The organism is Lichenibacterium dinghuense, assembly GCF_021730615.1.
In the GTDB taxonomy this organism is placed as follows: domain Bacteria; phylum Pseudomonadota; class Alphaproteobacteria; order Rhizobiales; family Beijerinckiaceae; genus Lichenihabitans; species Lichenihabitans dinghuensis.
In genome coordinates this window covers 224,952-280,517 of record NZ_JAJLMN010000001.1, presented here as the reverse complement: position 1 = coordinate 280,517, position 55,566 = coordinate 224,952, and the positions used below count along the sequence as shown (strand labels likewise).

The window sequence follows — 55,566 nt, the reverse complement described above, 5'->3', positions numbered from 1 at the left end:
GCTGAATCGCGAGGTCGACGTCGGACAGCGCCCGGATGGCGCCGAACTCCTTGCCGATGCCCTTCAGCTCCAGGACCGCGCTTCCGCGCGGTGACCCCATCGCGCTCATCCCGGCGCTCTCCCCGATCTCTTCGTTGTCGGGGAGCTTATGGGCGGTCGAAACGCGCCGCAATGGACGTTTGACAGTCGTCCGACAATTTCTGGCGGCGGCGGAGGCGCAGTCCCGAGCGGAACCGCCGGGAAAGCCGGCGCGCGGCACTGCCGCGGGGCGGTGCGCGGCGTGGTGGGGGCCCCTGAAACGGCGAAGGGCGCCGGCGGTGTCCCGCCGGCGCCCTTCGCGATCGCATCCCCGATCGGATCAGTGGAACTGCGTCTTCAGCCGCTCGATCTCGCGGCCCGCGAGGTCGCTCACGCCCGTCCCCTTGGGGTCGCGGCGCAGCACGATCTCGGCGGCCCGGACTGCCGCGTCGGCCGCGGCGGCGCGCACGTCGGCGGCGGCCTGCGTTTCCGCCATGGCGATCTTCTGCTCGGCCTGCTTGGTGCGGCGGGCGACGTAGTCCTCGAGGCGCGCGTGCGCCTCCTGGCTCATCAGCTCGGCCTCCTTGCGGGCCTGCGCCACGATGGCGGCGGCCTCGGCCTCGGCGGCGGCAGCCTTCCGCTTGAAGCTGTCGAGAACGGCGGCGGCCTCGTCATGCAGGCGCTTGGCCGAGGCGAGCTCGTCGGCCACGCGGCGGGCGCGCCCGTCGAGCGCGTCGGCGATCCTGCCGTGCATCCCGAGGTAGGCGAGGAGACCGACGAAGATCAGAAATCCGAGGGCGACCCAGGCTTCGGCGTCCATAGCTGTCCTCCCTCAGGCGACGGTGGCGGCGGGGGCACCCGCCTGGTTGACGGCGTCGTCGATCGCCTGACGGTCGGCGGGCTTGCCGGTGAGGTGCTCGACGATGGCGGCCGCGGCGTCGCGGGCGATGCCCTGGACGTTGCCCATGGCGCGGGCCTTGGTGTCGCCGATCTGGCGCTCGGCGGCGGCCATCTTGCCGTTGAGCTCGTCCTCCAGCGCGTGGCGCTTGGCGTCCTGCTCGGCGAGGAGGTCCTCGTGGGTCTTCTGCGCGAGCGCTTGGGCGTTGGCCTTGGCGGCGGCGAGCTTGGTGTCGTAGGCGGCGCCGGCCGCGGTGGCCTGCTCCTGCATCCGGGCCGCGTCGGCGAGGTCGCCCTCGATGCGGTTCCGGCGGTTGTCCAGGATCGCGCCGACGCGCGGCAGGGCGATGGTCGACATCAGCCAGTAGAGCAGGCCGAAGATCACGACCAGCCAGAAGATCTGGGACAGGAAGGAGGCGCTCTCGAAGGGCGGGAAGGCGGCGGGTTCGGGCGTCAGGTCGGAGGCCTGGGCGAGGGTCTGTTCGGCGACGGCCATGTCGGTTCCGGGGTCGGGGCTCGGGCGGGACCGGCGTGCCGGCCGATGAGGGGCCGCCGCGGGACGGGCGTCCCGCGGCGGCGATGCATCACTTCACGAAGAGCAGCAGGATCGCCACGAGGAAGGCGAAGATGCCCAGACCTTCGGCGAGCGCCGCGCCGATGAAGGCCCGGCCGAACTGGCCGTCGGCCGCCGACGGGTTGCGCAGCGCGCCGGACAGGAAGTTGCCGAAGATGGTGCCGACGCCGATGGCGGCCGCGCCCATGCCGATGGCGGCGAGGCCGGCGCCGATGAACTTGGCGGCGTTCATGTAGGCGTCAGCCATGTGCTGGGCCGAGGTGGGATCCATGGTGTGCTCTCTCTTTCGGTGTTGGACGGGCGACCGGCTGTTGTTGGATGTTTATCAGTGGCCCGGGTGGATCGCGTCGTTGAGGTAGACGCAAGTCAGGATGGCGAACACGTAGGCCTGGAGGACGGCCACGAGCAGCTCAAAAGCGGTGAGGATGATGATGCCGAGGAAGGGCAGGGGCGCGATCAGCGCCGCGGCGGTGCCCGACCCGAGCAGCAGGACCACGAAGCCGCCGAACACCTTCAGGGTGATGTGACCGGCCAGCATGTTGGCGAACAGGCGGACCGAGAGCGAGATCGGCCGCGACAGGAACGAGATGATCTCGATCAGCACGATGAAGGGCAGGATGGCCGGCGCCACGCCCGACGGCTTGAACAGGCCGAGGAAGTGGGTGCCGTGGCGCACCAGCCCGTAGACGATGACGATCATCATCACCAGCGCGGCCAGCGCGAAGGTGACCACGATCTGACTCGTGACCGTGTAGGAGAAGGGCAGCAGGCCGAGCAGGTTCGCGAAGAGCACGAACATGAACAGGCTGAACACGAAGGGGAAGAACCGCATCCCCTCGTTGCCGGCGGTGGACCGCACCGTGTCGGCCACGAACTCGTAGGACATCTCGGCGGCGGCCTGCAGGCGGCCCGGCACCAGCGAGCGGCGCGACGTGCCGTAGATCATCAGCAGCGACACGAGGCCGAGGATGATCACCATCAGCAGCGACGCGTTGGTGAAGGCGATGTCGGTGTGGCCGAGCTTGCCCGACCGGAACAGCGGCGCGACGTTGAACTGCTCGATCGGGTTGATTGCCTGCTCAGCCACGCTCAAACCTCATCCCTGGCGGCGCCCCGTCGGGGGTTCCGCGTCCGATCCCGCGGCCCGGAGGGCCGCCCCGTCGTCACCGCCGCGGCCCGGTCGGCTGCGCGGCGATGCGGTACACGTTCCAGAAGCCCGCGACCGTGCCCAGCGCCCCGAACACGATCAGCATGGCGGGCGAGATGCCCAGCCACCGATCGAGGACCCAGCCGATGAACCCGCCGACCACCACGGCCGCGACGAACTCCGACATGACCCGGAAGCCGAGGCTCATGGCCTGGCCCATCCCGTTCGGGGACGGCACGCCCGGCCCTGCCTTCGGCGCCTCGGCCGCCCTGCGGTGGCTGTCGAGCGCGCCGGACAGCTCCTTCAGGCGGGCCCGCATGGCCGCGTCGTCGTCGTCGGAAGGGCTCGCCACCATCGGTCTCGCTCCCCCGCCGCGGCCCGGTCGTCTCGCCCCGGCGCGCGGGGCTGGTTTCATCGCGAAAAAGGCACCGGAGTGCCCCAATCCGCTGGGCGGGTTCATAGAAACCAGCACAAGATTGGTGTCAAGAACGGCGGCTGCCTGTTTTCGAGGCTTCCCCGTGGCGCGGGTGCGACCACGCCGGAGGCGGCGCGGGCGCGGGGCGTGGTAGGCTCGCGTCGCCCCGTGGCACGCGGGGCCGGAGCACGACACCCATGACCCTCGCCGCCCTGCGCCGCGCCTTCGCGCTCCTCGCCCTCCTGCCCCTGGCGATGCCCGCCGCGGCGGCTCCGGCCGCCCCCGCCAAGGCGGCCGTGGTGGCGCTGGCGCTGTGGAGCGATCCCGTGTTCCGATCCGAAGCCGAAGGCGCCGCGAAGGTGCTGTCGACCCGCTACGGGCACGGCGGCCCCGTGGTGGTGCAGTCCAACACCGCGCGCGCCCTGGTCAACGGCCCGTCCGGCATCGCGGCGGCGCTGAAGCGCGCGGCGCGCGGCGTCGACCCCGCGCGCGACGTGCTGATCCTGCTGCTCACCACGCATGGCTCGCCGGACGGCATGGCCGACAAGGGCGGGGGTCGCATCGGCCTGATCCCGCCGGACCAGCTGCGCTCGATCCTCGACGCGAGCCCGTTCCGGCACCGCGTCGTGATCGTGTCGGCCTGCTTCGCCGGTACCTATACGGCGCTGGCCTCGCCCGACACGCTGGTGATGACCGCGGCGGACAGCACGCACCCGTCGTTCGGCTGCCAGCCGGAGGCGCACTGGACCTACTTCGGCGACGCCCTGTTCAACCAGGCGCTCCGCCGCGACGCGACGCTCCCCGAGGCCTTCCGGGACGCCCGCACGATCGTGGCGGCCCGGGAAGCCAAGGACGGCTTCGACCCGTCGAACCCGCAGATGGCGGGGGGCGAATCCGTGCTGCCGCTGCTCGACGGCGCGGCGCCCCGCTGAGGGCCGGAGCCTCTTTGCCTTTCATCAAGGCACAGGCGCCATTATATAAAGTGTGTCCCGGGCGCCGCTCCGCGCCGCCCCAAAAGCGATCCCGGCCGCCCTATCGGCCCGGCCTTCCGGATCGGAGAAAGCTGCACTCGATGTCCCAGTCGCCCGTCCCGTCAGCCGCACCCGAACCCAACGCCTACGGGGCCGATTCGATCAAGGTGCTGCGCGGCCTCGACGCGGTGCGCAAGCGCCCCGGCATGTACATCGGCGACACCGACGACGGCTCCGGCCTCCACCACATGATCTACGAGGTGGTGGACAACGCCATCGACGAGGCCCTCGCCGGCCACGCCGACCTCGTCACTGTGACGCTCAACGCCGACGGCTCCGTGTCCGTCTCCGACAACGGGCGCGGCATCCCGACGGACATCCACAAGGAGGAGGGCGTGTCGGCCGCCGAGGTCATCATGACCCAGCTCCACGCCGGCGGTAAGTTCGACCAGAACTCCTATAAGGTGTCGGGCGGCCTGCACGGCGTCGGCGTGTCGGTCGTCAACGCGCTGTCGACCAGGCTCGCGCTGCGCATCTGGCGCTCCGGCCACGAGCACGAGATCGAGTTCGCCCACGGCGACGCCGTGGCGCCGCTGCGCGTGGTCGGCCCGGCCGGCCAGGACGAGCGCGGCCGCGAGCGGCGCGGCACCGCCGTGACGTTCTGGCCCTCGCCGGAGACGTTCTCGAAGACCGAGTTCGACTACGCCACCGTGGAGCACCGCCTGCGCGAGCTGGCCTTCCTCAACTCCGGCGTCCGCATCGTGCTGACCGACGCGCGCCGCGCCGAGGTGAAGCGCGAGGAGCTGTTCTACGAGGGCGGCCTCGAGGCCTTCGTGCGCTACCTCGACCGCACCAAGGCGGCGCTGGTCGACAAGCCCATCCTGATGCGCGGCGAGAAGGACGGCATGACCGTCGAGGTCGCGATGTGGTGGAACGACAGCTACCACGAGACCGTGCTGCCCTTCACCAACAACATCCCGCAGCGCGACGGCGGCACCCATATGGCGGGCTTCCGCGGCGCGCTCACGCGCCAGGTGACGGGCTACGCCGAGCGCTCCGGCATCTCGAAGAAGGAGAAGGTCGACGTCACCGGCGACGACTGCCGCGAGGGCCTGACCTGCGTGCTGTCCGTGAAGGTGCCCGACCCGAAGTTCTCCTCGCAGACCAAGGACAAGCTCGTGTCCTCGGAGGTGCGCCCGGTGGTCGAGAGCATCGTCAACGAGACGCTCGGGCAATGGTTCGAGGAGCACCCGGCCGACGCCAAGATCATCGCCGGCAAGGTGGCCGAGGCCGCCGCGGCGCGCGAGGCGGCCCGCAAGGCGCGCGAGCTGACGCGCCGCAAGGGCGTGCTCGACGTCGCCAACCTGCCCGGCAAGCTCGCCGACTGCCAGGAGCGCGACCCGGCCCTGGCCGAGATCTTCCTCGTCGAGGGCGACTCGGCCGGCGGCTCGGCCAAGCAGGGGCGCAACCGCGAGTTCCAGGCCGTGCTGCCGCTGCGCGGCAAGATCCTCAACGTCGAGCGCGCCCGCTTCGACAAGATGCTGTCGAGCCAGGAGATCGGCACGCTCATCACCGCGCTCGGCACCGGCATCGGCCGCGAGGACTTCAACGCCGACAAGCTGCGCTACCACAAGATCATCATCATGACGGACGCCGACGTCGACGGCTCCCACATCCGCACGCTGCTGCTGACCTTCTTCTTCCGGCAGATGCCGTCGCTGATCGAGCGCGGGCACATCTTCATCGCCCAGCCGCCGCTCTACAAGGTCAAGCGCGGCAAGTCCGAGCAGTACCTCAAGGACGAGCGCGCCAAGGAGGACTACCTCACCGACAACGGCATCGAGAACGCGGTGCTGCGGCTCGGCTCGGGCGAGGAGCGGGCGCGCGGCGATCTTCGCACCGCCATCGAGCAGGCGCGGCTCGTGCGCGCCGTGCTGGCCCAGCTCCATTCCCGCTACGACCGCGGCGTGGTGGAGCAGGCGGCCGTGGCGGGCGCGCTGAAGCCGCTGTCGACGCTCGGCGACGAGGAAGCCCAGCGGTTGGCCGGGGACGTGGCGCGCCGCCTCAACGCGCTGGCCGAGGAGACCGAGCGCGGCTGGGAGGGCGGCATCGGCCACGACGGCTTCGTGTTCACCCGCACGGTGCGCGGCGTGAAGGAGGCGGCCGTGCTCGACGGCGGCCTGCTCGCCTCCGCCGAGGCGCGCCGCCTCGACGAGCTCGGCCCCTCGCTGATCGAGATCTACGACCGGCCCGCGGTCTTCGCCCGCGGCTCGGACGCGACCCCGGTGGCGGGGCCGACCGCTCTGGTCGAGGCCGTGATGGCGGCGGGCTCGCGCGGCATCACCCAGATCCAGCGCTACAAGGGCCTCGGCGAGATGAACCCGGACCAGCTCTGGGAAACCACGCTCGACCGCAACGCGCGCTCGCTGCTCCAGGTCAAGATCAAGGAGGTCGACGAGGCCGACGACATGTTCGTCAAGCTGATGGGCGACGTGGTGGAGCCCCGCCGCGAGTTCATCCAGGAGAACGCGCTGTCGGTGGCCAACCTCGACGTGTGAGGACTCTCTCGTGAGCCATGCTGGCGGCCTGGCTTCCGGGCGGCATCGACGGTCTGATCCGGAAGTCCACCGACATATGATGTCCGGGGCCGGGCCGTCGGCCTGAGATGGCGGTGGCGACGGCGCCCGGCCCGAAGGCGACGTCGCCGGTGCCGACCTCGGCGTCACGGCTCAACATGGTCGAGGGCTGGTTCCCACCGCTGATCCGCCGCCGGTTCCAGCGCGATGCCTTCGCCGATACCGACGCGCTTGAGGCCGCCACCGGCGCCTCCGTGGCTCGCACCAACGTGGACCCGAAGCCGCTCGTGTGGGCTGGAAGCGCCGATGCCATCCTGCGGGCGTCGCCCACTTCTGGCTCAGACCGCCAGTTGCTTTCACCACTGGCCGAGCACGGCCGCGATCCGATGCTCGGCCGACACTGCCCCGAGCAGGAGGAGGGCCGCCAGGACGACGGCCGACACGGCCAGGAACGCCAGCAACGTCACGTCCGTGAAGGACAGCCGGTCGTCGGAGACGGCGTCGAGCGGGTCCGCGGGGGAATGCTGCACCATCGAAACGCTCCAGTTCGACGACGGACGGGGGGCCGGATCGCAGGTTTGGTGGGCCGATGTCGATACAATGCTCTACAGTCTGAGGAGTTCGTAACTCGATCCTATTGCTCGTTTAATCTTAACGGCGATATTCGCGCTTCGGATGCCTCGCGATACCATGCCGAGTTGCCACGATTGGCCGGCCGTTAGCGATCGAGCCGATACAGTGCAGACGTCATCGCGACAGATTCGAGGAGAGACGTCTTGCCCACCCAGCCCATGGTCTGCGGAACCACCGCTGTCGACCTCAGGCCGTCGCCGATCAACCCTGCCTGGATCCGGGGGGGCAATCCCGTGGCCCGCAACGCGCTGCTGTCGTCGAGCCGCGACCGCGCGGCCTGCACGCTGGTGTGGGACTGCACGCCGGGCGAGTTCGAGTGGCGCTACGACTCGGACGAGACGATCCACATCCTCGAAGGCTCGGTCGTGCTCGACGACGGCTGCGCGCCGGCCCGCCGCCTCGGCCCCGGCGACGTCGTGCTATTCCCGGCGGGCGCGGTGGTGCACTGGACCGTGGAAACCCACGTCCGCAAGCTCGCCTTCTTCCACCGCCCGCTGCCGGCGCCCGTGGCGCTGGTGACGCGCGCGGTCGGCAAGGCCAAGCGGATGATGCGCCAGACGATCAGGCCGGGATCGGCGCCCCGCCCCGTCTCGGCAGCGCCCGGCATGGGCGTCGCCACCGGCGCCTGAGCCTCCGCCGGAGACCGCCGTCAGGCCGCGGCGCGCTCCGCTTCCGGCTTGAGGCCGAGCAGGCGGCAGATCGCGTAGACGAGTTCCGCCCTGTTCATGGTGTAGAAGTGGAAGTCGCGCACGCCCGCGTCGACGAGGTCCAGCACCTGTTCGGCCGCGACGCCGGCCGCCACGAGCTGGTGGGTGGCGGGGTCGTTCTCCAGGCCGGCGAAGCGGTCGGCGAGCCAGTCCGGCACGGAAGCGCCGGTCTTGCGGGCGAAGTTGGCCGTCTGCTTGAAGTTCTGGATCACCGCGATGCCGGGAATGATCGGGATCGCGATGCCGCGCGCCCGAACGCGCTCGACGTAGCGCTCGTAGAGGCTGTTGTCGAAGAAGAACTGGGTGATGGCGCGCGTCGCGCCGGCGTCGACCTTGGCCTGGAGGCCGTCGAGGTCGGCGTCGAAGGTGGCGCTCTCGGGGTGCTTCTCGGGATAGGCCGACACCGTCACCTCGAAGTCGCCGAGCGCCTTGATGCCGCGCACGAGGTCGGCCGAGCTGTCGTAGCCGCCGGCATGGGCCTCGTAGGCCGTGCCAGGCCCGCCGGCGGGATCTCCGCGCAGCGCCACGACGTGGCGCACCCCGGCGTCCCAATAGCCGCGCACCACATCGTCGATTTCGCCCCGCGTCGCACCCACGCAGGTGAGGTGGGCGGCGGGCTTCAGACGCGTCTCGCGCACGAGGCGCGCCACCGTGTTGTGGGTGCGCTCGCGCGTCGAGCCGCCGGCCCCATAGGTCACGGACACGAAGTCCGGGTCGAGCGGCGCCAAGCGCTCGATCGAGCGCCACAGGCTGGCCTCGGCCTCGGCCGACTTCGGCGGGAAGAACTCGAAGGAGACGCGGATCGGGGCGCCCGGCAGGCGGCTCGGGCGCAGGGTATCGGGAGCGGTCATCGGGGCGTCCTGAGCGGAAGAAGGGGTGAGGATCAGGCCACGGCCTGCCGGAGCGGCGGCGCCTCGGCCGCGAGGCTGCGGCGGTCGCGCGCCATCCACAGCGACACGGTGAGCTTGTCGGCCTCGCCGGGCAGGGGGGCGAGGTCGCGGCCGGGCAGCGGATCGAGCCCGGCGTCCCGCATGAAGCCGTCGACCTCCGCGCGGGCGAAGCCCAAACGCCGGTGCGCGTGGGCGGCGCGGAGCGTCTCGTCGGCGTGGGGTGCGAAATCGACCACGAGCAGCCGCCCGCCGGGGCGCAGCACGCGCGCGGCCTCGCGCAGGGCGCGGGCGGGCTCGTCGAGATAGTGCAGCACCTGGTGGATCACGACGAGGTCGTAGCCGTCGCGCTCGACCGGCAGCGCGTAAAGGTCGCCCTGGCGGAGCTGCACGTTGCGCAGAGCCCCCCGCTCGACGCGCAGCCGCGCGAGGTTCAGCATGGCGTGGCTGCCGTCGATGCCGACCGCGCGTGCGGCGCGCGGCGCCAGGATCTCCAGCATGCGGCCGGTGCCGGTGCCGAGGTCGAGCAGCGCCCGCACGGGCGCGTCGCCCACCGCGTCCAGCACGGCGGCCTCGACCCGCTCCTCGGGCACGTGCAGCGCCCGCACCCGGTCCCAGTTCGGCGCCTGGGCGGCGAAGTAGCTTTCCGCCGAAGCCGTGCGGTCGCGGCGCGCCTCGGCCAGCCGGCCGTTGTCCGCGCGCAGGATGGCGTCCTCGGGGTCGATGCGGCCCAGGATGTCGCGCACCAGGCCGGCCCCGGCCCCGTGGGAGGCCGCGGTGAAGAAGGCCCAGGCCCCCTCGCGGTGCCGCTCGACCAGGCCCGCCTCGACGAGCAGCTTGAGGTGGCGCGACACGCGCGGCTGCGACTGTCCGAGGATCGTGACGAGCTCGCTCACCGTCAGCTCGGCCTCGGCCAGCAGGGCCAGGAGCCGCAGCCGCGTGCTCTCGCCGGCCGCTTCGAGCGCCGCCAGGGCTTCGGTGAAGGGGAATACGGCCTGGGTCATCGCCTGCTGCCTAAACATATAAAGATATGTTTATGCCATTCTTCGACGATGCGCAACGTCGAAAGCGGCATCGCGCCGGCGGGACGATAACGCGGCCGCTCGATCGTGCCCGAAGACGACCCGCTGCGGCGTGGCTCAGCAGCCGATGCAGATCTTGAGGTCATGGTCGAGCTTGCGCTTTTCGGCCAGCTCGGCGGCGGTCGGCTTCGGCGGGGGGGTCAGCTTGGTGTCGGGCAGGGTTGAGCCGGACTTCACGGCCCGCTCGCGGGTGCTCGGGGCCGTGCGCGAGATCGGGCGCGGCGTGCCGACGAGGCCGGGCGGCGCCGGAGCCGTGGGGCTGCCGTTGGCGGTCTGCGCGCCTGCCTCGGCGGGGAGCAGCAGGGCCCCGCCCAGCCAGAGGCCACGGATGATGCTGCCCGGCGCCATGGGACCCCTCCGAAACACCTGCCGCTCTCTATGCCACGGCCGGGCCGGGCGGGCAGGCCGAAACAGCGCCGCCCGTCCGAACCTCCGGCGCGTCAATCCGCGCGCTCCACCTCGTGCAGGATGCGCGGCACTTCGGCGGCGAGCTCGCGCGCGAGATAGCCCATCGGGCCGTAGGATCCGGCCAGCCGCGATCCTGCCTCCCCGTGGACGAACACGCCCCACAGCGCCGCCTGCGCGGCATCGGCGCCGCGGGCCAGAAGCCCCACGACGATCCCGGCCAGGACGTCGCCCGAGCCCGAGGTCGCGAGCCCGACGCCCCCGCCCCCGTAGGTCCAGGCGCGGCCGTCCGGCGCGACGATCCGGCTCTGCGCACCCTTCATCACCACGACGGCGCCGAGGAGGTCGGCGGCGGCGCGGGCCGCCCCGAGCGGGTCGGCCTCGATCTCCTCGCGGCTGCGGCCGAGCAGCTGCGCCATCTCGCCGGCATGCGGGGTGACGACCACGCGCCCGCCGCAGGCCCGCACGGCCGCCGCGTGGTCCGCGAGGCCGCACAGGCTCGCCGCGTCGAGCACGAAGGCGGTCGAGGGGTCCTTCGCCAGCAGGGCCGCCGTGAGCGCGATCGCGTCGCTGCCCTCGGCCAGGCCGGGCCCGATCAGCACGGCGTCGGCGCGCTCGACCTTTGGGCCGAGCCGCTCCGCCGCGGCGCCGGGCTCGATGCCGCCGTCCTCCGTCTCGGCGAGGCCGATCACCATGGCTTCGAGCGCGGCGAGCCCCACATGCATGGCCGCGGCGCGCACGGTGGCGACCTGCAGCTTGCCGGCCCCCGCGCGCAGCGTGCCCTCGGCGGACAGCAGCGCCGCGCCCGGCACCTCGACGGAGCCGGCCACCACCAGGGCGCAACCGCGTCCGTCCTTGCTGCCCTCCTCGGGCTTCGGCAGCGCCATGGTGCGCAGCAGGGTCGCGGTCAGCGGGACGGTGGAGGTCACCGCGCGGCTCCGGGGTTGGCGTCGGGCGCCGTGGTCACGGGCGCGCCCGCGTCCTCCAGCGGGGCCACGAAGTTGTAGCGCTCCAGCCGCGGCCGGCCGTCGATGCCCTCGGCCGCGTCGAAGCGGTATTCGGTGACGGAGCAGTTCGCCACGTCGCCCTCGGCGTCAATGGCGAGGATCTCGGCCTCCGTGAGCGTCTCGATGAGGTAGCGCAGGCACAGCACCACGACCTGATGGCCGACGATGAGGACCCGCCCGCCGCCGTGGTGGAGCGACATCGTATGGAGCGCGCTCCTGAGCCGGAGGATCACGTCGCACCAGCTCTCTCCGGCGGGCGGGCGGTAGTAGAACTTGCCGAGCGCGCCGCGCCGCTCCGCCTCGTCCGGGTAGAGCTCCCGGATGCCGGTCGAGGTCAGGCGGTCGAGCACGCCGAACTCCTTCTCGCGCAGCCGCTCGTCGACGATGGACTCCGGCGCGCCGCGGACGAGGCCGCCCGCGCCCCGGATGCGCGCCGCCGTCTGCTGCGCGCGGGTGTAGGGCGACACCAGCAGCGTGTCGGGCCGCTCGGCCTCGGGCAGGGCGGCGAACCAGCGGCCGACCGCGTCGGCTTGGCGCTCGCCGAGCGCGCTCAGGGGCACGTCGACGTCGCGGGTCTCGATGTCGATGCGGGCGGCGCCGGCCCGCATGGCGGCATCGCGCGCGACGTTGCCGGCGCTTTCCCCGTGCCTGACGATCCAAAGCCGCGAAGGCCATTGCTGCTGCATCCCCGGTTTCCCCCTGTCCGATGTCCGTCGTTCCGGGAGGGCAACGTCGCGGGGGCGCCCCGGGTTTGCCGCGATCGGGCCGCGGGGCCGGGGGGCGGCGATTCGCTTCACCGGGCGGCATGCGTCGGGCGTCGCGTCAAAAAATCGACATGGCGCGGCGTTCTGTGGTCCCATGCGGGCGTGCCGAGCGTGATCGCCGGGTCGAGAGGTCAGCGAGAGGTCAGATGGCGGAAGGGCGTCACCACCCCTACAAGGATCAGCCCGACCGCGCGTTCTGGCGCCGCAGCGTCGAGGGCGTCCACCCGCTGGAGATCGGGGGCTGGTACCGCAGGAAGTTCGCGCTGGAGGGCCGCCGCCTCGCCACCGGCGGGTCCTGCTTCGCCCAGCACATCGGCCGCGAGATGCGCCGGCGCGGCGCCGACTACCTCGACGTCGAGCCCGCGCCGGGCTTCCTGGCGCCCGAGATGCACCTCGACCACGGCTACGGCATCTATTCGGCCCGCTACGGCAACCTGTACACGGCGCGCCAGCTCCTCCAGCTCTTGCAGCGCGCCGCGGGCGAGATCGACCCCGTCGACCGCGCCTGGGCGCGGGGCGACGGCTTCGTCGACCCGTTCCGCCCCAACATCGAGCCCGGTGCCGTCGGCACGGCCGAGGAGGTGGAGGTGCTGCGGCGCCACCACCTCGCCCGCGTGGTCGAGCTGTTCGAGCGGACGGACGCCTTCGTGTTCACGCTCGGCATGACCGAGACCTGGATGTCGCGGGTCGACGGCGCGGTCTTCCCCGTGGCGCCCGGCACGGGCGGCGGCGAATGGGACCCGTCGCGCTACAGCTTCCTCAACCTGTCCTTCGCCGAGGTGCTGGCCGACATGGAGGCGGTGATCGCGCGCCTACGCGCCATCAACGGCGACATGCACTTCCTGTTCACCGTCAGCCCCGTGTCCATCATGGCGACCGCGACGCCCGACCACGTCGTCGTGGCCAACACCTATTCGAAGTCGCTCCTGCGCGGGGTCGCCGGCGCCCTCGCCGACAAGTACCCCTTCGTGGACTACTTCCCCGGCTACGAGATCACCACCGCGCCGCCCATGCGGGCCATGTTCTACAACGCCGACATGCGGACTGTGTCGGCCGCCGGCGTGCGCCACGTGATGGAGCACTTCTTCGCCGAACACGCGCCCGCGGCCCCGGCCCGGGCGCGCGTCAAGGTCGGCGGCGGTGCCGCGGCGCCCGCGCCCGCGACGGCGCCGGAGGACGCCGAGCGCGTGCTCTGCGACGAAGAGCTGGCTTCGGCCTTCGGGCGCTACTGACCGTGGACGTCCTGATCTTCGGCGACAGCCACACCGCCGCCCTGCACCGCGGACAGCAGACCATCGCGGCGGACGGCCGGTGGCCGGACGAGGTCCGCCTCACGGTGCGCCCGCTCGGCGGCGGCCACCTCGCCACGGAGCCCTTCTTCGCCGACCGCGGCGACCACGCCGAGGTGACGCTGCCGGAGTATCGCCGGCAGTTCGACCGGCTGCCCCGCGCGGAGGACCCGCCCGGCACTGTCTACGGGGTGTCGGCGCTGCTGCACCCCGTCCGGCTGTGGCGCGGCGCGGCCTGGCAGGACCACGCCCCGGCCGACATGGCACTGGCGGGCGCGGTCCCCGTGTCGAGCGGCACCGTCCGCCGCCTCGCCCTCGACGACCAGCGCCCGATGCTGGACCTCGTGGCACTGCTGCGGCGGCTCGGCCGGCGCGTCTTCGCCGTCGAGGCGCCGCGCCCGTTCCGCCACCATCCCGCGCTGAAGAAGACGCCGGCCGCGGTGGTGATGCGCGTCGACGCGCTCTACCGCGCCACGATCCGCGCCGAGCTCGACCGGATGGGCGTGCAGGTCGTGGACGTGCCGGAGCGCTGCCGCGACCCGGAAGGCTTCACCCGGCCCGAGTTCGGCCAGGCCGGCGACCCGCATCACGGCAACGCCGACTACGGGACGATCATGATGGGCGAGGTGCTGTCGCACCTCCGCCCCGGCGCGCCGAGCCCGGCGGTCGCCGCTCAGGGAGGACACACGGAACCATGAGCCTGGTCGAGACCGATCCCGCGCCCAAGCCCGGCATGCGCGCCAAGGTGATCGAGGAATATGCCACGCTGTTCCGCACCCACGGCCTCGCCGGCCCGGTGCTGGAGATCGCCGGAGGCTCGCGCGACGGCGCGGTGGCCAACGCGCCCTTCCTGCAGGGGCTCGAGCGCCACGTCGTGCTGGCCGGCGACGGCGGCGAGGCGAACGGCGTCCACTTCCACAAGGGCGACCCCAACGACCTCGCGCCGCTGTTCGACGACGGCTGCTTCTCGGCCGTGATCTGGGACCGGGCGCTGGAGCGCGACCCCCGCTTCTGGCTCACCGCGGCCGAGATCCGCCGCGTGCTGGCGCCGGGCGGCTCGCTCGTGGTCTGCACCCGCGGCTTCGGCCGGAGCAACAAGTTCGGCGTCAAGGTCGTGGGCGCCAGCGGCAACCCCATCACCTTCATGACCGCCACGGCCGCCGTGGCGGCCGCGGGCGGCGACCACATGCGCCTGAGCCCGCAGGGCCTGCGCCGCCTCGTGCTCGACGGGTTCGACGTGAAGGAGCTGCGCTCGTCCTTCATGACGCCGCACCTCTTCGCCGTGGCGCAGAAGCCGCGGTGACGCGGCTCCGGATCGTCGCGGCCGCCCTGGCCTGCGCGGCGGCGGTCCTGCCGGCGCGGTCCGCGACCTATCCGGACCTGCGCTACGGCCCGGACGGGCTGCAGAGCCTCGACCTTCACGTGCCGGACGGCGGCGGGCCGGCGCCGGTCGTCGTGTATTTCCACGGCGGCGCCTTCGTGGGCGGCGACAAGCACCCCTGCGCTCCGCAGCTCACGGCCCTGCTCGGGCAGCGCGGCATCGCCTTCGCCTGCGCGGATTACCGGCTCGCGCCGGCGGTGCACTTTCCGACGCCCATGCGGGACGGCGCGCGCGCGGTGCAATGGCTGCGCGCCCACGCGGCCGACTACGGCCTCGACCCCTCGCGCGTCGCTCTGATGGGCCTGTCGGCCGGCGCTGGCGTGGCCCTCTGGGTGGCGTTCCACCCCGACGCGGCCGACCCCGCCTCGCCCGACCCCGTCCTGCGCCAGTCGACCGCCGTCGCCGCGGTCGTGACTGGCAACGCGCAGGCGACCTACGACCCAGCCGACATCGCGGCCCGCCTCCACACCGACCGGCTGCCGCGGTGGCTGGCGCAGTTCTACGGTGCCGCCTCGACGGCCGATCTCGCCGACGCCCGCTTCCGCGACGCCGAGGCCGACGCGTCCCCGATCCACACCCTCCACGCCGGCGGCCCGCCGGTGCTGGCCTGGTACGGCAAGGCCGCCGAGCCCCTGCCGCCCGACAGCGCGCCCGCCGACTACGTCCACAGCCCGGCCCAGGGCGAGATCCTGGCCGAGACGGCGCGCGAGCGCGGCGCGCCGCTGACGCTCCGCACCGCCGCCGACACGGGCGGCTGGCGCGGCTTCCTGGGCGAGGCGGTGGATTTCCTGGCGAACCGCCTCGGGCGGTGACGCCGGCCGTCGGATCGCTCCGCCGAAAGGTGAATGCTCGGAGGCGAAAATACGACTCCGACGGCAGCGGCTGCAGCGTCCTGCACTGTCCCGCGCATCGACGCTGGGCATGGGTTGTGCTAGCGGTCGACCATGCGTGCGGCCGGGGGCGGAGGCAGGGTGCGCGGTCCTCGACACGGCACGGCATGACGGTTTCGGAACTCCCCGCTCCGGTTGACGCGCGCGACGCGGTCGCGGCCTTCCGGCGCCGCGACTTCGCCGCCGCGGCCGCGCGCTTCGAGGCCGCGGCCGCGCTCGCGCCCGGCGACGCCGCACCGCGGCTCTGCCTCGCCCGCGCGCTCGCCGCCGCGGGCCGCCTCGTCGAGGCCCGCCGCGCCTGCGAGGATGCGGCGCGCCTCGACCCCGCCGACCTCCGCGCCGCGCTGTTCGGCGCCCGCCTCGCCGCGCGGGCCGACGACGGCCGGGGCCGCATCGCCCATCTCAAGGCCGCGGCGGCGCTCCGGCCCGCCGCTGTGGCGCTGCGGCTCCAGCTCGCCGCGGCGCTCGGCCGCCGCCTCCAGCACCGGCCCGCCCTGGCGGCCGTCGAGGAGGCCCTGGCGCTCCGGCCGGACGACCCCGCGGTGTGCCTCGCCGCGGCGCGCTGCCATCTCGCCCTCGGCGGCCTCGGCGCGGCCGAAGCGCAGATCGCGCGCTCCGGCGCGGGCGGGCCGCTCGAACCCGAGCGCGAGCGGCTGCGCGCCGACCTCGCCCTGCGGCGGGCGCGCGAGGGCGAGCCGACCGCGGCCGGCGCGGGCGCGCCGCTTCCCGCCGGGGTGCCGTCGCCGCCGGTCAGGCCCCGGCCGGCGGCGGTCGGCGCCGTCGCGCAGCCCGCGGCCCCCGCCCCCGTGCCGCCGCGTCCGGCCGACGTGGAAGCCATCGTCACGGCCGCGACGCTCAGGGCCATCGCGCGAGCGCGCCGCCGGCCGCGGCTCACCGACCACCTGATGGTGCTGCGCGCGCTGGTGCTGCGCGACCTCCGCGCCCACCACCGCAGCAGCGCGCTCGGCGTCCTGGTCGAACTCGTCCGGCCGGCCGTGGTGGTGTTCGTCCACTACTGGATGTTCTACCTCCTCAGGAAGCCCATGCCGGGCCAGATCCCGATCGAGGCCTACGTGCTGGCCGGCTTCTCGGTCTGGTTCGCCTTTCAGTCGACCTGGTCGGGCGCTTCGGTCGGCGGCAAGTGGCCTGGCGGCGCCACGGCCTGGCCCGGCGTCACCGACATGCACCTGCGCCTCGCCAAGGCGGGCTGGGGCCTGCTCCTGAACCTCGCCTTCTGCATGCTGGCGCTGCTGCCGCTGAAGGTCCTCGGCGCCGACGACGTCGTGCCGAACGTGAGGCAGACCTTCGTCGTCTTCGCCATGGCGGGCGGCTCGGGCTTCGGGCTCGGCCTCGTGCTGGAGGGGCTCGGCCGGCGGCTGGCCTTCGTGAAGACGGTGGAGAAGCTCCTCACCTGGGGGCTATTCATCACCTCGGGCCTGTACTTCTCCATCGCCACGACGCCGCCGCTGGTGGCCCGCTACTACTGGTACAACCCTCTGCTCCACCTCCTCGAGCACGAGCGCCACGCCTTCGACGCCGGCTACCCGGTGGGGCTGGTCGACCTGCGCTACCCCGCGATGTTCACGGTGGGGCTGCTGGTCACGGGCCTCCTCGTCTACCGGAGCGCACCTTGCCCGGATCACGACTGATCCACCTGATCGACGCGGCGAAGAGCTTTCCGCGCGTCGGCGCATCGCCGCACGTCGTCCTGCTGCCGGGCACGATCAGCCTGCCCACCGACGCGCGGCTCGGCGTGCTGGCGCCCCGCAAGGCCGGCAAGACCACGCTGCTGCAGCTCCTCGCCGGCGCCCTCCGGCCCGACCGCGGGGCGGTGACCGGCGAGGACACCCTGTCCCCCGCCGTCAACGCGGCGCCCCTGATGCATCCCGGCCTCAGCGCGGTGGAGAACCTGCGCTTCCTCGCCCGCGCCTACGGGTTCCACGCCGACGGCCTCCTGACGGCGGCCGTGTCGTTGGCCGGGGCCGACATGCTGCTCGACCGTCCCTTGAAGGGGCAGGACGGCGGCACGCGGCGCAATTTCGAGGCCGCCACCACATTTGTGATCCCATTCGGCTGCTATCTCGTCGATGAGGTGAGCCAGATCGACCCGGAGGTGATGGCGCGCTGCTTCGCGCTGGCGGCCCACCGCGGCGCCGGGGTGATCTTCTCGACATCGCAGCCGCGTTTCGTGATGCAGCACGCCGAGGTGGCCGTCACGCTGCGCGACGGGGTGCTGCGATCCTTCGCCGATCCGCGCGAAGCGGTGGACGAACACGAGGCTGGCAAGCAGGGATGACCGACGTGGAGGAAGGCGGGACCGCGTTGGTCAAATCGGGCCCGGACGGGAAAGCCGTGGCGCCGAACCGCACCGGCCGCGTGATCGGGATGCGCCGCGGCCCGGCGCCGCCCCCTGCGGAAGCGCGCGAGCCCGGCGGAGCGGTCGGCTGGCCCGCCACCGCGCAATATGCCGTGGCCCTGGTGGAGCGCCGCCGCGCGCGCTCGCGCCGTCTGGTCGCCTGGTTCGCCGTCGTGGTGCTGCTGCCGACGCTGCTGACCGCGCTCTACACGCTGTTCGTGGCGACGCCCCGCTACACCTCCGACTTCGAGCTGACCTACCAGACCTACCGCGGCCCTTCGAGCCTCGCCTCCGGCCTCGTGCAGAGCGTCACCGGCACGGCGCAGAACAACACGGTCGACCTCGGCACCATCGTCTACGAGTACCTCCGCTCCTCCACCCTGGCCGACAAGCTCGACCGCGAGCTCGACCTGCGCAAGCAGTTCAGCGCGCCCTCGATGGATTGGCTGTCGCGGCTCGATCCCGATGCGTCGCGCGAAACCTTCCTCGACTATTTCCGCTCCCGCGTGCAGGTGAGCCAGGGCCTCGGCGGCTACATCAAGGTGGAGGTCGACGCCTTCGACCCCGCCTTCGCCCAGGCCCTCGCCAAAGCCATCGTGAAGGCGGCCGACGACATGGTCGACGAGCTGACGTCCCGCGCCCGCGCCGACGAGGTCAAGTTCGCGGAAGCCGAGCTCGGCCGCGAGGAGGACCGCGTGCGCAAGGCCCGCACCGCCCTGACGGAGTTCCAGAACCGGCAGGGCGACCAGGACCCCACCCGCGCCGCGAGCCAGCTCGGCACCATCGTCGGAACGATCGAGGCCCAGCTCGCCGACGCGCGCGCCCAGCTCACCACGACCTCGGGCCAGCTCGCGCCGAACTCGCCCATCGTGACGCAGCTCAAGGCCAAGGTGTCCGCGCTCGAAGGCCAGCTCAAGGCCGAGCAGGGGCGCCTCGCCTCCGACAAGCCGGCCGGCGCCGCCGCTGCGCCCGGCGGCGCGCCGGGGGCGGAGCCCTATTCCAAGGTGCTCAACGACTATCAGGCGCTCCAGCTGGAGCAGGAGTTCGCCAGGAACGCCTATATGGCGGCCCAGCAGGGGCTCGTCGTGGCGCGGGCCGACGCCGCCACCAAGCAGAACTACCTCGTCGACTTCATCCCGCCCGACCTGCCCCAGCACGAGAGCTACACCTATCCGGTCGAGGCCACCCTGACGGTGCTCCTGTCGGCGCTGCTCCTGTTCGCCTTCGGCAGCCTGGTGCTCGGCGCCGCGCGCGACCAGATCGCGGGCTGACGGGCGTGTCCTTTCGGCCGCTCCCGCCGCCTTTGCGCGCCCGTGGCGGTGGATGGCCGGCCCGCGCGTCTGTTCAACCGTCGTCCCGACCCTTAACAATCATCTAAGGGTCGCGGACGTCTGCCGCGCGGGGGCGCCGGCGTCATCGGAGTGTTCGTGTCCATGGGTGTCAGGTCGGCAGCGGCGTTCGGCTGCGCCTTGTCGCTGCTCGCGGGCGCCCTCGGGGGCTGCGCCGTCCTGCCGAGCGGAGCCCCCACCGCGGTCGAGTTCATGGCGCAGGGCGCCGCCTCGAGCCTGCCGGGCTACGTCCTCCTCGACCTCGATCCGGCCATCGCCAGGGCCGTGTCGGCCTACCGCCGCCCGGGGCTTTCGTCGCTCGGGGCGGACGTCTACCGGCCGGCCCTGGTCCTGAAGCCCGGCGACGTCATCACGACGTCGGTGTTCGAGGTGGCGCCGATCCCGCTGTTCGGCTCGGCGCCGGCGCTGAGCGGCGCGGGCGGCGACAAGCCGCCGACGGCGAGCGGCCACACCGCGACCCTGCCGTCCCAGGTCGTGGAGCTCGACGGCACGGTGCCGGTGCCCTTCGGCGGCACGGTCCACGTCGCGGGCCTCACGCCGGGGCAGGCGGGCCGCGCCATCGCCAAGTCGCTGGCCGGCAAGGCCACCGACCCGCAGGTGGTCGTGAGCCTCGTCAGCTCCACGGTGAACACCGCCTCGGTCAACGGCGACGTCGGCAAGCCCGGCCTCGTGCCCATCACGGTGCGGGGCGAGCGCGTGCTCGACGTGATCGCCGAGGCCGGCGGCCCCAAGGACCCGCCCTACGACGTCGACGTCCAGCTCGTGCGCCGGGGCCGCGTGGCGCGGGCCAGGATGCAGCGGCTGATCGACGACCCGCGCGACAACATCCGCGTCGAGCCCGGCGACAACGTCGTGCTGATCCGCAACCCGCGCTCCTTCTCCGTACTGGGCGCGGCGCTCCGGGTGTCGCAGTACGACTTCAACGTCGAGCGCGTGACGCTGGCCGAGGCCGTCGCCCGCGCTGGGGGCGGCAACGACGCCGTCGCCAACGTGGGGCAGATCTTCCTGATGCGCTACGAGTCCAAGGCGCTGCTGCGCAGGCTGCTGCCCGCCGACGACGCGCGCCTGAAGGCCCTCGACGGCGCGCCCGATCCGATGCCCGTGATCTACCACTTGGATCTGCGCGTGGCCGCGGGCTACTTCCTCGCCCAGACGGTGCAGATGCGGGACAAGGACACGGTGCTGATCACCAACGCGGACGCGGTCGAGCTCAGCAAGGCGGTGCAGATCATGCGCGGCATCGCCGGCATCTACTACGACTTCCGCGGACCCGTGACGACCACCACCGCGACGCGCCGCGGCGTGGTCACGACCACCACCACGGACGGCGGGGGCGGGGATTGAGCGCGATCGTCGAGGTGACGCCGTGATCCCGCCCCGGCGCGTCAACACCAACCGCGGCCCCATGGCGGGCCAGCGGCGCCGCGTGCGCGTGTTCCAGTCTCTGCGGCTCGGCGGCTTCTGGTCCAAGCTGCAGGCGCCGCTGCGCGTGGCCTCCGTGCTGTTGTGGCCCTGGCTGAAGGCGCGGCTGAGCCTGCGGGCGCTGGAACTCCAGGCCGGGCCGGCCGCCGCGCCGCCGGGCCGCGGCTGCGTGGTGGTGGCGTCCCACCACGGCGACCACGCCTTCGCGGACGCCTTCCTGGCCCATCACCGCGCGCTCGGCGCCAAGCACTTCGTGTTCCTGGACCTGTCGCGCGACGGCGGGCTCGCGGCGCATCTCGGCCCTCAGCCCGGCTGCGCCGTTTGGCGCCCGCGCCCCGGCGCGGAGGGCGGCCCCTCGCTCACCTGGCTCAACGGGCTGCGCGGCCGCTACGCGACCGGGCGCTGGTGCCTGTCCATGGCGACCACCGACCTCTTCGTCTTCTACCGCTGCGAGAGCCGCACCCTCGCGGACTTCACCGAGTTCCTCGATTCCGAGAGCCGCGACCACGTCTACGCCCTGGTGGTGGAGATGTACGGCGAGCGCCCTGCCGCCGACCTCGCGGCCGAGGGCGCGCCGCCGTCCGCGCTCGACCGCTTCGACGCCTTCGGCTTCGTGACGCTGGATCCGGGGCGGTTCCGCAACGTCATCGTGCGGGGCGGCCTGCAGCGCCGCACGCTGCACCGCGCGAAGCCGCGCCAGAGCCCGGCGCTGAACCGCGTGCCCCTGGTGAAGTGGCAGTGGTTCTACGGCTACGCGGCGGGCACGCGCCTCGTCGTGCCGGCCTACCTCAACATCCCGCACACGCCCTGGCATTCGAGCCCCACGGGCTGCGTGCTGCGCTACGCGCTGCTGGCCGGCCCGGAGACCCTGAAGGTCGCGGCGCGCCACGAGGCGGCGGTGGCCGTGAAGGACGGCGGTCTGGCGTCCTATCCGGGGCTCCTCAAGCTGCGCGACGCCGCCCCGCTGCAGGACGCGAGCCGCCGCTACCGCACCACGCGCGACCTCGTCGACGCCGGGCTGCTGAACCCGGGCCAGTGGTTCTGAGGCCGGTCCGGTTTCCGAGAACCCCGCGACCTACCTGAGCAGCCCCGCCGCGATCTCGCAGGCCTTCGCGGTGGGGCGCCCGGTGCCGTCGACGAGGCCGGGCTTGGCCATCCAGGCCACGACGCCCTCGACGCCGCCCTCGACCGCCTGGTCCATGCCCGGCAGCCCGTCGACCTGCCCGCGGCTCCACAGCGCGGGGTTCTCGCTCGACCACACGGGCCGCCCGTTCGCGGCCGCGACCAGCGCTTCCCAGGCCGGGGCGGTGGCGCTCTCGTCGCGGTCGGCGTTGTGGGAGCCCACGATGTCGAACAGCGCCGCCACCGCGGGGTCGCGCGCGAGGCTCTCCGCCGAGCGGGCGACGTGCTGCCGGTCCGGCCCCATCAGCAGAACCGGCACCGTGAGCTTGGCGCGCACGAGGCCGGTGATCCGCGCGATGCGCCGGTTGTCGAGCCCCGCCTCGTTGAAGGGCGACAGCACGTCCGGCCGGAACGCCGCCGCGTAGCCCGCGATCCAGGACGCGTAGCGATCGTCCGACCAGCCGACGAAAGGCTTCATGCCGACCGACATCGGACTCGCGTAGATCGTGAGGCCGAGCCCGCGCGCGTAGGCGTAGGTGTCGCGGTAGAGCGGAGGATAGTCGGCCTCCGCCCCGTAGGCCGGCACGATCGGCAGCCGCACGCCGTTGACGCCGGCCCCGTTCAGGAGCCCGTCCAGCACGGCGCGGTAGTTGGCGCGGGTGATCGCGGTCGCGGGCGAATACAGCTCGTGCTCGGCGAACGAGGTCTTGAGGTCGGCGATGTAGTGGCCGACGCGGCCCGCGTAGCGCCGGACCGTCAGGGCCGGCACGGCGGGGCAGGGCGCCTCCGCGCGCGCCGCCTCGGACGACAGCAGGCCGACACCCAGCGCCAGCGACGCCAGCGCCCGGCGGATGGACCCGTCCAACATGGCGTCTCCCTCCTCGATCGGGCTGCCCCTCACAGGAGCGCCAGGGCGTTGGCCACTTCGGACCCGCTCTGGCCCCCGTGCCCCAGCACGTCGAACACCACGGGGTCGATGCCGCCGCGCACGAGCAGGTCGACCACGCGGCGGCGGCGCGCGCGATAGTCCTCCACCGCGGCGACGCGCTCCGCATCCAACGCTTCGGACGTGATGTCGATGCGGAGCCCGAGGCAGTTCTCCAGCCGGTTCAGCCAGTCGGGGCCGATGCGGCGCGGGTCGAAGCGCTGCGCCCAGCCCTTCGGCCGCGCCTCAACGGCGGCCTTGAAGCGCCGCTCGGACGCGCCGTTCTGGCCGTGGAAGGCCTTGAGGAAGACGCGGAAGCGGTTGGCCGCCGCCTCGGGCGGAACGTCGTCGAGCGCGGCCGGGTCGAAGGGGGCGCCCAGCGCCGGATGCGGCCCGCCCAGCACCTCGGAGAAGGCCACGAGCGGGTCGCCGCCGATCAGCGCGATCCGCACGTCGGGCCGCCCCGCCAGGTCCTCGACGACGGGGCCGCCCTGCTCGGCCCGCAGGAGGAAGCCCGTCCAGCGGTCGGGTTCGGCCCGCACAACGTCTGTGAGGAAGTCGACGCCCGACATGTTGCGCATCTCGACGTCGGCCTCCCCGTAGGACGCGAAGGCGGCCGCCCGATCCGCGAACTCGATCGCGCTCGGGTGGAACAGCTGTCCGTGCAGCCGGACGTTCGCGGCGCGGGACAGGACCCGGTGGGCGAAGCCGAGCTCGGCCGTGCTGGTGCCCAGCACCGCGAAGCAGGGCTTGGCGACGCGGCGGTTCGCCGCCCAGCCGCGCTCGCCCCCGCCCGCGAGCGGCCGGTTCGGCGGGCCCTCGCGGTGCGCGAGGCGCCAGTCGTCGTATTCGGTGGAGCGCAGGCCCACGTCCTCGTCGACGAAGGGCCTCGCCGCCGTCTCGCCGCGCCAGTAGGGGTCGAGCAGGTCGCGCAGGCCCATGTCGTGCGACGACAGCTTGCGGGCCATGAAGAACCGCTGCCGCGTCAGGTAGTCGAGGTGGTCGGCGTGGTAGACCACCGGGTAGCCGTAGTCCGTGAACTGGTAGAGCGTCAGCGGGCAGTTGATGATGCGGTGGTCCGGCACGACGCGGCGCACCAGCGTCTGGAAGAACAGCTCGTCGGGCACGAGCGTCGTGCGGAAGAAGCGGAGCACCTCGGGTCGGCGCGCGATCTCCATCACGGCCTGCAGCGTCGGCCAGGTGAGCACCCACCACTGCGAGCCGAGGTGGGGCACCATGTCGTTCACGAAGCGCCGCCGCATCCCGAGCCGCTTCTGGAGCTTCAGCGCCCGGTCGGTGAGCCGGGGGTGCTCGCGCCAGTTGAAATACCAGCGATACTGGTAGCGCTCGCGCTGGGGGCCGCTCTTCACCCACCGCACGGTGTCGGAGGGCACGCTCTCGATGAACTCGTCGCCGCGGTTGCGCTCCAGGAAGCCGTCGAGCTCCGCCGCCGAGCGCGTCGGGTAGTCCATGGCGCTCATCAGATACACGTAGTCGGGCGACCAGCCCGCCTCCGCGATGGCCTCGACGGCGTTGAGGGTCGCCTGCACGACCGACCACTCGCCCCAGCCCACCCGCACCCTCGCCGCGAAGCGCACGCGGTCGCCGAGGCCGGACAGCGAGGACCGGAGCGCCGTGAACTCGGCCTCCGGCACCTTGGCGTCGTAGTGGATCACCATGCGGTGGCCGGTGGCCGTCATGGTCCGGGCCACGCGGGCGACGAGCGGCGCCGCGTTGTGGGCCAGGAGCACGAATACGATCTTCACCCGCCGGTCCCCACGCCGCCTCGCCGCGGAGCGGGTTACCACGCTTCGCGCGCGGCATTCCACAGCTGGAACGAAGCTTTAAGAATTTGCGCGTTTTGCGGGAACGTCGGGCGCGTCCGGAGGTTGTCCCGCCGGGCGGAGGTCGCGGTGAAAGATTCTTGTGTGGTGGTGGTCGAGGATGACCCGCTCCAACGGAGCGACGCCGTCGCCATGCTCGACGCGGCCGGTCTCGCCGTGGCGGATTTCGAGACGGCCGACGAGGCGTTGGCCTTCATCGAGAGCCGGAGCGGCGGCGTGTCGGCCGTGCTCACGGACGTGCAGGTGCCCGGCCAGCTCGACGGCTTCGACCTCGCGGTGCGGATCTCGATCTCCTGGCCGAAGACGCTGGTCCTCGTCACCTCGGGGCTCGACCGGCCGGACAGCCTGCTGATCCCCTCCGTGGCCTTCCTGCCGAAGCCCTGGCTGGCCCTCGACGTCCTGACGGCCCTGCAGAACGCCGCCGACGCGCGTTGACGCGTCCTGCTCACGCCCCGCCGAGGTGGCGCTCTATGAGGATGCGCGACAGGTCGGCGCCGTCGAGCGACAGCTCGACCTCGGGCGGCGGCAGGTCCAGCGCGGCATCGACCGCGGCGGCGAGCGTCGCGGCGTCGAGCGCCTTTTCCTCCACCACCACGGCGAGGCCGCGCTCGGCCAGGAGCGCCGCGCGGCGCGCCTGCTCGGTCTCGCCCCCGGCCGCGTAGGGCACCAGCACGGCCCGGCAGCGCGCCGCGACGAGGTCGGCCACGGTGTTGTAGCCGGCCTGGGACACCGACACCCGCGCCCGCGCGAGCCGCGCCGCGAGGTCGGGCACGAAGTACCGCACCGACACGCCGTGGGCCGCCGGGGCTTCCGGCACGGCGTCGGCGTTTGGTCCGGTGAGCACGAGCCAGCGGGCGTCGGCGAGCTGGCTGAGGGGGCGGGCCGCCAGCGCGGCCGCGACGAGCCGAGCCCCGACGGCGCCTCCGCCGACCGACACCACGACGTCGAAACGCTCGTCCTCCGCGTGGTCGACGCCGTGCAGCAGGCCGTCGTGGCGCGGCCCCACCATGCCGGTGTAGCCGATCAGATCGGCGAACTGCTGCGCTTCGGGGAACGAGTCCGACAGGTGCACGAGGCGCGGGTCGCCGTGGACCAGCACGAGGTCGAAATGGCGGCGGATCAGCGCCACGGTCTCGGCCCGGCGCTCCGGCCGCGCGTCCTGCAGGATGTCGCGCACCGAGCAGGCGACGAGCGGGCGCTGCGCCGCCGCGGCGGCGCGCTCCAGCAGCGGCAGCAGCTCGAAGCGCATGGCGCGCCGGCCGAACGGGAAGGCCTCGATCAGCACGACCTCGGGGAAGAACTCGTCGAAGCAGCCGAGCAGCAGGTCGCGCCGATCCGCCTTGTCCTCCGCCGTGAAGGGGCGCCCGTCGGGGTGGACCAGCGCCGAGAAGCCGCTCGGGCCGGCCTTGACCGGCGGCAGGGCGAACAGGCTGACGTTGTCGGGCAGCAGGCCGGCCGGCAGCTCGCCGCCGACCACCAGCAGAACCTCGAAGGCCTCGGACAGCGCCGCCGCGACCCGGCCGGCGCGCACGAGGTGGCCGATGCCGAGCAGGTGCTGGACGTAGAACAGGACCCGGGTCTGCATGTCGCTATTCGGCCGCCGCGTCGGCCGTCGCCCGGCCTGTCCCAACATCATGGAAGAGAAGCGCGAGGGCGTCGAGGCTCGCCGCGGAGTCGAAGTGCCTCGCCACCCGGGCCTGCCCGGCCCGGCCGAGGGCCCGGCGGCGGTCGGGGTCCGTGACGAGGGCGTCGAGCGCCGCCGCCAGCGCGGGAGCGTCATCCGGCGGCACGAGGAGGCCGTTGATCCCGTCCTCGACCAGCTCCGGCACGCCGCCGACCGCCGTCGAGGCGACGGCGAGGCCCTGGCTCTGCGCCTCGACCACCACGTTGGGCAGGCCGTCGCGGTCGCCGTCACCCGCCACGCGGCAGGGCAGGGCGAAGAGGTCGGCCGCGCGGTACTGGTCCAGCACGGCCGCCTGATCGAGCGGCCCGAGCCAGTCGACGCGGGCCGCGAGGCCGGCCGCTGCGGCGCGCAGCTTCAGCGCCTTCAGCTCGGGGCCGCCGCCGACGTGGACGAGGCGCCAGTGGCGACCCTGCGGCAGCAGCGCCAGGGCGTCGAGCAGGGTGTCGAGCCCCTTCTTCGGCACGGCGCGGCCGACGCACAGGATCCGCACTGGGTCGGCCGGGTCGGCGCCGTCGCGGCGCGGGCGCAGGGCGGGCAGCGGCCGGAAGCGGTCGAGCGCGAGGCCGTGATAGTTGAGGCGCACCGGGCTTTCGAGGGGCGCCAACGCGTCGAGGCGGTCGCGGCCGGCGCGGGTGCAGGTCACGGTCCAGCGCGCGGCGGCGAGCTTGTCGCGCAGCTCCCAATCCGGGCTCGTCCAGATGTCCTTCGCGTGGGCCGAGCAGGTCCAGGGCAGGCCGGCGATCAGGCTCGCGTAGCGGACCACGCTCGCCGGCGTGTGGATGAAATGGGCGTGGAGGTGCCGGACGTCCTCCGGCAGCTCGCCGGCCAGCACCAGGGCCTGGCCGAAGCGGCGGAACCTGTTCCGCGTGAGGTCGCGCGGCAGGTCGCGGAGGAACTGCGCGCGGGCTGCGCGGTAGCCGGGGCGGCGGCGCGCCCGCCACCAGGCGGCCAGGACGCGCAAAGGGGCGTCGTGCAGGTACTCGGGCAGGTAGGAGACGGGCGCCCACACCTCGGCGTGCACCGGATGCGTGCGGTCGTCGGTCGGGCGCCGCAGCGCCACGATGCGGATGTCGAAGCCGCGGCGCTCGAGGCCCAGGATCTCCTCGGCGATGAAGGTTTCGGACAGGCGCGGGTAGCCCTTCAGCACGAAGACGAGGGGACTGGTCACGCCCACTCCGCTCGTCCGGCCGTCCCCGCCGCGCGTCCGCGCGTCCGCCTCGCCATGATGCCGCCGACGAGGTCCGCGACGCGGTCGAGCCCGCCGAGGTCGAGGCGGTAGGGCGCGCGGGACGGCACGGCCCGGCGCGGCAGGCCGCGCAGGGCCGCGGCGAGCCGGGCCGGATCGGCCGCCTCCTCGGGCCGGATGCAGTCGACGAGGCCGAGCGACGCGGCGCGCAGGGCACGGATGAGCTGTTCCTCGCGGGGTCGGACGCGCGGCACGATCAGCGCGCGCTTGTCGAGCGACAGGATTTCGCAGAACGTGTTGTAGCCGCCCATGGCCACGACGCCGGCGGCGCTCTCCATCAGGATCTCGGGGCGGTTGTCGAAGTCGACGAGGTGGATCGCCCGGTGCGACGCCGCGCGGCGGCGGATGTCGTCCCGCTCCTCCGCCCGCATGAAGGGGCCGAGCACCAGCACGATCGGCCAGTCGAGCGTGGGATCGTGGTCGTGGGCCGCGATGACCTGGTGCATCAGTTCGGCGCCGTCGCCGCCCCCGCCCACCGTCACCAGCAGCGCGTCGGCCGGCAGGGCGGCCAGGGTCGGCGCCGGGCCGGACGGCACTTCGCGGCGCAGGAACCCGGTCCACTCGACACGCCCGCGCAGGGACGCCGAAGCGTCGAGGCCGTCGAGCGGGTCGTGGAAGTCGCGCGGCCCGTAGACCCACACGGCGTCGTACAGCTCCTCCATCTTGCCGAGCACGTCCGCGCGCGCCCATTCGGCCGACAGCAGCGCGGGCGAGTCCATGACGTCGCGCAGGCCCAGCACCAGCGTGGTGCCGCGCGCCTTCAGCCAGCGCAGCGTCGGCTCCATCTCGCCCCGCAGCCCGAGCGGTTCCTTGTCGACGATCAAGATGTCGGGCTCGAAGGATTCCGCGGTGGACTGGATCACTTGGCGGCGCAGCGCCAGCGTGCCGTCGAGCGCCGTGTGCTCCGCCAGGGGCGTGTATTCGCCGTTGTAGAGCTTGATGACGCTGGGGATCTTGAGGAAGTCGACGCGGGTGCGGAACTCGAAGGCACCAGCGATGGACGAGCCCGACACGATCAGGACCTGAAGGCCCTTGAAGCGCTCGACCAACGCATGCGCGATGGCGCGGCACCGCCTGAGGTGGCCGAGGCCGAAGGTGTCGTGGCTGTACATGAGGATGCGGGCGTGCCGGAGTCGGTCCACAGCGTGCAGCATCCGCGAGTCCGTCCACCCTCGGCCGTCGCACCCCCGTGCCGCGCCGGCGCACCGGGCCGCCGCATGCGGCAGCCCGTCGCGCCGAGGATAGCGGCCCGCGCCGGGGCTGGCTAGCGGCCGCCGTCTCGCGCGCCTTCGGCCGGGCAGGCCGCGTCCGGCATGCCGGATTGTCCGGCGCGAACCGGCGGTGGTACGGTCCGCGGTGCGGGCCGCGGGCCGGCTGCCGGTCGCAGGACTGCGGCGTCGCGCGCGGCCGCGGTCTCCGGAGCGAGGTGAGGATGGGTTCGGGCGAGACGAGCGTGACCGCGGGGGCCTCCGTGCGGCCGGGCCGCCTGGATTTCCTCGACGGCCTGCGCGGACTGGCGGCGGTTCAGGTGGTGTTGCTGCATTACGCGGCGGCGTTCCTGCCGGGGCTCGGCACGCAGGACCCCGGCCTCGTCCACTTCGGCTGGGAGCGGCGCTTCCTGCGCGCGCCCTACTTCTTCCCCTTCGACGGCACCTTCTCGGTGTACCTGTTCTTCGCCATCAGCGGCACCGTCCTGACCCTGGCCTTCGGCCGTCACCCGCTGGCGCTCGGCTCGGCCGCGTTGAGGCGGACCGTCCGGCTCGGCATTCCGATGGCGGCGTCCCTGGCCCTCGCCGCCCTGCTCCTGTCGGTCTGGCCCAGGGCGCACGTCGAGGCGGGTGCGCTGTCGAACTCCTACTGGCTGTCCGGCCTGATGAACGCCGACACGAGCGCCGCGGAGGTCCTGCGCGAGGCGCTGGGGAGCGGCATGGTGCTCGGCTACCGGGAAACTAGCGCCCTGCCGGAGGCGGTGTGGAGCGTGTTCCCGTCCGACGGGATCGGGCACACCCTGAACCCGCCGCTGTGGTCGCTCCACCTGGAGTTCTGGGGGTCGGTTCTGGTCGCCCTGCTGGCGGCGGTCCGGCACCTCGCGCCGCCGCGGGCCCACCTGGGCCTGGCCCTCGGTCTCACCGCGCTGCTGAGCCGCAACCCCCTGCTGCCCTTCGTGGCCGGCCACCTCTTCGCCCTGGCGTGGCAGTCGCCGGGATGGCCCGCGGTGCAGAGGTCGACCGGCTGGAGGGTCGTCGGCGCCGTGGCGCTCTGGGCCGGCGTGTGGGCCTGCACCAACCCGCCCTGGCGCTGGATCTCGGCCTGGCTGGCCGCCCCCGGCCTGTTCAAGCTGTGGAGCGGCGACACCCACCTCCAGAGCCTCTACGCGGCGCTGCTGTTCTTCACCGGGACCATGCTGTTCCCGCCGTTCTGGCGCCTGCTCGGGAGCCGGCCCGTCCAGGCCCTCGGCCACAACAGCTTCGGGCTGTACCTCGTCCACTTCCCCGTCCTGTTCACGGTGGCCTCGGCCGCCTTCGCGGCTGCCCTGGGCTATGTGCCCTACGGGGCCGCGGTCGTGGTCGCGGTCGTGGCGGGGATCGTGCCCACGGTCGCGGTGACGGTCGCCTTCACGCGCCTCGTCGACGGGCCGTCGTTGCGGCTGAGCCGGCACGTCGGCCTCCCGACCCTGCTGCGGCGGCCCGCTTCGGCTGCGTCCGTCGGGCCCTGAGCGGCGCCGGGGAGGACGCTCCGGGAGCGCCTGCCGATCGGGACCGCGTCCGCCCATGCCGGCCCTCGGCCGCCGCATCGGCGGCTCGGGCCGGGTCGCTCCGCGCGCCCCATCGCGCTCCGCCGTGCTAACCCGTCCCGCATGATCGCCCTCCTCGTCCTCGCCGCGGTGCCCGCCGCGCTCGTCCTGTCGCTCTTGACGGCCATCGTCGTGGCGGTGCGGGGCTACACGGCCGCGACGCCCGCCGTCGTGGGACCGCCGCCGGCGGGGCTCGGCGCCCGCACGGTCGCGGTGCCCTGCGGCACCCACGCCCTGGCGGGCTGGTTCGCGCCCGGTCGTCCCGGCGGCGGCGCCGTCCTGCTGCTGCACGGCATCCGGTCCGACCGGCGCGTGCTCGCGTCCCGCATGGCCATGCTGGCGCGGCGCGGCGCGGCCGTCCTCGCCGTCGACCTGCGCGCCCACGGGGAAAGCGGCGGCGCCTCCGTGACGCTCGGGCTGCGCGAGGCGGAGGACGTCGCGGCCTGCCTGGCCTGGCTGCGGCACCAGTGTCCGGGCGAGCGGGTCGGCGGCCTCGGCATCAGCCTCGGCGGCGCCGCCCTGGCTCTCGCGAGCCGGACCGCCCCGGTCGACGCCCTGGTGCTCGAATCGGTCTTCGCCGCCATCGACGGCGCCATCCGCAACCGCATGGCTCTGGTGGCCGGCGCCGCCGCGCCGTGGCTGACGCCGCTCTTCACCGCGGTCGGTATGGGGATGACGGGCCTGCACCCCGCCGACCTGCGGCCGATCGAAGCCCTCCGCGCCTACCCCGGCCCGGTCCTGGTGATCGGCGGCGGCGCCGATCCGCTCACGCCGCCCTCCGAAACGCGCGCCTTGTGCGACGCCGCGCCGGGCGATCGGCAGCTCTGGATCGTTGAGGGCGCCGGGCACGTCGACATGGCGTCCTTCGCGGGATCGGACTACGAGGGGCGGGTCGCGGCCTTCCTGGCCCTCCACCTGGGACAGATGATTCCATGCGCCTGATCCTGGTCGGCGGCGGCCTCGCCAACAGCCTCATCGCCCACAGGCTCGCGGCGGACCGGCCCGACGTCGATTGGACGATCCTCGAAGCCGGCGAGGAGCTCGGCGGCAACCACACCTGGTCGTTCCACGCCGAGGATCTGTCGCCCGAGCAGCAGCTCTGGATGGAGCCCTTCGTGGCGGCCCGCTGGCCCGGCTACGCCGTGGCGTTCCCGACGCTGAAGCGGCGGCTGCCGCTCGGCTACCGCTCCGCCTCGGCCGAGCGCATGCGCGCCGTCATGGCGGCGCACGCCGGCCGCATCCGCACGGGCGTGACGGTCTCGGCGCTGCGGCCGGACGGCGTGACGCTCGCCACCGGCGAGGAGATCCGCGCCGACGCGGTGATCGACGGGCGCGGCTTCAAGCCCTCGCCGCACCTGCAGATCGCCTTCCAGAAGTTCTACGGCATCGAGGTCAGGACCGCCGCGCCGCACGGGCAGGCCGACCCTATCATCATGGACGCCACCGTGCCCCAGCGCGACGGCTTCCGCTTCGTCTACACGCTGCCCTTCACGCCCGACAGCGTGCTGATCGAGGACACCTACTACTCGGACGGGCAGACGCTCGACCGGGACGCGCTGCTCGTCCAGGCGCTGGACTACGCCCGCCGCCGCGGCTGGACGGTGGCCGACGTGCTGCGCGATGAGGCGGGCGTGCTGCCGATCGCGCTCGGCGGCGACATCGAGCGCTACTGGGCGGACTCGAACGGCGTGCCGCGCTCCGGCCTGCGCGCCGCGCTGTTCCACGCCACCACCGGCTATTCGCTGCCCGACGCCGTGCGCCTCGCCGACCGGATCGCCGCGCTCGGCGACCTCCGGGCCGCGAACCTCCACCGGGAAACGCGCGCCCATTCGCTGCAGTGCTGGCGCGACGCCGGCTTCTACCGGCTGCTCGACCGGCTGCTGTTCAAGGCGGCCGAGCCCGACCGGCGCTACAGCCTCATCGAGCGCTTCTACCACTTCTCCCCGGACCTCGTGTCGCGCTTCTACGCGGGCCGCTCGACCCTCTATGACAAGGCGCGGGTGCTGACCGGCAAGCCGCCCGTGCCGATCTTCCGCGCGCTGCGCTGCCTGCGCGAGCCCACAACCCTGGCGACCGCCCCATGAACGCTCCCTTCAAGCCCGCTTCCAGGTCCGACGGCACGCGGCCGAAGGCCGTGGTGGTGGGCTCCGGCTTCGGCGGCCTCGCCCTGGCGATCCGGCTGCAGGCCGGCGGCTTCGACGTCACCGTGCTGGAGAAGCGCGACAAGCCGGGCGGGCGCGCCTACGTGTACGAGGACGAGGGCTTCACCTTCGACGGCGGCCCGACCGTCATCACGGACCCGACCTGCCTCGAGGAGCTGTGGACCGCCGCTGGCCAGCGCATGAGCGACGACGTCACGCTGCTGCCCGTGAACCCGTTCTACCGCCTGTGCTGGGAGGACGGCACGGTCTTCGACTACAGCAACGATCAGGCGGAGCTAGACCGGCAGATCGCGAAGCTGTCGCCGAAGGACGTCGCGGGCTACCGCAAGTTCCTCGCCTTCTCGGAGGCGGTGTTCGCGAAGGGATACATCGGGCTCGGCGCCGTTCCGTTCCTCGACTTCCGCTCCATGCTGCGCGTCGCCCCCGCGCTGGTGAAGCTCGAATCCTACCGCAACGTCTACGACCTCGTGGCGCGCTTCATCACGGACGACCACCTCCGGCAGGCCTTCTCGTTCCACACGCTGCTAGTCGGCGGCAGCCCGTTCCGCACCTCGGCCATCTACGCGCTGATCCACGCGCTGGAGCGCAAGTGGGGCGTGTGGTTCCCGAAGGGCGGCACCGGCGCGCTGATCCGGGGCATGATCGCGCTGCTGGAGCGCCTCGGCGGCACGGTGCGCCTGAACGCGGCCGTGCGCGACATCCGCACGGAAGGCGGGCGCGTCACCGGCGTGGCGCTGGAGGACGGCACGCGGCTGCCGGCCGACTACGTCGCCTCCAACGCCGACGTCATGCACACCTACCGCGACCTCCTGCGCCACGACCCGCGCGGGCAAGACGAGGCCAAGCGCCTCGCCAAGAAGCGCTATTCCATGTCGCTCTTCGTGGTCTATTTCGGCCTCAAGGGCGACCACCGCGGCCTCGCGCACCACACGGTCTGCTTCGGGCCGCGCTACCGCGAGCTGATCGCCGAGATCTTCGGGGCCGACAAGCTCGCCGACGACTTCTCGCTCTACCTCCACGCGCCCAACGCCACCGACCCGTCGCTCGCGCCCCCCGGCCACAGCGCCTATTACGTGCTCTCGCCGGTGCCGCACCTCGGCACCGCGGACATCGACTGGGCCGTCGAGGGGCCGAAGTACCGGGACCGGATCTTCGACTACCTTGAGGATCGCTACATCCCGAACCTCAAGCGCGACCTCGTCACCTCGCGCATGCTGACGCCCTTCGAGTTCCGCGACGAGCTGAACAGCCACCACGGCTCGGCCTTCTCGCTGGAGCCGATCCTGACGCAGAGCGCCTGGTTCCGCCCGCACAACCGGGACGGCGTGATCGGCGGCCTGTACTTCACCGGCGCCGGCACCCACCCCGGCGCGGGCGTGCCGGGCGTGGTCGGCTCCGCGAAGGCCACCGCCTCGCTGATGCTGGCCGACGCGGGGCTGGCCGCGCCGGCCCCCGCGGAGGCGCTGGCCACCGCCGGGATCGCGCCAGCGTGAAGGCGCACACGCAAACGCGTGCACCCGCCAGCGTCGAGCCGTCGTCCCGACATGGATCCTGAGGTTGGAGCACGCATTCCCGTGGGACCCGTGAACGATGCCGTCTCCGAAGCGAGCCGTCAGTCGATCGAGGCGGGCTCGAAGAGCTTCGCCGCTGCGGCGCGGCTGTTCGAGCCCGGCACGCGCGACTCGGCGCGGCTGTTCTACGCCTGGTGCCGCCACTGCGACGACGTGATCGACGGGCAGGCCGGCGGACTCGGCACCGTCGAGCGGGACGGCACGGCGGCCGAGCGGCTGGCGCTGCTGGAGCGGCGGACCCGCGACGCGCTGGCGGGCGTGCCGCAGGGGGACCCTGCATTCGCGGCCTTCGCCCGCGTGGCCGCCAAGCACCGCATCCCGGCGCAGCTGCCGCTCGACATCCTCGACGGCTTCCGCATGGACGTGGAGGGGCGGACCTACCGCACCCTCGCCGAGCTGCTGGCCTATTGCTACGGCGTCGCCGGCGCGGTGGGCGTCACCATGGCGGTCATCATGGGCGTCGATCCGGACGACGGCGCCGTGCTCGACCGCGCCTGCGACCTCGGCCTTGCCTTCCAGCTCACCAACATCGCGCGCGACGTGATGGACGACGCCCGCATCGGCCGCGTCTACCTGCCGGCCGAGCTGTTCGGGCGCGATAGCGTGTCGCCCGGCTTCGTGCTCGACCCCGCGAACCGCCGCGCGGTGGTGGAGGCGACCCACGCGCTGCTGGAGTTGGCGGAGCGCTACTACGCGTCGGCCCGCGTCGGCATCGCGCGGCTGCCGTGGCGCTCGGCCTGGGCGGTCGCGACGGCGCTGCGGGTGTACCGCGAGATCGGCCGCCGCGTGCGCTTCTCGCCCGACCCCTGGGCGACGCGGATCTCCACCCCGGCGTGGCGCAAGCTGTGGCACGTCGGCATCGGGGCCGCGCAGCCCTCGCTCTACCGGATCGTCGGCACGACGCGCGCGGGGCTGTGGACCCGGCCCGGCGTCGCCGGGCGCTCACCCGCCGAGCCGCAGCCCGTAGAGGCCGGCCTGAACGCCGGCTGAACTCGCCGCCGCCGCGGCGGCGAGCACGCCGAAGGCGGCCAGGGGCGGCGTGGCGTAGTTGCCGTCCGCGGCTCGCACGAGGTCGAGGCGTGACGCGTCCGACGGGTCGGCCGCGACGGAGGCGGGCGTGTATTCGTCGGCCAGGACGCGGATCAGGCAGGGGAAGGTCGCGGCCGTGAGGGCGGCTGTGGCGCTCATGGGACGGTCTCGGAATTCGGTGTCGGATGGTGAATCGCCGAAAAGCATGAACGCCCGCTTAAGCGGGCGCGTGGCGGCGCCGTGCCCGTGGAACCCGCCCGCCGGGCGCCCGTTTCCACCCGTGCCGGGCGCCGCGCCCGAGGGAACCCGCGCCATGGCCTACGACGACATGACCGACACCACGCCGCTCGACGCGGGACGCGACGCCTCGCCCCGCGCGGTGACGGCCTTCTTCGACACGCAGGACGCGGCCGACCGGGCGCGCGACGACCTCGTCGCGGCGGGCGTGCCGTCCGGGTCGGTCCGCGTCGCCGGCGGCCAGGCCACGGCCGCCGAGCCGCCGCACCCGCACGGCTTCTGGGAGTCGTTGAAGGACTTCTTCGTGCCCGACGAGGACCGGCACATGTATGCCGAGGGGCTGCGGCGCGGCGGCTTCGCGGTGGCGGTCGACACGGACAGCGCCGCCTACGACCGCGTGCTGGAGATCCTGGACCGGGACGGCGCCGTCGACATGGAGGAGCGCTCGGCGGGCTGGCGCGGCGAGGGCTGGGACGGCCTGACCGGGCCTGAGCCGCTCGGCGCGCGCGAGATGGCCTACACGCCGTCGGGCAGCGCCACGGGCGGCTTCGCCGCCAGCCGCGCCGACCAGCCGCTGTTCGACGGGCCGATGGACACCGCCTCGATCGAGCCCGGCTCCGTCGTGCCGCCCGACCCCGCCGGCTACCGCCCGCCCGCGGCCCGGCCCGCCACCACGCCCGACGCGGCCTACGCGGCCGCGATGCCGGGCCTAGGCGACACGGCCCGGGAGAGCAGCCCCATGCCGGGCACGCGCCAGGACGCCCCGAGCCTGACCGGGCCGACCCGCGACACCAGCCACGGCCGCACCCGCGTCCGCTCCTACGTGGTCGGCGACCTGTCCGGGGACGGCCTGCCGCGGGAGTGAGCGGCCGTCACGCGGCCTCGGCCGGCGCCAGCTCGTAGACGTCGACGCGGTCCTGCGTGCCCCGCACCTCCGCGTCGTCGATGTGGCGGAAGCGGAAGCCCGGCCCCGCCACGTCGCGCAGGGCCGCGCTCACCAGCACGCTCGTGCCGTAGCGCTTGTTGAGCTGCTCAATGCGCGAGGCGACGTTCACCGTGTGGCCGAGCGCCGTGTAGTTCATGCGCTCCGCCGTGCCGACGCTGCCCACCATGGCGTCGCCGGCGTGCAGCCCGAAGCGCGTGACGAGCGCCGGCCGCCCTTCCGCGATGAAGACGGCGTTGAGCGCGTCGACGCGCCGGCAGGCGGACAGGACGGCCGCGCAGGCGCGGGCCGCGCAGCCGGGGTCCGACGCGTCGAGCGGCCAGAACGCCATGACGCTGTCGCCGATGAACTTGTCGAGGATGCCGCCGGAGGCCAGCACCTCGGCGCTGATCTCGGCGAAGTAGCGCGACAGCTGCGGGATCAGCTCGTCCGGCGACATCGTCTCGGCGATGCCGGAGAAGCCCTGCACGTCGGAGAACATCACCACGACGGGCCGGCGCTGCCCGCCGAGCGCCGGCGCCTCGCCGCGGTCCACGATGGCGCGCACGAAGCGCTCGGGCAGGTATGTCGAGAAGGCCCTCAGCGTCAGGTCCAGCGTGTCGACGGCGCCGAGCAGGCGCCGGATCTCCCGGATGCGGCTCGCCGGCGGTGACCGGGCGCTGAACCGGAACTGGATGATCGCCTCGACGTCCGCCGCCAGGAGGCCGATCGGCCGGGCGATGGAGCGCGCCGCGAGGTCGACCAGCACGAAGCCCGCCGCCATGACGGCCGCCTGCACGCCGAGCGACCACAGCAGCAGCCGGTTCGCCGGTCCGTCGAACACGTCGGCCGGCACCGAACTGGCGATCACCAGGCTCGTGCCGTTGACCGTCACGGGGGCGATGTTGGCGTAGACGGTCCGCCCGCCGACCGTCACGGCCTGGTCGTGGGCGGCGGGGTCGGCCCGGTAGGCGCCGTAGAGGGCCCGGTCGAGGTCGAGGTCCGGCGAGCCCGGTTCGGCCGCGCCGCGCAGCCCTCGCGCGATGGCGGCCCGGTCGGCCGGGCGCCCCGCCGAGTCGCCGAGGATCGAGCCGTCGGGCGAGAAGACGGCGACGTGCTGGCCGGGGAAGACGAGGCCGCGCTTCAGGTTGAGCGACAGGCTGTCGAGCCGCACGTCGAGGCTGAACACCCGGCCGGGGTCGCCCTCGATGCGGCGGCTGATGCTGAAGCCGTAGCGTCCCGTCCCGCCGCGGAACAGGTAGGGGGGCGTCGTGACGGCCGCCGGCGCGTCCACGGCCAGCGTGTACCAGGGGCGGCGGCGGGCGTCGAAGTCGACCGGGGCCGGTGCGCTGCGGCTCACCTCGCCGAAGTCGGCCCCGAGCCCGATCACCCGCTCGACGGAGCCGCCTTCGCCGGGCTCGCCGATGCGGACATCGTAGACGGGGCGCGGCGGCTTGTTGGCCCGGACGGCGCCGTGAAGCGAGCGCTGCACCATGACGTAACGACCCGCGGCGTCGGCCGTGACGATCGACAGGACAGCGGGCGACGACACCGCCACGCTGCCGAGCACGCGCGCCAGCACCGCGCCCACCCTGTCCGGGTCGCCCGACGGCGGGCTCAGCGCCAGCGTGTTCAGCGCCGCGTCGGCGCTGTCGAACTGGTCCTCGATCTGGGTCGCCGCGCCCTTGACCAGTACGTCGAACTGGCCGTCGATCTGATCCTGCAGGAGGTGCAGCGTCGCGCGCTGGTCGAGCCACACCAGCGCCCCGCCGGAGGCCAGAAGGATCAGCGCGAAGGCGAGGCCGATCACGGTGCGCAGCGAGGCCGTGCGCGGCACGGGCGTGCGGGGCGCGGCCGTGGCGGGGCCGGAGCGGCGGAGGTGTGGGGCGGCCAAGGCTCGGATCAGGCCCGCGGGAGCGACGCCCCCCTTAGACTCGATCCCCGGCGACAAGGCCAGCCTCCGTCAGGCGGCGGCCCGCACCGCGTCCCGCATCGTGTTGAGCACGTCGGCGGGGTGCCAGGGCTTGGGGACGTAGCGCACGCTCGGCCCGAGCCGCTCGGCCCGGCCTGCGCGTTGACCCGACGTCACCAGCACGGCGATGTCGGGGCACACCTCCGACACGATGCCGGCCAGCTCCAGCCCGTCGGTGTCGCCCTGCAGGTAGACGTCGGTGAAGACCGCCGCCACGTCGCCCTTGTGGTCGCGGAGGTAGTCCATGGCGGCGTCGCCGTCGGTGAACTCGACCACGTTGATGCCCGCCTCGGCGAACATCTCCGCGGAGGTCAGGCGCACGAGGGGCTCGTCCTCGACGACGATCACGGTGTTGCGGCTCATGGGAACCTCTCCGACACTCTGCGCCCCGACCCTGCGCGGGTCCTCGCACGCCTCCGCAGCACGGCGGCGGGCGCGTCGCGCCGTTCATGTTGCAGTGCACCCTAACCGGAGATGAACGGCGGAATAACGGCGCGCAAGCGCTTGCGCAGAAGAATCTACGCCGGCTCCGGCCAACGCAGACCGAACCCGCGCGCGCCCTCGTAGAAGGCGGCGAGCCTCAGGACCGCGAGGTCGGCGAAGCGCGCGCCGACGATCTGCAGCCCGATCGGCAGGCCGGAGGCCGAAAACCCGCAGGGCAGCGACACCGCCGGCTGCTCGCCCATGTTCCACGCGACCGTGAAGGCGATGTGCTCGAAGGGGCGCGCCGGGTCGTCGACCGGCGAGGCGGCCTCGGCCGGGAAGGACACGACGGGGATGGTCGGCGACAGCAGGGCGTCGAGTCCGTCGAGGGCCCGCCCGCAGGCGCGCCGCATCGCGTTGGTGGCCTCGTAGCCGCGCAGCGCCGCCGTGCCGGTGACGCCGGCGCCGCCCTCCGCCCAGGCGCGGATGTAGGGGAGGACCTTGTTGCAATCCTCGTCCGGCATGGCGCCGATCTCCGACCAAGCGCGGGCGCGCCAGAAGCGGTCGAGCCCGTCGAGCAGGTCGCGCGTCATCACGGGGGCGACCTCGACCACCGTGGCGCCGGCGTCGGCGAAGGCGCGCGCCGCCGCCTCGACGGCCGCCGCCACCTCGGGATCGACCGGCAGTCCGCAGCCGGCCTCGCGCATCAGGCCGATGCGGAGGCCGCGCGGGTCGGCGTCGAGCGCGTCCCAGGCGATGTCGCTCGGGGGCAGGGCGGTGTCGTCGCGCGCGTCGGGCCGCGACAGCGCCGCCATGGCGACCGCCGCGTCCCGCACCGTCCGCGTCATGGGGCCGGCGCAGCGGCCGAGGTAATAGGGGTCGACGGGGACGCGGCCGTGGCTGGGCTTGAAGCCGACCGTGCCGGTCAGGGCCGCGGGCAGGCGGATCGAGCCGCCGATGTCCGTGCCGACGTGGATCGGGCCGTAGCCGGCCGCGGCGGCCGCCCCCGCGCCGCTGCTCGACCCGCCGGGATTCAGGGCGATGTTCCACGGGTTGCGGGTCAGCGGGTGGAAGGACGACAGTCCCGAGGACAGCATGCCGTGGTCGGGGCATGTGGTCTTGGCGAAGATCACCGCGCCCACCTCGCGCAGCCGCGCCGCCGGGGGCGCGTCGCGCTCCGCCGGCACGAGCGGGGTGGCGGCGCAGCCGCGCGGCACCGGCACGCCGCGGGTGGCGATCAGCTCCTTCACGGTGACGGGCACGCCGTCGAGCGGACCCAGCGCCGCGCCGGCGGCCCAGCGCGCCGAGGAGGCCGCGGCCGCGGCCCACGCGCCCTCCGGATCGAAGGCGTAGAGGGCGGCGATCCGAGGCTCCCAGGCGGCGACGCGCCGCTCCACCGCGGCCCAGGCCTCCGACGGCGACAGGGTCTTCGCGGCGAAGGCGGCGGCGAGTGCCGCGGCGCCCATGTCGGCGGGGTCGGTCATGGTCGGCTCCTTGCGGGTCACGGGGCTGTGCCGCGGCGGTCGACGAGGTCGCGCAGCCCGTCGCCCAGCAGGTTGAACCCCAGCACGGCCAGGGCCACGGCGGCGCCGGGCACCACCGCCAGCCAGGGCGCCGCGCCGAGGAACGTCTGCGCGTCTGCCAGCATGCGGCCCCAACTCGGGGCCGGCGGCGGCGCGCCGAGGCCGAGGTAGCTCAGGCCCGCCTCGGTCAGGATCGCGAGGCCGAGCTGGATCGAGGCCTGCACGGCGAGCAGTCCGGCGATGTTGGGCAGCACGTTGCGCCAGCCGATGCCGAAGCCGCCCCGCCCCATGGCGCGCGCCGCAAGGACGTAGTCGGACGCCCAGATCCGCCCCGCGCCGCCGCGCGCCACGCGGGCGAAGACCGGCACGAGGAAGAGCGCGATGGCCGCCACGGCCGTGCCGCGGCCCGGCCCGAGCCAGGTGCCGAGCAGCAGTGCGGACAGGATCGGCGGCACGGCGAACACCACGTCGCAGAGCCGCATCGCGAGCGCCTCGACCCAGCTGCCGCGCCCCGCGGCGACCACGCCGAGCGCGGTCCCGGCGGCGCCGCCCAGCGCCACGGCGGGCAGGGCGACGAGGAGGGAGTTGCCGGCGCCGGCCATCAGCATCGACAGCACGTCGCGGCCGAAGCCGTCGGTGCCGAGCAGGCCGAGGCCGGGCGGGAGCCCAGCGGCGAGGGGCGGCCGCAGCCGGAACGGGACGTGGATGCGCGCGGGCGGCTCCGGCGTCCAGACGAGCGACGCGAGCGCCAGCGTCAGGAGGGCGCCGGTGAGGCCGAGGCCGAGCGCCAGGCGGCGGTTCACGGCGCGTCCCTCAGGCGCGGGTCGAGCGCCAGGGCCGCGAGGTCGACCGCGAAGTTGACGGCGATGACCAGCGCGGCGAGGAGCAGCACCACGTCCTGCACCACCGTCGCGTCGCGCTGGGCGAAGGCCTGCACGGCGAGGCGGCCGAGGCCGGGCAGGGCGAAGACGGTCTCGACCAGCACGGCGCCGCCGACCAGGAACGAGACCTGGAGGCCGAGCACGGTGAGCACCGCCGGCCAGGCGTTCCGCACCGCGTGGCGCCACAGCACCGCGCGGGCGGAGAGGCCCTTGGCGCGCGCCGTGCGGATGAAGTCCTCGCCGAGCGCGTCGAGCACGGCGCCGCGCGCCACGCGGGCGAGGACGCCCGCCTGGGGCAGGGCCAGGGCGACCGCGGGCAGGCACAGCGCGCGGAGCGCCGGACCCGCGCCGCCGCCCCAGCCCGGAAAGCCGCCGGAGGGCAGCCAGCCGAGCCGCACGGCGAAGAGCAGGATGAGCAGCAGGCCGATCCAGAAGTTCGGCAGGGCGGTCGCGCCTTGCGCGAAGAGCGCCGCCGCGGCGTCGAGCGCGCCGCCCCGGCGGCCGGCCGCGGCGACGCCGAGCGGCAGCGCCGCGCCGAGCGACAGCGTGACAGCCATCAGGGCCAGGGGCATGGTGACGGCGAGGCGGTCGGCGATCAGCCCCGCCACCGGCACGCCGTAGGTGGTGGAAGTGCCGAGCCGCCCGGTGGCGACGCCGCCGAGCCAGGCCGCGTAGCGGAGCGGCGCCGGCCGGTCGAGGCCCATCTCGGCGCGCATCGCCGCCAGCGTGTCGGGCCGCGCCGAGGTGCCGAGCCTCACCGCGGCGGGGTCGCCCGGCAGCACGTCGAGCGCGGCGAAGATCGCGGCCGAGGCGAGCAGCAGCGTCAGCAGCAGGCCGGCGAGCCGCCGGAGGAGGAGCGCCGCCACGGCGCCGGCGCTCACTCGGTCCAGCGGACCTCGGTGAGGTCGTTGGACGGGATCGGCTCGTCGGCCCATAGGCCGCGCAGCTTCGCGTTCCACACGCCGAGCTTGGGCAGGACGTAGAGGTAGAGGGCGGGCACGTCCTCGGCCAGCACGCGCTCGGCGTCGCGGTAGGCGGCGTCGCGATGCGCGGGGTCGAGCGCGCGCTCGGCCGCCGCGATGTCGGCGTCGAAGGCCCCGTCGTGGAAGCCGAAGTAGTAGTCGGGTCGGGCGTAGATGCCGATGTCCAGCGGCTCGGCGTGGGCCACCACCGTCATGTCGAAGTCGTGGCGCTTGAACACGTCGGCGATCCAGGTCGCCGGGAACTCGGTCGGCACGATCGTCATGGTCACGCCGACGTCGGCGAACATGGCCTGGAGCACCTCCGCGGTGCGGGTGGCGTAGGCCATCTGCGGCACCCTGATCGAGAAGGCGAGGCGGTCTCCGTGCCCGGCCTCGGCCAGCAGGGCGCGCGCCTTCGCGGGGTCGTAGGGCAGGACGCCCGCGAGGTCGATGTAGCCGGGGTCGCCCGGCGCGAAGTGGCTGCCGATGGGCGTGCCGAAGCCCGACGATGCGGCGTCGATCAGCGCGCGCCGGTCCACCGCCATCATCAGGGCGCGGCGCACCCGCACGTCGTCGAAGGGAGCACGCGCGCAGTTCATGCCCGCCACGACCTTGAGCCCGGTCGTCCCGGCGACGGCATCGAAGGCGGGGTCGCCCTTGAATGCGGCGAAGAGCTCGGGCGCGCCGAGCTCCGGCACGGCGTCGAGCCCGCCCGCGCGCAGCGCCGCCGCCTGCGCCTGCGGGTCCGGCACGAAACGGAAGGTGGCGCTTTCCAGGGCCGGCAGGTGGTCCGCGTCCCAGTAGCCCGGATCGCGGACGAGCTCGACCCGGTCGCCCCGCACCCAGCGCGCCACCCTGAACGGGCCCGTGCCGACCGGGTCGGTCCGGTCGGCGTCGGCGCTCTTCGGCGCCAGCATCACGGAAGCGGGCCAGCCGAGCCAGTACAGGAGATCCGCCGATGGCTGCCTCAGCCGCACCACCAGCGTCGCGGGGTCGGGCGCCTCGACGGCGTCGATGGCGGAGAAGAACTGCTTCTGCGGGTTGGTGGAGGCGGGGCCCCGCGCGCGGTCGAGGGTGAACTTGGCCGAGGCCGCGTCGAAGGGCTCGCCGTCCTGGAAGTGCACGCCGGTCCTGAGCGCGAAGGTGTAGACGAGGCCGTCGGGCGACACGGTCCAGGAGGACGCGAGCTGCGGCCGCACCGCGCCCGTGCGGTCTATGCGGACGAGTCCCTGGTACACGTTCTGCCAGGTCACCTGGCCGATGGCGACCGGCGCCGCCACGGTGGGGTCGAGCCCGGTCGGCTCGACGCTCATGCCGACCGCGGCCGAGGTGCGCGGGGAAGCGGCGGCGGGGCCGGCGAGACACAGGAACGCCAACGCTGCGGCGCGAAACAGCATGGTGACCGACCTTGCGCTGCGGCGCCGGGCGGCGCCTCGCCGCAGTCTAAGCCGGATGCGCGACGCAGCGAAAGCGGCCGCGGCCGATCTCAGATCCCCGAAGGCGTGTTGACCCAGAACACGCTGGCGCGCGTCGGCCCGACGTTGCGCCAGCCGTGGGGCTGGTCGGACCGGAACGCGAAGGCGTCGCCCGCGCTCAACCGATGTGACCGCCCGGAGATCAGCAGCTCCAGCTGCCCGTCGACCAGATAGCCGACTTCCTCGCCGGTGTGCTGGTGCTCGCCCTCGCTGGTCGCGCCCGCCTCGACGTGGAGGATGTTGCAGCGGAGCGCATGCCGGTCCGAGTCGGGGATCACCCGCTCCACCGTGACGGCGCGCTCGGCGGGCGCCGCGGTGCGCTGGGCCGCGCGGAAGATGATCGGTTCCTCCCCGTCGTGGTCGTCGAACATCCAGCCCATGCCGATGTCGAGCGTCTTGACGAGCCTGCTCAGCATCGGGAGCGACGGATAGGCCTTGCCATTCTCGATCTTCGACAGCAGGCTCTCCGAGCAGCCCGCACCATCGGCCAACACCTTCAGCGTCATGCAACGCATCTGGCGAGCCTGGCGCAACCGCGCGCTCAACCGCGCCGACGTCCGCGCGTCGAGGACGTCCTTGTCGTCCCTGGTCCTGAGATCGTGCATGGGATTGTCCGTCAACCTGGGGTGCGGACCAACATATGTGTCATGAGCTAAAAAAGGTCAATAGCCGGTTGAGCCTCCATCCCCATAGGGAAAACAGGTTCTGAACGGACCGTTGTATACAACCGTGCACATCCCGGGGCCGCGCCGCGGCCTCCTTGCAATGCCGCCGGGCCCGTGTTTGTGAGGCAGGAGACGGGCGGGCCGCTGCCCCGCGAACCGTCGAACGCGAAACGGGTCACCACCACCATGCCGCCCCTCGACATGACGGCCGAACTGCTCGGCTCCGCCACCGCCTGGCCCTTCGAGGAGGCCCGCAAGCTCGTCAAGCGCGTGGAGCGCACCGGCCAGGCGAGCGTGCTGTTCGAGACCGGCTACGGCCCCTCGGGCCTGCCGCACATCGGCACCTTCGGCGAGGTCGCCCGCACGTCCATGGTGCGCCACGCCTTCCGGGTCCTGACGGGCGACCGCGTCCCGACGCGCCTCGTGTGCTTCTCGGACGATATGGACGGGCTGCGCAAGGTGCCCGACAACGTGCCGAACCAGGAGCTGCTGCGCCAACACCTCGGCCGCCCGCTGACGGAGGTGCCGGACCCGATCGAGCCTGGGATCAGCTTCGGCCACGCCAACAACGCGCGCCTCCGCGCCTTCCTGGACCGCTTCGGCTTCGACTACGAGTTCCTGTCCTCGACGGAGCTGTACCGCTCGGGCCGCTTCGACGCGGCGCTGCGGCTGATGCTGGAGCGGCTCGACGAGGTGATGGCCATCATGGTGCCGAGCCTCGGGGCGGAGCGCGCCGCCACCTACTGCCCGTTCCTGCCCATCCACCCCGAGAGCGGCGTGGTGATGCAGGTGCCGCTCGTGTCGCGCGACGTGGCGGCCGGCACGATCTCCTGGCGCGACCCCGCCTCCGGCACGCTCTACGAGACGCCCGTGACGGGCGGGCACTGCAAGCTGCAATGGAAGCCCGATTGGGCGATGCGCTGGCACGCGCTCGGCGTCGACTACGAGATGGCCGGCAAGGACCTGATCGACTCGGTGAAGCTCAGCGGCCGGATCGTGCGCGCGCTCGGCTCCGAGCCGCCCGAGGGCTTCAACTACGAGCTCTTCCTCGACCAGAACGGCCAGAAGATCTCGAAGAGCAAGGGCAACGGGCTCACCATCGACGACTGGCTGACCTACGCGTCGCCGGAAAGCCTGTCGCTGTTCATGTTCCAGAAGCCGTCGGCGGCGAAGCGCCTGTATTTCGACGTGATCCCGCGCGCCGTCGACGACTACCTCGGCTTCCTCGACGCCTTCGGGCGGCAGGGCGACCGGGAGAAGCTCGGCAACCCGGCCTGGCACATCCACGGCGGGGCGCCGCCCGCGCCGGAGCAGCTCGCGCCGGAGGGCGGCACCGGCACGACCCTCAGCTTCGTGATGCTGCTGAACCTCGCCGCGGTGGCGAACAGCGAGGACCCCGCGGTGCTGTGGGGCTTCCTCAAGCGCTACGCGCCGGGCGTGACGCCCGAGACGCATCCGCGGCTCGACCGGCTCGTCGGCTACGCGGTGCGCTACTTCCGCGACCGCGTGCGGACCGGGAAGCGCTACCGCGCGCCCGACGAGGTCGAGCGCGGCGCGCTCCAGGCGCTCGACGCCGCGCTGGCGGCCCTGCCGGCCGGCGCCTCGGCCGAGGACGTGCAGACCGCGCTCTACGACGTGGCGAGGCCCGTGCCCCGCTACCAGGACTTCAAGGCGAAGACGGCGACGCCCGAGCGGCCCGGCGTGTCGAACGAGTGGTTCAACACGCTCTACCAGGTGCTGCTCGGCGAGGAGCGGGGGCCCCGCTTCGGATCCTTCGCGGTGCTCTACGGCATCCCGGAGACGCGCGCGCTGATCGCCCGCGCGCTCGACGGCGGGCTCATCGCGGAGCACGCCGCCTTCCTGGCGGAGCGGGGCGCGCGGCCGGCGGCGGCCTGAGCCTCAGGGCGCCGCGGCGCGCTCGATCGACCGCGCCAGAACGGAGAAGACGCGCGGGTCCGCGCAGGCGGCGGCGTTGAAGCGGAGCCAGCCCGCCGCGGTGCGGGAGGCGCTGAACACCCCGCCCGGGGCCAGCAGCACGTCCTCCTCCAGGGCGAAGCGCGCCACCGCGGCCGAGTCGAGGCCGCCCGGCAGCTCGGCCCACAGGTACATGCCGGCGCGCGGCTCCAGCAGGGGCGACAGGCCGCAGGTGCGCAGGCGGCCGAGCGCCAGGGCGCGGTCGCGCGCGAGCTTGCCGCGCAGCGCCTCGACGTGGCGCTTGTAGGCGCCACTCGCCAGCACGCGGTGGGTGACCTGGGCGGACAGGTGGCTGCCGCTGTGGCAGGTCGACAGCTTGAGGTCGATCAGCCCCTCGATCCAGTCCGGCCGCGCCGCGACGAAGCCGCTCCGCATGGCGCTCGATACGGTCTTGGAGAAGCCGCCGACCAGCACCACGCGCCGGAACCCGTCGGCCGCGGCGAGCCGCGGCGTGGCGTCCTCCTCGAAATCGGCGAAGCAGTCGTCCTCGATCACCGTGACGCCGTGGCGCTCGACGAGGCCGAGCACGCGATGCGCGGTGGCGGCCGACATTGTGGCGCCGATCGGGTTCTGCGGGCCCGCCATGGTGAGGTAGACGCGCGGCCGCTCGGCGGCGAGGACGCGCTCCAGCGCGCCGACGTCGACGCCTTCCGGGCCGAAGGGCACGGAAACCACGCGGGCGCGGTGGCTGAGCAGCAGCGCCAGAAAGTTGAAGTAGCAGGGGTCGTCCACCAGCACCGTGTCGCCGGGCTCGATGAGGAAGCGCAGCAGCAGGTCGAGCGCGTGGCTGGCCGAGTCGGTCAGCAGCACGGAATCGGGGTCGGCCGCGACGCCGCGCGCGCCGAGATGCAGGCTGATCTGCTCGCGCAGGGGCGCGAGCCCGAGCGGGCTCGTGTAGCGGAGGCGGCCGGCGGGGTCGGGGTCGCGGGCGATGTCGCGCAACGCCTTCTGCACGGCCTCGTCGGGCATGTAGCTGTCCGGCAGCAGGCCCCAGCCGGGCTTCAGCACGTCCGGGCCGCAGGTCAGGTTCTGGCGCGTCATCCAGAGGGGGTCTATCGCGCGGTCGAGGTCGGGGCGCAGGCTCTGCAGCGACAGCGGGCGGGTGGCGCCGGCCACGAAGAAGCCGGAGCCGCGGCGGGACGCGATGGCGCCCTCGGCGACGAGGCGCTCGTAGGCGTCCACCACGGTCGACTTCGACACGCCCATCGCTTCCGCGAAGTCCCGCACGGAGGGCAGACGCGCCCCGGGGGCGAGGCGGCGCGAGGCGATCCGGCCGCGGATGTCGGCCATCACGGCGCCGACGCGGGTGGGGCTCGACGCGACGTCGTGCATCTGTGCTGGTCTCCGGGCCGGACAGTTCGGCGGAACTGTACCGGATCGTCCCTGTCGCGGCCAGGGCCGCGCGGGCATGCTGTCCCGACATCACGGAGACGGGCCATGAGCCGGACGACAGAGTTGACGAGCCTATCGACGCACCCGGGAGGCGCGGGGTGGGCGCTGCTGCGGCAGGCCCTGGGCTGGCCGATGCGGGTCCACCGCGCGCGGCAGACCATGCACGCGCTCGGCCGCCTCGGCGACCACGAGCTCCGCGACATCGGCCTGACCCGGCTCGACCTCTCGGCCGTGAGCGCCCTGCCGCTCGACGCCGACCCGTCCCCGACCCTGCGCCGCCGCGCCGACGAACGGCGCCGCCGGCGCTGAGGCGCTCAGCCGCCCCAGTCGAGCGTCAGCACCGACACGGTCGGCTTCACGCCGCGGAGCGCCGGGCTCGTCGATGGAAAGTCCTTCTCGCCCGAGACCCGGTCCGAGACCTTGGCCGGCGCCTTCGGGTCGGGGTCGAAGCGGACCGTGAGCGTGCAGCCGCCCGGCAGGCGGGGCAGGGCGCCGCCGTGCCAGTCCTTGGCATAGCCGCCGTAGTCCCAGAAGAAGCCGCTCACCGCGAAGGGACGCGCGTTGGCGGCCTCGACCTCCGCCAAGCCGGCGCCGAGGCCGAGCGTGCTGCCGCCCGCCAACCGCACCCGCCAACGCGAGCGATCGCGGATGACGACCGAGGCGGGCCGCCGACGATGCGCCGCGTCGGACCAGAAGACGTTTAGGCGCCGCGCCGGATCGGCGGCGTTCACGGCCGTGCCGTGTTCGGTCTGCCCCTCGGCGCCGTTGAGGTCGACGGACCTCACCGCAGCGCGGCCGAAGCGTTCGACGAGCGCGGCCTCGTCGGCGTCCCTCGGGATCGTCGCGCAGTCGATGACGTCGGCGGGCACCGGGCCGGCCGCGGCGACCGCTCCCGCGGCCAGGAGGGGCGCGAACGCCAGGGCCACGGCGACCCGGTCGCGGCGGCCCCGCGTCCTCACTCGGCGGCGACCGCCGGCAGGCCCTCGCAGCTCATGCCGGGCGCGTGCTCGGCGCAGCCGCAGCCGAGCGGGTGGACGCCGGCCCTGGCCCCGTCGCCCTTGGCGACCGCGAATGCGCGGTCGAGCGCGGCCTCGGTGGCGGCGCGCGCCGCGTCTCGGTCGGCGTCCGGCGTGCAGGCCAGGAAGGCTTCCGCCAGCCCGGCGCGGTCGAGCCCGGAGCCGATCGCCAGGGCCCGCGGGGCCTCGTCGCCCTGGGGCACGTGGGCCGCCACGCTGGCGCGCCCGCCGGCCACGTCGAACTTGACCCAGCCCTTGCCCGAGGTGGCGATGCCCTTCACGCGCATCACCTGCCCATGCGCGCCGCGCGCCATGGCGTCGAGCGCGTCGCGGAGCCGGTCGAGGTCGAGGTCGCCGAGCAGCGGCGCGCTCCAGGATTCGAGCCCGAGCGCCACCTCCTCGCGCGGCTTCGGCCGGTCGATCGCGTCCTCGGGTTCGGCGGCCGGCGCCGCCACCGGCGCGGAGCGGTCGAGGTCTGTCTTCTCGACCGGGATGCCGTATCGGGCCGGGACGACCAGCGCCTCGGGGTTCTGCGATCGCAGCGTTTCCGACACCATGGCGAGCTCGCCCGCCGACACGAGGTCGGTCTTGTTCAGGATGAACACCGGGGCGAGGCGCGTCTGCACGTCGAAATAGTCCGGCATGCGGACGTAGTCGCTGAGGAAGGCGCCGGCGTCGATCACCGTGTAGAGGCGCCGCGCCTTGATGAGGGGCGCGATCTCGGGCGTGTGGAGGGCGCGCAGGAGGGAAGCCACGTCGGCCACGCCCGAGGGCTCGATCAGCACGCGGTCGGGCTTCATCTTCGCCACGACCTCCTTGAGCTGCGCCGCGAGGTCGGAGCGCAGCGAGCAGCAGATGCAGCCGTTGGCGAGCTCCACCACGTCGGCGCCGCGGCCCTCCAGCAGCGCGCCGTCGAGGCCGAGGGCGCCGAAGTCGTTGACCAGCACGACCGTGCGCAGGGCCGGGTCGGCCTCTTTGAGCTTGCGCTGCAGGAAGGTGGTCTTGCCCGCGCCGAGGAAGCCGACGACGATCTCGACCTCGAAGGGCTTGCGCTCCCCGCGCGACTTCAGCCCCGGCGACCAGATGGCGCCGGCCGGCATGGGCAGCACCAGCATCCAGTGCTCCAGGATGGCGAGCGCCATCAGCACGGTGAGGAAGGTGTAGCCGGCGCGCTCCGCGACCGTCGCGCCGTCGTCGAGCGCCGCTTTGGCGACCAGCACGGTGACGACCGTCGACACCGTCACCGAGACCGGGAACAGCAGGTTCATCGAGCGCTTGCGCAGGAAGCTCTTCAGGAACTCCAGGTGCTCGGGCAGGAACTCCTCGTTGAGGTTGCGCACGCCGAAGAAGACGTTGAGCTTGGCACTCTGGTGCATCCACCACAGGACCATGAAGGTCCAGGTGCCGACCTGGTTCGGCCCGCCCCAGGTCAGCCAGACCACCGCGACCGCGGCCGCGATGATGGCGAGCTCGTGGTAGAGGCTGGTCTGCACGGCATGGACGAAGTGGCGGAAGCCGCCGCAGTCCTCGCGGCAGGGCTCCCTGCGCGAGCCCGTCACGAAGCCCATGTAGAAGCTCATCTCCTGCCAGCCCCAGGCGAGCAGGCCCCAGGTGAAGGCCCAGTAGGCGCCCGCCGTGGAGGTGTCGTGCGCCGAGGCCGCGAGGCCGTAGAGCGACACGGCGAAGACGGCCGTGGCCCCGAGCATCGACCATTTGAAGGTCCGGCGCGGCAGGTTGTCCACGTAGATGATGGCGACCGTCGAGGCCCACCACACGAAGAGGGCGAAGAGCGCCGGGCCGACATAGGCGATCATGGATGGCTTCTCCCGCGCCGAGGATCGTCAGACGGGACAATGCCCCGGCCCGCGACCGCTGCGGGGCAAGATGCCGGTGGTGCCGGTGGAGTGTCAAGTTAGGTTGACAGTCGCGTCCGTCCAGAGTGGCGCGCCTGATCTCCCACGGGCCGCGAGCCATCGTGCCGGCCCAGGTGCCTCGCTTCGCCCTCTCCAGCGTCATCGCGGGGAGGGCGATGCTCGTCGCCGAGCCGGTGGGCCTCGGCCTGCGCGGATGCGGGGGCAGGCGGGCCGATCGGTGGACGACCGGCCGCGCCCCTCACCACACCGGCTTGAGGTGGCTGGTCGCGGGGCGGAGGTTCGCCTTGGCCGGCAGGGCGAAGAGCCGCAGGAAGGTCGCGCCATTGGCGGCGATGCCGGCGTATCGCTTCAGCGCGCCGGCCGCCCCGCCCTGGCGGCGCGCCGCGGCGATGCGCTCGGAGGTCAGGCGGATGCGCTCCAGGCCGGCGCGGAAGCGGGCGTCGTCGGTGTCGAGCACCAGCGGGAAGACCTGACGGGAGATCTCCGACGTGACGGCGAAGACGCGGTAGTCGTAGTCGGTCGGGTCGATGCCGAGCGCCGCGTGAAAGGCCGGCCGCTGGTGGTCGCGCACGTACATGGTCGCGTAGACGGCGAGCAGGAAGAAGCGGATCCACAGCTTGTTGACGCCGCCCAGCAGCTTCGGATCGGACCGCATGAGGATCGCGAAAGCCTCGCCGTGGCGGAACTCGTCGTTGCACCACTTCTCGAACCACTTGAAGATCGGGTGGAAGCGGCGCTCCGGATGGCGCTCGAGGTGACGGAAGATGGTGATGTAGCGCGCGTAGCCGATCTTCTCGGACAGGTAGGTCGCGTAGAAGATGAACTTCGGCTGGAAGAACGTGTACTTCTTGGCCTTGGTGAGAAAGCCGAGGTTCACGCCGATGCCGAACTCCTTCAGCGCGTCGTTGATGAAGCCGGCGTGGCGGGCCTCGTCGCGGCTCATGTAGGTGAAGAGTTCTTTGATGTCGGCGTTCTTGCCGCGGCGCTTCATCTCCTTGTAGAGGATGCAGCCCGAGAATTCGGCGGTGAGCGAGGACACCAGGAAGTCGACGAACTCGCGGCGCAGGTCGTCGGGCAGGGCCGCGAGGTCGATGCGGTCCCAGTCCTCCGTGCGCTTGAAGTGGTGTCGGTTGGGGTCGGACTTCAGTTCGGCGATCAGCGCGTCCCACTCGTCCCGTACGCTCGACACGTCGGTGCGGTCGAGCTTGACGAAATCGGTGGTGTAGAAGCGCGGCGCGAGGAGCGTGTCCTCCTGGGCGAGCTTGGTGGTGTCGGCCGCCACGGCCGGCGGGGCGGGCGTGAGCGCGGCGCGCTCGGACACGACGGCGCTCATCGCAGTTGATCCCCCGAGAAGCTGAACTCGCAGAGTTCCATGAATTCGAAGTCGCCGGTCATCCGCGTCCACAGCCGCTCGACCGGCCCGGCGCGGCGGATGGTGGCGCGGCGGCGCAGCGTGCGGGATTCGCCGAACGGGACCTGCACGGGCTCGCCGTGCACGAGCACCTCGTCGCCGGGGTTCACCACCACGCCGCCGTCGAGGCGGACGTGGGCGTGCAGCGCGTCGAAGGTGTTCTCGATCTCGAGCGTGCAGGCGACCTCCACGCTCTTGCGTCCCAACAGCGATCCCAGCTTCATCGCTTGCCCTGCTCCGGCCTCACGAACTGCGCGAAGGCCTGCACCTGGGTGGGGCCGAAGGCGCGTAGATCGACGTTCTGGTGTGTGCCGAGGTCCTGCAGCCACACCCCGCCGTCCTTGGACAGCGACACGCGGAAGGCGCCGACCGCGGGCTCGCCGTAGCGCGTGCGGTTGCGCGTCATGCCGCGCACCAGCGCGCGGATGAAGCCGCCGTCCTCGGCGTCGAAGTTGGACACGACGGCATCGCCGCGGCCGGCGTCGCGCACCGTGAGGGTGTGGTCGTCGTTCTCGGTGAAGACGAGGTCGCGGCTCGCCACCGCGACGGGCGCGGCCTCGGCCGTGCGGCCGATGCCGGTGGCGTGGCCGAAGGCGCAGAACGCCACGGTGGCCACCATCAGGATGCCGCTGCCGACCATGATCGGCTTCGGCAGCGGGTGGTCCGGATCGGGGTAGGGATTGGCCGCCAGGGCCTTGAGGACGTCGGTGCTCACGGCGTCAGGCCGCCGCGCCGGCCGGCCGCGCCGTGCCGAAAACGCCGGGCTGGGCCGCTGGCGCCACGGGGACGGCCGGGATCTCCACGGTCTCGCCGTCGACGGTCTGGCCGAGGCGGAGCGCTTCGCGCTCGGCGGCGGCCCACAGGGCTCCGGCCACGATCACCTTCACCTCCTCGGCCTTGGGCACGCAACGCATCATGGGGGATGCTGGGAACAGGTGCCAGGGCCGAGCGTAGGGCCAAAGCTGGTGGAAGGCCAAGCGGCCTTTCTGGGGCAGCGAGAAGGCGAGGTCGCCCCGCCCCGCGAAGCCGCGGCGGACCTTCATGGTCTCGACCACGTGCAGCGGCAGGTTGATCAGCGCCGGGAGCGCCACGCCGTAGACCATGATGATGCGGCGATCCGTGACGGTGAACACCGTGGCGCGCGCCGACAGCCAGGCCAGCAGCGCCACGAGCGACAGCGCCAGCGCCATCGGGGCCAGCACCACGGAGCCTTCCGCGAGGGCCTCGGCGCGTGTGCCGCCGTCGTGCAGCGCGACCGACATGTGCCACACGCCGATGCCGATGAAGTAGAAGGCCACCCACGGCGCCCCGAAGGCGTCGAGGGCGAGGTGGCGCCAGTCCGGCTTGCCGCGCCACAGCACCGTCTCGCCCGCGGGAAGGTCGGCCGATCCGATCTCGCGCGGGATGTCGCTGAACTCGCTCATGCCTTCCCTCCCGACTCCAGGCCCTTCTCCAGGGGTTTGCTGTAGAGGTAGCCGCCCGCGTAATAGGCGTTGATCCGGTCTTCCTCGCGGAAGTTGATGATGTCCGGCACCGCGAGGCGCGGCACGCGGGCGAACTGCGGCGCGGTGAGCATGCCGATCACGGCCATCTTGTCCCGCGGCCTGATGTCCGCGAAGGCGACGGGCAGGATGGCGCGGTCGCCGCCGAACTTCGGCGCGACCTGAACCTCGAAGTAGGTGCCGAACAGCTCCGCCACGTTGATCCACACGTCGGCGATGGTGCCGACCCGGACGCCGTCGCGCGTCACCACGTCCATGCCGATGGGGCTGGTCTCGGTGCCCTCCACGGCGTGTTCGGGCAGCTTGCGCAGCGGCCGGATGTTGGGCTCGCCGTGCCAGGTCATGTCCGGCACCTCCTCCTTCAGCGCGTAGGAGGCGGGGCCGACGCCGTCGACCAGGGGATCGCCGGTCGGCACGTAGGGGGAGCCGGGGAAGTCGTGCAGCGGCACCAGGATGCCATCGAGGTTCCGCTCCTGGCGCGGGCCGGGCGACAGGATCGGCTCGCCGAACTTGCGCAGAAACACCTTGGGCTTGGGCATGGGCGGGAAGCCCACGACCTGGACGCGCCCGCCGGTGCGGTCCGTGCGGTCGGACTCGAGCGGGTAGCCCTCGCGCTTGTCCTCCTGGCGGATGTGGTAGACGAGCCCCAGGAAGAACAGCACGAAGAGGATGAACAACACCTCCGGTATGTCGATCTGTTGCGTGAAATTGACGTGCGGCATGGTGCGGGGCTCCGCGGTTCAGCTCTGGATCTGGACGGTGTCGGCGGCGGCCCGCGCCCGGCGGGCCTCGGCGAGGCGGAGCTTCGCCGCCTCGGCGCCGGGCAGGCGCACCAGGGGGCCGATGACGGCGAGGCCGGCGAAAAGCAGCGCGAGCTCGACGTGGTAGACCACGCCGTAGCCGGCCGAGGCGTCGCTGAGCGCGGGGCCGAGCAGGGCGGCGACGCCGGGCGACTCGACGAGGTCGCGCAGGCCGCCGCCGGCCGCGATGGCGACGCCGGCCGCCGTGGCCTGCACCGCGCCCCACAGGCCGAGCGCCAAACCGTTGCGCAGGGAGCCGCCGAGCGCCATGGCGGCCGTGAGCGTGCCGACGGCGAAGAGGCCGCCGCCGAAGCCGATGCCGGCCGTGCCGAGCTCGAACAGCCACAGCGCATGAAGCGCGCCGGCGAAGATCATCGCCACCACGGCCGGGATGCCGGCCGCGAGGCCGAGCGCGCCGAGGAGGTGCGCGTCGGCGCCGCGGTTCAGCATGCGGGCCGCGAGCGCGAAGGCGAGGAGCGTACCCGCGGCCAGGAGCGCGGTTAGCAGCGTCGTGCCGGACACCGAGAGGCCGAAGACGGCGCCGCCGTAGGGTTCCAGCAGCACGTCCTGCATGCCGAAGGCCGCGGTGCCGAGCGCCAGCGCACCGAGCAGGCGCACGGGGTGCCGTTTGCGGTCGAGCGCGCGCCACGACTGGGCGAGCGTCGGCACGGGCTCGGGCGAGCCGGGTTTGCGCGCGGTGCGCCGCTCCTGGTTCCACACGCCGACCGTGTTGAGCAGGAAGGTGGCGAGCGCCGCGGCGTGGATGCAGCGGATCAGCCGCGTGGCGTCGAAGTCGCGCAGCAGCCAGCCGAACAGCAGCGCGCTGACCACCATGCCGACGAGCAGCATGGAATACAGCAGCGCCACGACGCGCGGGCGCGACGCGGGCGGGGCGAGGTCCGTCGCCAGCGCGAGGCCGGCGGTCTGCACCATGTGCAGCCCCGCGCCGACCAGGATGAAGGCCAGCGACAGGCCGATGTGGCCGACCGCCGTGGTGCGCGGGTCGTGGTCGGACAGCACGAGGAGCCCGAAGGGCATCAGCGCGAAGCCGCCGAACTGCAGCAGCGTGCCCATCCACACGTAGGGCACGCGGCGCCAGCCGATGATCGAGCGGTGGTGGTCCGACTTCTGGCCGATCAGGGCGCGGAACGGCGCGACCGCGAGGGGCAGGGCGATCAGGAAGGCCACGAAGGAGACCGGCAGGCCGAGCTCGATCACCATGACGCGGTTCAGCGTGCCGTTGAGCAGCACCAGCGCCATGCCGACCGACACCTGGAACAGCGACAGCCGCAGCAGCCGCCCGAGCGGCAGCTCGGCCGTGCCGGCGTCGCCGAACGGCACCGTGCGGGCGACGGAGCGCAGCAGGGAGAGGGGGGCGAGGGCGCGCGGC

At 73.3% G+C, this 55,566-nt stretch carries 55 protein-coding genes (2 of these 55 running past the window's edge); 21 read left to right on the top strand and 34 right to left on the bottom strand.

The window, feature by feature from the left end:
- The 6 genes from L7N97_RS01335 to L7N97_RS01310 all read right to left on the bottom strand — a co-directional run.
- Positions 1–109: the beginning of an ATP-binding cassette domain-containing protein gene (locus L7N97_RS01335; RefSeq protein ID WP_428980944.1), read on the bottom strand. It extends 659 nt beyond the left edge of the window; the window shows 109 of its 768 coding nt (coding positions 1–109); its start codon is at positions 107–109; the stop codon falls past the left edge of the window.
- 249 nt (positions 110–358) lie between these two features.
- Entirely contained in the window at positions 359–838 is a 480-nt protein-coding gene (locus L7N97_RS01330) for a F0F1 ATP synthase subunit B family protein (protein ID WP_237476587.1), read from the bottom strand.
- Between the two features lie 12 nt (positions 839–850).
- Positions 851–1,411, bottom strand: a complete 561-nt coding sequence (locus L7N97_RS01325; RefSeq protein WP_237476586.1) for a F0F1 ATP synthase subunit B family protein — start codon at positions 1,409–1,411, stop codon at positions 851–853.
- Between the two features lie 88 nt (positions 1,412–1,499).
- Positions 1,500–1,760 carry a F0F1 ATP synthase subunit C gene (locus L7N97_RS01320; protein ID WP_428980943.1) on the bottom strand — a complete coding sequence of 87 codons (261 nt, stop codon included), beginning with the start codon at positions 1,758–1,760 and terminating at the stop codon, positions 1,500–1,502.
- Positions 1,761–1,814: 54 nt separating this feature from the next.
- The gene (locus L7N97_RS01315; RefSeq protein WP_237476585.1) at positions 1,815–2,576 is read right to left on the bottom strand and encodes a F0F1 ATP synthase subunit A; all 762 of its coding nucleotides are present in this window, start codon (positions 2,574–2,576) and stop codon (positions 1,815–1,817) included.
- 76 nt (positions 2,577–2,652) lie between these two features.
- Positions 2,653–2,991 carry an AtpZ/AtpI family protein gene (locus L7N97_RS01310; protein ID WP_237476584.1) on the bottom strand — a complete coding sequence of 113 codons (339 nt, stop codon included), beginning with the start codon at positions 2,989–2,991 and terminating at the stop codon, positions 2,653–2,655.
- Between the two features lie 257 nt (positions 2,992–3,248).
- On the opposite strand from L7N97_RS01310, the gene L7N97_RS01305 reads away from it, so the two are divergent.
- The gene (locus tag L7N97_RS01305) at positions 3,249–3,983 is read left to right on the top strand and encodes a C13 family peptidase (RefSeq protein ID WP_237476583.1); all 735 of its coding nucleotides are present in this window, start codon (positions 3,249–3,251) and stop codon (positions 3,981–3,983) included.
- A 140-nt stretch (positions 3,984–4,123) separates the two neighbouring features.
- A complete protein-coding gene (gyrB, locus tag L7N97_RS01300) occupies positions 4,124–6,580 on the top strand; it encodes a DNA topoisomerase (ATP-hydrolyzing) subunit B (RefSeq protein WP_237476582.1) in 2,457 nt (818 codons plus the stop codon).
- 374 nt (positions 6,581–6,954) lie between these two features.
- On the opposite strand, the gene L7N97_RS01295 is transcribed toward gyrB, so the two are convergent.
- The gene (locus tag L7N97_RS01295; RefSeq protein WP_237476581.1) at positions 6,955–7,131 is read right to left on the bottom strand and encodes a hypothetical protein; all 177 of its coding nucleotides are present in this window, start codon (positions 7,129–7,131) and stop codon (positions 6,955–6,957) included.
- Positions 7,132–7,374: 243 nt separating this feature from the next.
- Between L7N97_RS01295 and L7N97_RS01290 the strand changes: the two genes are divergently transcribed.
- A complete protein-coding gene (locus tag L7N97_RS01290) occupies positions 7,375–7,860 on the top strand; it encodes a cupin domain-containing protein (protein WP_237476580.1) in 486 nt (161 codons plus the stop codon).
- Between the two features lie 20 nt (positions 7,861–7,880).
- Here the strand turns inward: L7N97_RS01290 and metF are convergent, their stop codons facing one another.
- The 5 genes from metF to L7N97_RS01265 all read right to left on the bottom strand — a co-directional run bounded on the left by metF (position 7,881) and on the right by L7N97_RS01265 (position 12,005).
- Positions 7,881–8,789 (bottom strand): methylenetetrahydrofolate reductase [NAD(P)H], encoded by a 909-nt coding sequence (gene metF / locus L7N97_RS01285; RefSeq protein ID WP_237476579.1) that lies wholly within the window; start codon positions 8,787–8,789, stop codon positions 7,881–7,883.
- Between the two features lie 32 nt (positions 8,790–8,821).
- Positions 8,822–9,829 carry a metalloregulator ArsR/SmtB family transcription factor gene (locus tag L7N97_RS01280; RefSeq protein WP_237476578.1) on the bottom strand — a complete coding sequence of 336 codons (1,008 nt, stop codon included), beginning with the start codon at positions 9,827–9,829 and terminating at the stop codon, positions 8,822–8,824.
- A 135-nt stretch (positions 9,830–9,964) separates the two neighbouring features.
- Complete coding sequence (locus L7N97_RS01275) at positions 9,965–10,255, bottom strand: hypothetical protein (RefSeq protein ID WP_237476577.1); 291 nt, start codon at positions 10,253–10,255, stop codon at positions 9,965–9,967.
- 92 nt (positions 10,256–10,347) lie between these two features.
- Positions 10,348–11,199, bottom strand: a complete 852-nt coding sequence (locus L7N97_RS01270) for an NAD(P)H-hydrate dehydratase (protein ID WP_237481982.1) — start codon at positions 11,197–11,199, stop codon at positions 10,348–10,350.
- Positions 11,200–11,237: 38 nt separating this feature from the next.
- Positions 11,238–12,005: a histidine phosphatase family protein gene (locus L7N97_RS01265; RefSeq protein ID WP_237476576.1), complete on the bottom strand. Its 768-nt coding sequence runs from the start codon at positions 12,003–12,005 to the stop codon at positions 11,238–11,240.
- A 224-nt stretch (positions 12,006–12,229) separates the two neighbouring features.
- On the opposite strand from L7N97_RS01265, the gene L7N97_RS01260 reads away from it, so the two are divergent.
- The 9 genes from L7N97_RS01260 (at position 12,230) to L7N97_RS01220 (ending at position 21,815) form a co-directional block, all read left to right on the top strand.
- The gene (locus L7N97_RS01260; protein ID WP_237476575.1) at positions 12,230–13,315 is read left to right on the top strand and encodes a GSCFA domain-containing protein; all 1,086 of its coding nucleotides are present in this window, start codon (positions 12,230–12,232) and stop codon (positions 13,313–13,315) included.
- 2 nt (positions 13,316–13,317) lie between these two features.
- On the top strand, positions 13,318–14,070 hold the full coding sequence (locus tag L7N97_RS01255; protein ID WP_237476574.1) for a hypothetical protein: 753 nt from the start codon (positions 13,318–13,320) through the stop codon (positions 14,068–14,070).
- Positions 14,067–14,675: a methyltransferase domain-containing protein gene (locus L7N97_RS01250; RefSeq protein ID WP_237476573.1), complete on the top strand. Its 609-nt coding sequence runs from the start codon at positions 14,067–14,069 to the stop codon at positions 14,673–14,675. Before L7N97_RS01255 ends, L7N97_RS01250 begins: the two co-directional genes overlap by 4 nt.
- Positions 14,672–15,565, top strand: coding sequence for an alpha/beta hydrolase (locus L7N97_RS01245; protein WP_237476572.1), 894 nt, complete (start codon positions 14,672–14,674; stop codon positions 15,563–15,565). The genes L7N97_RS01250 and L7N97_RS01245 overlap by 4 nt, the downstream gene beginning before the upstream one ends.
- A gap of 185 nt (positions 15,566–15,750) precedes the next feature.
- Positions 15,751–17,292 carry an ABC transporter permease gene (locus L7N97_RS01240; RefSeq protein WP_237476571.1) on the top strand — a complete coding sequence of 514 codons (1,542 nt, stop codon included), beginning with the start codon at positions 15,751–15,753 and terminating at the stop codon, positions 17,290–17,292.
- Positions 17,274–17,939 carry a P-loop NTPase family protein gene (locus L7N97_RS01235; RefSeq protein WP_237476570.1) on the top strand — a complete coding sequence of 222 codons (666 nt, stop codon included), beginning with the start codon at positions 17,274–17,276 and terminating at the stop codon, positions 17,937–17,939. The genes L7N97_RS01240 and L7N97_RS01235 overlap by 19 nt, the downstream gene beginning before the upstream one ends.
- Entirely contained in the window at positions 17,936–19,270 is a 1,335-nt protein-coding gene (locus tag L7N97_RS01230; RefSeq protein ID WP_237476569.1) for a KpsE/RkpR family capsule polysaccharide export protein, read from the top strand. The genes L7N97_RS01235 and L7N97_RS01230 overlap by 4 nt, the downstream gene beginning before the upstream one ends.
- A gap of 162 nt (positions 19,271–19,432) precedes the next feature.
- Positions 19,433–20,692 (top strand): polysaccharide biosynthesis/export family protein, encoded by a 1,260-nt coding sequence (locus L7N97_RS01225; protein ID WP_237476568.1) that lies wholly within the window; start codon positions 19,433–19,435, stop codon positions 20,690–20,692.
- Positions 20,693–20,714: 22 nt separating this feature from the next.
- Positions 20,715–21,815 carry a glycosyltransferase family 2 protein gene (locus L7N97_RS01220; RefSeq protein ID WP_237476567.1) on the top strand — a complete coding sequence of 367 codons (1,101 nt, stop codon included), beginning with the start codon at positions 20,715–20,717 and terminating at the stop codon, positions 21,813–21,815.
- A 30-nt stretch (positions 21,816–21,845) separates the two neighbouring features.
- Here the strand turns inward: L7N97_RS01220 and L7N97_RS01215 are convergent, their stop codons facing one another.
- Together L7N97_RS01215 and L7N97_RS30105 are read right to left on the bottom strand one after the other, a co-directional pair.
- On the bottom strand, positions 21,846–22,760 hold the full coding sequence (locus tag L7N97_RS01215) for a glycoside hydrolase family 30 protein (protein WP_237476566.1): 915 nt from the start codon (positions 22,758–22,760) through the stop codon (positions 21,846–21,848).
- Between the two features lie 29 nt (positions 22,761–22,789).
- Positions 22,790–24,583, bottom strand: coding sequence for a beta-1,6-N-acetylglucosaminyltransferase (locus L7N97_RS30105; protein ID WP_237476565.1), 1,794 nt, complete (start codon positions 24,581–24,583; stop codon positions 22,790–22,792).
- Positions 24,584–24,730: 147 nt separating this feature from the next.
- Between L7N97_RS30105 and L7N97_RS01205 the strand changes: the two genes are divergently transcribed.
- Positions 24,731–25,096: a response regulator gene (locus tag L7N97_RS01205; RefSeq protein WP_237476564.1), complete on the top strand. Its 366-nt coding sequence runs from the start codon at positions 24,731–24,733 to the stop codon at positions 25,094–25,096.
- Positions 25,097–25,106: 10 nt separating this feature from the next.
- Here L7N97_RS01205 and L7N97_RS01200 read toward each other — a convergent pair whose 3' ends face one another.
- Genes L7N97_RS01200 through L7N97_RS01190 form a run of 3 tightly spaced genes read right to left on the bottom strand, consistent with a single transcriptional unit; the run spans position 25,107 to position 28,745 of the window.
- Positions 25,107–26,246 (bottom strand): glycosyltransferase family protein, encoded by a 1,140-nt coding sequence (locus L7N97_RS01200; RefSeq protein WP_237476563.1) that lies wholly within the window; start codon positions 26,244–26,246, stop codon positions 25,107–25,109.
- A gap of 4 nt (positions 26,247–26,250) precedes the next feature.
- Positions 26,251–27,519 (bottom strand): glycosyltransferase family 4 protein, encoded by a 1,269-nt coding sequence (locus L7N97_RS01195; protein WP_428980942.1) that lies wholly within the window; start codon positions 27,517–27,519, stop codon positions 26,251–26,253.
- Entirely contained in the window at positions 27,510–28,745 is a 1,236-nt protein-coding gene (locus L7N97_RS01190) for a glycosyltransferase family protein (protein WP_237476561.1), read from the bottom strand. The genes L7N97_RS01195 and L7N97_RS01190 overlap by 10 nt, the downstream gene beginning before the upstream one ends.
- A 299-nt stretch (positions 28,746–29,044) precedes the next feature.
- Between L7N97_RS01190 and L7N97_RS01185 the strand changes: the two genes are divergently transcribed.
- The 5 genes from L7N97_RS01185 to L7N97_RS01165 all read left to right on the top strand — a co-directional run bounded on the left by L7N97_RS01185 (position 29,045) and on the right by L7N97_RS01165 (position 35,108).
- Positions 29,045–30,307: an acyltransferase family protein gene (locus tag L7N97_RS01185; protein WP_237476560.1), complete on the top strand. Its 1,263-nt coding sequence runs from the start codon at positions 29,045–29,047 to the stop codon at positions 30,305–30,307.
- A gap of 141 nt (positions 30,308–30,448) precedes the next feature.
- Positions 30,449–31,327: an alpha/beta hydrolase gene (locus L7N97_RS01180; protein ID WP_237476559.1), complete on the top strand. Its 879-nt coding sequence runs from the start codon at positions 30,449–30,451 to the stop codon at positions 31,325–31,327.
- Complete coding sequence (gene crtY / locus L7N97_RS01175) at positions 31,318–32,469, top strand: lycopene beta-cyclase CrtY (protein ID WP_237476558.1); 1,152 nt, start codon at positions 31,318–31,320, stop codon at positions 32,467–32,469. The genes L7N97_RS01180 and crtY overlap by 10 nt, the downstream gene beginning before the upstream one ends.
- A complete protein-coding gene (locus tag L7N97_RS01170; RefSeq protein ID WP_237476557.1) occupies positions 32,466–34,040 on the top strand; it encodes a phytoene desaturase in 1,575 nt (524 codons plus the stop codon). Before crtY ends, L7N97_RS01170 begins: the two co-directional genes overlap by 4 nt.
- 90 nt (positions 34,041–34,130) lie before the next feature.
- A complete protein-coding gene (locus L7N97_RS01165) occupies positions 34,131–35,108 on the top strand; it encodes a phytoene/squalene synthase family protein (RefSeq protein ID WP_237476556.1) in 978 nt (325 codons plus the stop codon).
- Here L7N97_RS01165 and L7N97_RS01160 read toward each other — a convergent pair.
- The gene (locus L7N97_RS01160; RefSeq protein WP_237476555.1) at positions 35,061–35,306 is read right to left on the bottom strand and encodes a hypothetical protein; all 246 of its coding nucleotides are present in this window, start codon (positions 35,304–35,306) and stop codon (positions 35,061–35,063) included. The genes L7N97_RS01165 and L7N97_RS01160 overlap by 48 nt on opposite strands.
- A 154-nt stretch (positions 35,307–35,460) precedes the next feature.
- Here L7N97_RS01160 and L7N97_RS01155 point away from each other — a divergent pair, with 154 nt between their 5' ends.
- Complete coding sequence (locus tag L7N97_RS01155) at positions 35,461–36,249, top strand: hypothetical protein (protein WP_237476554.1); 789 nt, start codon at positions 35,461–35,463, stop codon at positions 36,247–36,249.
- A 7-nt stretch (positions 36,250–36,256) separates the two neighbouring features.
- On the opposite strand, the gene L7N97_RS01150 is transcribed toward L7N97_RS01155, so the two are convergent.
- The 7 genes from L7N97_RS01150 to L7N97_RS01120 form a co-directional block, all read right to left on the bottom strand.
- Positions 36,257–38,200 carry an adenylate/guanylate cyclase domain-containing protein gene (locus L7N97_RS01150; RefSeq protein ID WP_237476553.1) on the bottom strand — a complete coding sequence of 648 codons (1,944 nt, stop codon included), beginning with the start codon at positions 38,198–38,200 and terminating at the stop codon, positions 36,257–36,259.
- Positions 38,201–38,269: 69 nt separating this feature from the next.
- On the bottom strand, positions 38,270–38,641 hold the full coding sequence (locus L7N97_RS01145; RefSeq protein WP_237476552.1) for a response regulator: 372 nt from the start codon (positions 38,639–38,641) through the stop codon (positions 38,270–38,272).
- A 155-nt stretch (positions 38,642–38,796) separates the two neighbouring features.
- A complete protein-coding gene (locus tag L7N97_RS01140) occupies positions 38,797–40,185 on the bottom strand; it encodes an amidase (RefSeq protein ID WP_237476551.1) in 1,389 nt (462 codons plus the stop codon).
- Between the two features lie 17 nt (positions 40,186–40,202).
- Positions 40,203–41,027, bottom strand: a complete 825-nt coding sequence (locus L7N97_RS01135; protein ID WP_237476550.1) for an ABC transporter permease — start codon at positions 41,025–41,027, stop codon at positions 40,203–40,205.
- Positions 41,024–41,971 carry an ABC transporter permease gene (locus L7N97_RS01130; RefSeq protein ID WP_237476549.1) on the bottom strand — a complete coding sequence of 316 codons (948 nt, stop codon included), beginning with the start codon at positions 41,969–41,971 and terminating at the stop codon, positions 41,024–41,026. The genes L7N97_RS01135 and L7N97_RS01130 overlap by 4 nt, the downstream gene beginning before the upstream one ends.
- 11 nt (positions 41,972–41,982) lie before the next feature.
- On the bottom strand, positions 41,983–43,464 hold the full coding sequence (locus L7N97_RS01125) for an ABC transporter substrate-binding protein (RefSeq protein ID WP_237476548.1): 1,482 nt from the start codon (positions 43,462–43,464) through the stop codon (positions 41,983–41,985).
- Between the two features lie 89 nt (positions 43,465–43,553).
- Positions 43,554–44,147: a cupin domain-containing protein gene (locus L7N97_RS01120; protein WP_237476547.1), complete on the bottom strand. Its 594-nt coding sequence runs from the start codon at positions 44,145–44,147 to the stop codon at positions 43,554–43,556.
- A 246-nt stretch (positions 44,148–44,393) separates the two neighbouring features.
- On the opposite strand from L7N97_RS01120, the gene L7N97_RS01115 reads away from it, so the two are divergent.
- Positions 44,394–46,103, top strand: coding sequence for a lysine--tRNA ligase (locus tag L7N97_RS01115; RefSeq protein ID WP_237476546.1), 1,710 nt, complete (start codon positions 44,394–44,396; stop codon positions 46,101–46,103).
- A gap of 3 nt (positions 46,104–46,106) precedes the next feature.
- Here the strand turns inward: L7N97_RS01115 and L7N97_RS01110 are convergent, their stop codons facing one another.
- Positions 46,107–47,513 (bottom strand): aminotransferase-like domain-containing protein, encoded by a 1,407-nt coding sequence (locus L7N97_RS01110; RefSeq protein ID WP_237476545.1) that lies wholly within the window; start codon positions 47,511–47,513, stop codon positions 46,107–46,109.
- A gap of 105 nt (positions 47,514–47,618) precedes the next feature.
- Between L7N97_RS01110 and L7N97_RS01105 the strand changes: the two genes are divergently transcribed.
- A complete protein-coding gene (locus tag L7N97_RS01105; RefSeq protein ID WP_237476544.1) occupies positions 47,619–47,882 on the top strand; it encodes a DUF1127 domain-containing protein in 264 nt (87 codons plus the stop codon).
- 5 nt (positions 47,883–47,887) lie between these two features.
- Here L7N97_RS01105 and L7N97_RS01100 read toward each other — a convergent pair whose 3' ends face one another.
- The 8 genes from L7N97_RS01100 to L7N97_RS01065 form a co-directional block, all read right to left on the bottom strand.
- Entirely contained in the window at positions 47,888–48,499 is a 612-nt protein-coding gene (locus tag L7N97_RS01100; RefSeq protein WP_237476543.1) for a hypothetical protein, read from the bottom strand.
- 29 nt (positions 48,500–48,528) lie between these two features.
- Positions 48,529–50,403, bottom strand: a complete 1,875-nt coding sequence (gene puhE, locus L7N97_RS01095; RefSeq protein ID WP_237476542.1) for a putative photosynthetic complex assembly protein PuhE — start codon at positions 50,401–50,403, stop codon at positions 48,529–48,531.
- 298 nt (positions 50,404–50,701) lie between these two features.
- Positions 50,702–51,796: a magnesium-protoporphyrin IX monomethyl ester (oxidative) cyclase gene (gene acsF, locus L7N97_RS01090; RefSeq protein WP_237476541.1), complete on the bottom strand. Its 1,095-nt coding sequence runs from the start codon at positions 51,794–51,796 to the stop codon at positions 50,702–50,704.
- Positions 51,793–52,098: a hypothetical protein gene (locus L7N97_RS01085; protein WP_237476540.1), complete on the bottom strand. Its 306-nt coding sequence runs from the start codon at positions 52,096–52,098 to the stop codon at positions 51,793–51,795. Before L7N97_RS01085 ends, acsF begins: the two co-directional genes overlap by 4 nt.
- The gene (gene puhC, locus L7N97_RS01080) at positions 52,095–52,589 is read right to left on the bottom strand and encodes a photosynthetic complex assembly protein PuhC (protein WP_237476539.1); all 495 of its coding nucleotides are present in this window, start codon (positions 52,587–52,589) and stop codon (positions 52,095–52,097) included. The genes L7N97_RS01085 and puhC overlap by 4 nt, the downstream gene beginning before the upstream one ends.
- A gap of 4 nt (positions 52,590–52,593) precedes the next feature.
- On the bottom strand, positions 52,594–53,298 hold the full coding sequence (gene puhB / locus L7N97_RS01075; protein WP_237476538.1) for a photosynthetic complex putative assembly protein PuhB: 705 nt from the start codon (positions 53,296–53,298) through the stop codon (positions 52,594–52,596).
- Positions 53,295–54,098, bottom strand: a complete 804-nt coding sequence (gene puhA, locus L7N97_RS01070) for a photosynthetic reaction center subunit H (RefSeq protein WP_237476537.1) — start codon at positions 54,096–54,098, stop codon at positions 53,295–53,297. Before puhA ends, puhB begins: the two co-directional genes overlap by 4 nt.
- Positions 54,099–54,116: 18 nt before the next feature.
- On the bottom strand, positions 54,117–55,566 hold the 3' portion of the coding sequence (locus tag L7N97_RS01065) for a BCD family MFS transporter (RefSeq protein WP_237476536.1). It continues 5 nt past the right edge of the window; the window shows 1,450 of its 1,455 coding nt (coding positions 6–1,455); its start codon lies off the right edge, out of view; its stop codon occupies positions 54,117–54,119.

Coding starts and splice junctions, on each gene's coding strand:
- L7N97_RS01330 (WP_237476587.1), bottom strand. CDS start 838: ATGGACGCCGAAGCCTGGGTCGCCCTCGGATTTCTGATCTTCGTCGGT.
- L7N97_RS01325 (WP_237476586.1), bottom strand. CDS start 1,411: ATGGCCGTCGCCGAACAGACCCTCGCCCAGGCCTCCGACCTGACGCCC.
- L7N97_RS01320 (WP_428980943.1), bottom strand. CDS start 1,760: ATGGATCCCACCTCGGCCCAGCACATGGCTGACGCCTACATGAACGCC.
- L7N97_RS01310 (WP_237476584.1), bottom strand. CDS start 2,991: ATGGTGGCGAGCCCTTCCGACGACGACGACGCGGCCATGCGGGCCCGC.
- L7N97_RS01305 (WP_237476583.1), top strand. CDS start 3,249: ATGACCCTCGCCGCCCTGCGCCGCGCCTTCGCGCTCCTCGCCCTCCTG.
- gyrB (WP_237476582.1), top strand. CDS start 4,124: ATGTCCCAGTCGCCCGTCCCGTCAGCCGCACCCGAACCCAACGCCTAC.
- L7N97_RS01295 (WP_237476581.1), bottom strand. CDS start 7,131: ATGGTGCAGCATTCCCCCGCGGACCCGCTCGACGCCGTCTCCGACGAC.
- metF (WP_237476579.1), bottom strand. CDS start 8,789: ATGACCGCTCCCGATACCCTGCGCCCGAGCCGCCTGCCGGGCGCCCCG.
- L7N97_RS01280 (WP_237476578.1), bottom strand. CDS start 9,829: ATGACCCAGGCCGTATTCCCCTTCACCGAAGCCCTGGCGGCGCTCGAA.
- L7N97_RS01275 (WP_237476577.1), bottom strand. CDS start 10,255: ATGGCGCCGGGCAGCATCATCCGTGGCCTCTGGCTGGGCGGGGCCCTG.
- L7N97_RS01270 (WP_237481982.1), bottom strand. CDS start 11,199: ATGGCGCTGCCGAAGCCCGAGGAGGGCAGCAAGGACGGACGCGGTTGC.
- L7N97_RS01265 (WP_237476576.1), bottom strand. CDS start 12,005: ATGCAGCAGCAATGGCCTTCGCGGCTTTGGATCGTCAGGCACGGGGAA.
- L7N97_RS01260 (WP_237476575.1), top strand. CDS start 12,230: ATGGCGGAAGGGCGTCACCACCCCTACAAGGATCAGCCCGACCGCGCG.
- L7N97_RS01250 (WP_237476573.1), top strand. CDS start 14,067: ATGAGCCTGGTCGAGACCGATCCCGCGCCCAAGCCCGGCATGCGCGCC.
- L7N97_RS01240 (WP_237476571.1), top strand. CDS start 15,751: ATGACGGTTTCGGAACTCCCCGCTCCGGTTGACGCGCGCGACGCGGTC.
- L7N97_RS01230 (WP_237476569.1), top strand. CDS start 17,936: ATGACCGACGTGGAGGAAGGCGGGACCGCGTTGGTCAAATCGGGCCCG.
- L7N97_RS01225 (WP_237476568.1), top strand. CDS start 19,433: ATGGGTGTCAGGTCGGCAGCGGCGTTCGGCTGCGCCTTGTCGCTGCTC.
- L7N97_RS01215 (WP_237476566.1), bottom strand. CDS start 22,760: ATGTTGGACGGGTCCATCCGCCGGGCGCTGGCGTCGCTGGCGCTGGGT.
- L7N97_RS01200 (WP_237476563.1), bottom strand. CDS start 26,246: ATGCAGACCCGGGTCCTGTTCTACGTCCAGCACCTGCTCGGCATCGGC.
- L7N97_RS01190 (WP_237476561.1), bottom strand. CDS start 28,745: ATGCTGCACGCTGTGGACCGACTCCGGCACGCCCGCATCCTCATGTAC.
- L7N97_RS01180 (WP_237476559.1), top strand. CDS start 30,449: ATGATCGCCCTCCTCGTCCTCGCCGCGGTGCCCGCCGCGCTCGTCCTG.
- crtY (WP_237476558.1), top strand. CDS start 31,318: ATGCGCCTGATCCTGGTCGGCGGCGGCCTCGCCAACAGCCTCATCGCC.
- L7N97_RS01170 (WP_237476557.1), top strand. CDS start 32,466: ATGAACGCTCCCTTCAAGCCCGCTTCCAGGTCCGACGGCACGCGGCCG.
- L7N97_RS01160 (WP_237476555.1), bottom strand. CDS start 35,306: ATGAGCGCCACAGCCGCCCTCACGGCCGCGACCTTCCCCTGCCTGATC.
- L7N97_RS01155 (WP_237476554.1), top strand. CDS start 35,461: ATGGCCTACGACGACATGACCGACACCACGCCGCTCGACGCGGGACGC.
- L7N97_RS01145 (WP_237476552.1), bottom strand. CDS start 38,641: ATGAGCCGCAACACCGTGATCGTCGTCGAGGACGAGCCCCTCGTGCGC.
- L7N97_RS01140 (WP_237476551.1), bottom strand. CDS start 40,185: ATGACCGACCCCGCCGACATGGGCGCCGCGGCACTCGCCGCCGCCTTC.
- L7N97_RS01125 (WP_237476548.1), bottom strand. CDS start 43,464: ATGCTGTTTCGCGCCGCAGCGTTGGCGTTCCTGTGTCTCGCCGGCCCC.
- L7N97_RS01120 (WP_237476547.1), bottom strand. CDS start 44,147: ATGCACGATCTCAGGACCAGGGACGACAAGGACGTCCTCGACGCGCGG.
- L7N97_RS01115 (WP_237476546.1), top strand. CDS start 44,394: ATGCCGCCCCTCGACATGACGGCCGAACTGCTCGGCTCCGCCACCGCC.
- L7N97_RS01110 (WP_237476545.1), bottom strand. CDS start 47,513: ATGCACGACGTCGCGTCGAGCCCCACCCGCGTCGGCGCCGTGATGGCC.
- L7N97_RS01105 (WP_237476544.1), top strand. CDS start 47,619: ATGAGCCGGACGACAGAGTTGACGAGCCTATCGACGCACCCGGGAGGC.
- puhE (WP_237476542.1), bottom strand. CDS start 50,403: ATGATCGCCTATGTCGGCCCGGCGCTCTTCGCCCTCTTCGTGTGGTGG.
- acsF (WP_237476541.1), bottom strand. CDS start 51,796: ATGAGCGCCGTCGTGTCCGAGCGCGCCGCGCTCACGCCCGCCCCGCCG.
- L7N97_RS01085 (WP_237476540.1), bottom strand. CDS start 52,098: ATGAAGCTGGGATCGCTGTTGGGACGCAAGAGCGTGGAGGTCGCCTGC.
- puhB (WP_237476538.1), bottom strand. CDS start 53,298: ATGAGCGAGTTCAGCGACATCCCGCGCGAGATCGGATCGGCCGACCTT.
- puhA (WP_237476537.1), bottom strand. CDS start 54,098: ATGCCGCACGTCAATTTCACGCAACAGATCGACATACCGGAGGTGTTG.